The organism is Pseudomonas sp. KSR10, assembly GCF_022355455.1.
GTDB classification, from domain to species: Bacteria; Pseudomonadota; Gammaproteobacteria; order Pseudomonadales; family Pseudomonadaceae; genus Stutzerimonas; species Stutzerimonas stutzeri_E.
Window position 1 is genome coordinate 1,426,665 of sequence record NZ_JAKOEN010000019.1, and the last position, 55,788, is coordinate 1,482,452.

Genomic DNA, 55,788 nt, shown 5'->3' on the forward strand with positions numbered 1-55,788 from the left:
GGCTCCGGTAGCATTGGCCTAGCGGGAAGAGTTCCGGCTTTGGATTCCGGGCAGGCTGGCTGCGATAGCAGCAAGCCGCTCATGCATCGAGCTATCTGGCTCTGTGAATCACCAATGCCGAGAAACTGGCAGGCTAGAAGAAGCGGCTACTGAGATAGACGCGCTCGACGACAATCGATGCATGGCGGAGCGACGATCAATGCGGATCGTCACACCGTTTGGGAGGAGACTCATGGCTACGGGCAAACCGCACTCTTACGTATGAGATAGCTTGGACTAGAGGCGATAGAAAAAGGCCGTTTCGGCTGGAACCAGCCCGCGCACCGGAGCAGACTGGTCAGCTCTCGACCACCGTGTTCAGCTAACCGGCTCGACCTCTTTCACGGCTTTTGGATCAGAGGCGGCGATCGATGTCTCAGCCTGATCACGGCGCTTAATGAATTTCCAATCCGCTTCGTCGATATAGATTCCGGCCGGGCCGCTACCGCCTTCCAGGTCGATAGCTACATGTGCCGACACCTGCGGCTTCACCGAGGCCAGAATCGGCACGAAGCCGAGTTGCAGGCTGGTTTCGATGAGTGCTTGCTGGTTGCGTTCATCGATGTCGGCCGCCTCATCCAGGTAATAGGGAAGGCGAATACGACCGGCCTGTTCGCGGTCCATCAGGTGCAGCAACAGGTACATGTTGGTCAGTGCCTTGATGGTCATCGTCGTACCGTTGGACGCCGCGCCGTCGATGTCGGTATGGATCACCGGCTGGCCGCCCACCTTGGTAATTTCGAACGCGAGCTCGAACAGGTCCTTCAGGCCCAGCTGATTGTTGTTAGCGGCAACCAAGCGTGCCAGGTACTCCTTGGCCTCCTCGTTCTTGCTGTCCTGTTCGCTGCTTTGCTGCAGGTCGAATACGGACAGCGTCTCGCCTTGCTCGTATTGCCCGGCGCTGTGGATGATCTGGTCGATATGCTTGAGCGCATCCTTGTTCGGTGCCAGGACGATGCGAAAGCTTTCGAGGTTCGAAACCTGGCGCTTGTTGATCTCGCGGTTGAACAACGCCAGCTGATGCTCGAGGCTGTCGTAGTCGCTGCGGATGTTGCGCAAGGTCCGGGCGATATCGGTGACGGCCGCGCGACGTGCCTTGGCGAGCGTCAGGGCTTCGTCCTGGCGATGCGCGTAAGCGTTCACCAGCAGTTGCAACCGCCGCTCGGGATCTTCTTCGCTATCAAACTTGGCGACGCCCTTGAGGCGCACCTGCGCGTAGAGCGCTTCGATCTGGCCGTCGACGCGTTGCAGCGCCTGCCAGCTGTCCTGATAGTCGTTGAGCAGCGGCTGGAGGTTGTCCAACGAGTCGTCCACCGGATCCATGAAGGGCATACCGAATGGTAGATCTGCAGGCAGCAGCTGACGGCGACGTAGCGCGTCCTCCAACGTGCGCTCCTTGGCCTCGAGATCCGCCAGCTGACGGCCGACCAGTTGCAGCTTCGCCGATAGATGTTGCACTCGCTCGGTGAAGGCATCGCTGGTCCGCTTGAGTTCGTCCTGCGCCGCCTCGGCCTGGGCCAGTTGCTCAAGCTTACTGTTCTCTTCGGCTGAGAGCGTCTGGCAACGGCGGAAGTCCTCCAAGGCTTTTTGGGCGTCTAGCACCTGCTGGTAGAGCTGTTCGGCCTGCGCCTTGCTCGCGGCGCGGTCGACCGCCACTGAATGCTGGGCCTTGAGTTGTTTCAGTTCACGCTCCAGTCGATCCTTCTGGTCACGCAATGCGGCACGATCAGCCAGCGCCTGCAGGGCCGGCGGTTCAATATGGGACAAGTCGATAGATAACCCGGGCGCCTCGAAGCGCTCGCCCTTGAAGCCGTCCAGGACCGCTTCGAGCGACTTGACCCAGGCCTCGCTATCATCCAGCGCGATGCCTTTGTCCCCTAGCGGCAGGCTGAATAGCTGCCCATTGAACAGCCGCATGAGGCGATCAACGTCCGCTTGCGAGAACTCCTCACGCAGACGGGAGTAGCTGTTGTTGTCCGCGTGGTCCAGTTGCTGCCGGACCGACTTGAGCCGCTTCTCAAGGTCGCGCAGGCGCTCGTCGAGGTCCTCGCTGGAGAACTGGCGCGACTGCGATAGCGCGCCGGCCAACTCGTCATGGGCATCCTTGGCGGCGAGCAACTGCTGCTCGAGCACATGAGCATCATCGACCAGCGCAAAGCGGTTTTTCAGCGAGGAGAGCTCGCCCAGCCAGCGTTGAATCTCACTGATCTCACGCTCCAGGCGCATCAGTTCGGAGGTGCTTCCACGTTGTTCGTTCTGCAGGCCGTCCTGCTCGCGGCGATAGTGTTCGGCCTGGATGACCAGCTCTTCCTTGCGCGCGCCAGCATAGTCCTGCCAGGTCCCGAGCAGCGAGTCGAGCAAAGGCGACAAGCGATGCAGTTTGCCGCGCAGCAGTTCTCGCTGCGCCACGCCGGCAGCGAGAGCTTCAACCAACGGCCCGGCTGCAACCAGCGCTTGATAGTCCTGCTCCATGCGGCGCACGTCGCGGAAAGCCTCTTCGGTAGCTGCAATGTAATCGACACTGCCGGAGCGCAGGCTGTGCTCGAACGCATCGAGGAACAGCTGCTTGAGCTTGGCCGCCGTTATCTCGCGCATGTGCAGCAGGTTGATGAAAAGTGCGCGGAACGTCTTCAGGCTCTGCTCGCTGGTCGAACGCAGTGGGATCAGCGTTATGTCCAGCGGGATAGCGGTGTGGCCGCCGACCAGCAGGCGGCGTAGTTCGTCCGGCTTGGCCTCGTAGGCCTTGATGCCGGCGCGCTCCAAATTGGCGAACAGCTCGCGTTGGCGTAGGCAGGTGCCGTTCTGCTGGTAGTGATCGAGATCCAGCGAGCCCTGGTAGACGAAGAACTGGTGACCAAAGCCACCACCCGGCCCGCGACCAGCAACGCCGATTACGTGAGGGCCATGGGGCAGGGCGACTTCAACGAGGATGTAGCTGGTGTCGCTGGCGAAGTAGAACTTGCGCGACTGCTCAAGGCTGTACTTGCCGAAACTCATATCCGACATGCGCGCCAGAATCGGAAACTGCAGCGCATTGATCGACGCGGACTTGCCCAGGTTGTTCGCACCGTAAACAGATAACGGCGTTTCCAGCGGAAAGATGCCGAGGCTATAGCCGGCGGTGTTCAGCAGGGCGAAGCGGCGGATGCCGTAGCGTTCCTGGCTCATGCTTCAAGCTCCTTTTCTTCGGCGATGGCGCGTGCCAGGGCATCTTCTTCGCTATCGTCAGGGTCGCGATCGATAAGAATGATGTCGTCCTCTTCTTCCTCGGCCATGAGCTGAGGTGCCGCCAGTGCCAGATCGCTGCTGTGCAGGTTCGCCGCGAGGTCGCGGTCCTGCTGGACGGATAGGCAGACGTCGAGGAAGCGGTGCATCGGCGGCAGGAAACGGTAGATGCCGTTGCTGTCTTCGGCGAAGCCTAGTTGCGTCAGGCGGCGGATCACCTTTTCTTCCAGCTCGTCCTGGGTGGTCACCTCGGCCTGCAGGAACAGGTCGCGGTATTTGTCCAGCAGCGCGGGCAGTTCGTCCCGGCCCAGGGTACCGCCGTCGAGCACCGCGAGTGGATCGCGGCCCTGGTCGGCCAGATGCTCGACCAGAATGAAGGTGAACAACGCCAGGCGCTGTGCGGTCTTGTTGACCTGCGCCCCCATCTGCTCGGGGACGAAGTAGTAGAAGCCGCGTGGGTCGCAGACCAGCTCGAAGCCGAGCGCCTTGAACAGCGCGCGGTACTGGTCCTGCATGTTGGACAGCTGGGCGTAGCATTCCGGCTCGCTGCGGGACAGGTGATATCCCTTGAACAACTCGCGGAAGATTGGGGCCAACTGGGTCATTTCTTTCAGATCGATGTTCATAGGCAACTCAGGGCAATCGGCGGGTGAAAACCGCGAAGCGCTTTTCACAAAATGGGTTCGAGACAGGGCGCGCAATACCTGGTCCAGCTCGTAAGCGCTCAGGCATCGGCGTTGGCCAGCAGGGCGAAAGAGCTGAGGCTGACTTGATGCTCGCGCGTCAGGTATTCACGGCGCTCCAGGCGGTCGCGCTGGAAGCGTGCATCGCGGGATAGGCGCGAGAACCAGTAGAGCAGCTCGTCGGTTGCGCCTTCCGGTTCCTGCTCGAGCAGCCATTGCATCAGGTCAGGCAGCGGTAGCGCCTGTTCGCAGCGGTCGAGCATTTCTCGCGCCGTCAACGGCGAGCGCGGTGCGTCGGTCCTGCGCTTGCTGCCGGCCCTGGGGAATTGCGCCGGTTTCGGCTCGAAGCGGGCCAGGGCATAGACATAGGCCTCGACCTGGCTGGCCGAGCCGAGAAAGGTGCTCTGCGGGCGGGTGAACAGCGGCAACGAGGCCTGCGGCACGGCATCGAGTCCCTTCTTGCGGATGGCCGACAGCGCCAGCGCGGCACCCCGGGTCACGGCGTTATGGCGGCGCGCCTCTTCCCGCAACGGCAGCAACAGCTCGCGCGCGTGGCGCAGGGTCAACTGGGCGGTACTCTGCATCTCGAGAATGCGCGCATGGGTGCGCAGCAGCAGGTCGTCGTCGACCAGCTGGCCGAGGCGCTGCTGCTCACCGAGCAGCTTCATCAGCACCTGTTCGACGCGGTATACGCCCTGCTCGAACGCACCATCGGCCGCGACCAGCTGGATCATCGGTTCGACGTATTCATCCCAGGTGGCGAGGACCTCGGCGTAACGTTGACGCAGCGGAATCTGCCGATCGCTGGTTTTTGCTCGGTCGGCGACACCGATCAGGGCCTGCTCGTCATTGGCTAGCTTCTTCAGCACGTCGCGCACGCGCATGTCGAGCAGACGCAGCTGGCGGGCGAGGTCCTGGCCGTCGCGAATCTCGAAAGCGTCCTGGATATGCCCGGCCAGGCGTTCCAGATGGCGGAGGTAGGCTTCGATCTCCAGGCACAGGCCGAGCCGATGTTCGCGGCGCAGGTAGGCGAGGAAGTCATGGATTTGCGCGTTGAGCTCGAAGCGATTCGGGCTTTTCGCCACCGGGACCAGGATATCCAGGCGGATCCACTGATCGAGCAGGGCGGTGATATCGGTGGGCGTGCCTTCCGGCAGTTGCGCGGCGAGCTGATGACGCAGCTCGATCAGGCTCAGGGTGCCGGCATCGAAGCGCTCGCACAGTGGCTCGAGCAACGTCCAGTGTTCGGCGAGGGCACGCAGTACGCGCTTGGGTTCGATCATCTGAATCGGTTCTGTCGGCTGCAAAAAATAGTCGGCAATTGTACTGCCTGACCCAGGTGCAAATCAGCCCAAACCGATCGTTGGGATGACGCAATGAGACGCTCGGCCTTCCCGCTTTGCTGGTTTCCGGCCACAATTCACACTTGAGGCGCCGCCTGAGTCCGCACGGCTGGCCAAGAGGAGTTCGACATGAGCAGCAACGACCGCGTCATCATCTTCGACACCACCCTGCGAGACGGTGAACAGAGCCCCGGCGCCTCCATGACCGGCGAAGAAAAGCTGCGCATCGCCAAGGCCCTCGAGCGCCTGAAGGTGGACGTGATCGAAGCCGGCTTCGCGATTGCCAGTCCGGGGGATTTCGCCGCGGTCAAAGCGGTGGCCGATCACATCAAGGACAGCACCGTCTGCAGTCTGGCGCGTGCTGTCGATGCCGATATCGAGCGCGCCGCCGAGGCGCTGGCCGGTGCTAATTCCGGGCGCATCCACACCTTCATCGCCACCAGCCCGATCCACATGCAGTACAAGCTGCGCATGCAACCGGACCAGGTGGTCGAGCAGGCTGTGCGCGCGGTGACGAAGGCCCGCAATCTCTGCGCCGACGTGGAGTTTTCCTGTGAAGACGCAGGACGTTCGGACATCGACTTCCTCTGTCGCATCATCGAAGCGGCCATCGATGCGGGCGCCCGCACGATCAACATTCCGGATACCGTCGGCTACGCCATCCCCCATCAGTACGCCGACATGATCCGCCAATTGCTCGAACGCATTCCCAACGCCGACAAGGCCGTGTTCTCCGTGCATTGCCACAACGACCTGGGCCTGGCGGTGGCCAACTCGCTGGCGGCGGTCGTTGCGGGTGCGCGGCAGGTCGAGTGCACCATCAACGGGCTGGGTGAACGCGCCGGTAACGCCGCGCTGGAAGAGATTGTCATGGCGATCAAGACCCGCCAGGATTTGCTTAACGTGCACACTCGCATCGAAACCGAGCACATCCTCAGCGCCTCGCGCCTGGTTTCCGGCATCACCGGCTTTCCGGTGCAGCCGAACAAGGCCATCGTCGGCGCCAACGCCTTTGCCCATGAGTCCGGTATCCACCAGGATGGTGTGCTCAAGCACCGCGAAACCTACGAGATCATGTCCGCGCAATCGGTGGGCTGGAACGCCAACAAGATGGTCATGGGCAAGCATTCCGGGCGTGCCGCATTCCGTTCGCGGCTCGAGGAGCTCGGTATTGTCCTGCCGGGCGAGGGTGAGCTGAACGCGGCCTTTGCGCGCTTCAAGGAGCTGGCCGACAAGAAGCACGACATCTTCGACGAAGACCTGCAAGCACTCGTCTCTGACACCCTCGCCGAAGACGTGCAGGAACATTTCAAGCTGGTGACGCTAGAGGTGGCGAGCAAAACCGGCGAGGTGCCGGACGCCAAGCTCGTGCTGAGCGTGGACGGCAATGAGCTGCCCGCCTCGGCACAAGGCTCCGGGCCGGTCGATGCGACCTTCAAGGCCATCGAATCGGTCGCCAATTCCGGCGCCACGCTGCAGCTCTATTCGGTCAACGCCATCACCAAGGGCACCGACTCGCAAGGCGAGGTCACGGTGCGGCTGGAGAAGGGAGGGCGCATCGTCAATGGCAACGGCGCCGATACCGATATCGTCGTGGCGTCCGCCAAGGCCTATCTGAATGCGCTGAACCTGATGCAGGTCGGCGCCAAGGCGCATCCGCAGGTAGTCGGGGTTTGATCACCGAAAGCCGGCGTCGGGCCTTTCTCGACGCGATGCAGGTCACCACCTGGCTACCACGGGTCGAGCTTCCCTTTGCCGCGCCGTCGCGCCCGGAGCTGCTGCAGTTCGTCGAGCCCGAAGCCATGCCCGCGCCAGTCGTCGAGCTTGAGCAGCCCGTCGCGCAGCCAGCCCCCTCGTCGCCCGCGCCGGTAACAGACGCGCCAGCGGCCACGGCGAGCCCGGCCGCCGATGCGGTGCGTGCGGCCATGCCCCGCATCGCCATGCCCGAGCCGAAAAAGGCGGCCGCGAGGCCCGCTGATGCCGAGCCGGCAGCCGCCGAGCAAAAGGCAGCCATACCGCCACCACGTTTTGCCTTGCAGTTGCTACGAGCCGGTAATTGCCTGCTATTGGTGGAATTGCCCACCGGTGAGTCTTTCCAGAGCCGCGATCCCGCCTACCTGCTGCTCAAGGATCTGCTGCGCGCCGCCAAGCTACCGGACAAGCCCCAGCAGGTCGGTGACGGTGAGCCGATTCGTTGGCCATTGCTGCACCGCGGCAGTCTCGATCAGGGCGCCGAGGCAGCACGGGATTATGTGCAAGGTGTCGTGGCTGCCGAGCTGGAGGAAATGGGTTGTGCCTGCCTCTGGTTAGTGGGTTTGCCGGCGCTGCGCTTTGCTGGTGAGGTGGAGGCAGACGCCTGCTACCGCGAGCTGCATATCGATGGCATCGGCCACGCTTTGGCCATGCCCGGGCTCGAGCAGTTAATGGAGCAACCTGGCAGCAAGGCCGAGTTGTGGAAGGCGATGCGTCGCAGCATGCCGCGTTGGGTTATGGGTTTATGAGCAGTGCTTCATGAGTGATGCAGTCAGTTTTCGCCCCATGACGGCGGCGGATATCGAAACAGTCCTGAAAATCGAATACGCCGCCTTCAGTCATCCCTGGACCCGCGGCATCTTCACCGACGCGTTGAGCGCTTATGAATGCTGGGTCATGCTCGAAGGCGAGCAGCAGGTGGGTCATGGCGTGATCAATGTCATTCTCGACGAGGCGCACCTGCTGAATATCACCGTCAAGCCCCAGAGCCAGGGGCGTGGGCTGGGGTTGCGGCTGCTTGAGCATCTGATGCAGCGGGCTCACCAGCGCGGAGGGCGCGAATGCTTTCTCGAGGTGCGCGCCAGCAATACGTCGGCCTACCGGCTCTACGAGCGTTACGGCTTCAACGAAGTAGGGCGGCGCCGTGGCTATTACCCTTCCGCTGACGGACGCGAAGATGCCTTGGTGATGGCCTGCACATTGATCGATTGATCAGGCAGGGACCGCCATACGAAGCCCGACCCAGACGATCGGGCTTTTTCCTTGTTGAAGCGGCCGCCACCCGGATCCGGCACGAAGCGGCAAACAACCTTATCGTCCTGGCGCCTTGTCCCGCCCGGAGTCCAGCGGCGCGTCGCCTTCGAGTTCGTTGTCGTCCATCAGGTCGTTATTTTCATGCAGCACGGCATCGCCGCCGCCGAGCCCGGTGTCCGGGTCGCCCTTCGCCGGTCCGTCCCAAGGCTTGCCGTCCAGTGGGTCATAGCGACCCTTCTCTGCCTCGTCGAGATCCACGTCGGCACCGATGCGATGTTCGGAGACTTCGCTCAGATCCTGGTCGGCCGGGCCGCCATGGCCGCGTTCGTTAGGTGAGCGCGAGCCGTCTTCGCGAATAAGCGTCTCAGGCGCAAGGTCGTCCATGGTGGTGTCGCCATCCGGCACTTCTCCGGTGGTCATGCCCGCTTCGGCTACTCGCTCCGGCGGGAACTCGTCCTCGACTTCTTCGGCCGGCACCTCGTCACCGATACGGCCCTTGCGATCGTCGCGATGCTGGTCGAAATCGAGCTGCTCCATCGAGCCCATGCGGTCCTCGGTGTCGTCGATCTCCGTGGGTGTATAGGGCTTGCGATCGTTCATGACAACCTCCTGTGTGAGCTGCGGTCTTGCAGGTTGTGACCCGGCGTCGATGCGAAGATTCAGGCTGGCCGCTGGCCGGTTCGGGCTTTATGAACCAAGCTGCAAGGGCCGCCTGTTTAGCGCCTAAGCGCTTGTGATGACACAAAAAGCGCGAACCACCGTCGACTATCCGGAGTCTCAAGGTTCATGAACAAACCAAATGACCGACCCGGGCTAGAGGTCCGGCGCTGCGCTTTCTTTTTCGACGTCGACGGCACGCTGGCAGAAATACAGCCTCGCCCTGAGCTCGTGACCATTCCACCTCGCTCGCTGATTGCCCTGGAGCACCTGCATCTCAGCGAAATTCCCTTGGCGGTTATTTCCGGCCGTCCGCTCAGCCAGCTCGATGATCTGCTCTCGCCACTGCGGCTGCCGGCTGCCGGCGTGCACGGCGCCGAGCGCCGCACCGCGGAAGGCGAGATGCGCAATCTGGCGCTCGACAAAGACGTGTTCGAAGCCATCCAGCGAGAGCTTGCACACGCCTGCGGTCAACACCCCGGCCTGTCGCTGGAAAACAAGACCATCGCATTCGCCCTGCATTTTCGTTTGGCCCCGGAGTTGGAAGGCACCGCCCGAGCGCTGGCTGAAGACTTCGTCGAGCGCTACGGCGACGTCCTGACGCTGCAACCGGGAAAATGCGTGTTCGAGCTAAAACCTCGCGGCGCGAGCAAGGGCGAGGTGATTCGCACCTTCATGCAGGAGGCTCCATTCAAAGGAAGGATGCCGGTGTTCGTTGGTGACGATCTGACCGACGAGGCGGGCTTCAAGGTCATCAACGAACTGGGAGGACTGAGCATCAAGGTCGGTACCGGCCCTACCGAAGCCAAGCAACGCCTGGACTCGGTAGAAGCCGTTGGCGCCTGGCTCGAACGCTTGCTCGATGCACTCTCAGAACAGCCGGAAAACCAATAAAACCAGACTGGAGCGAGAACGACCCATGAGCCGACTAGTAGTGGTTTCCAACCGAGTAGCGCCGATCAAGGCGGGGAAGGTCGCTGCTGGCGGGCTTGCAGTTGGCGTCTATGACGCGTTGCGCCAGGCCGGAGGTATCTGGTTTGGCTGGAGCGGTGACGTAAGCAGCACCCCGCAAACCAACACCGAGACCATCGGCAATATCACCTACGTGACGATGGGCCTGACCAAGCAGGATTACGACCAGTATTACCGCGGATTCTCCAATGCCACGCTCTGGCCGATCTTCCACTACCGCATCGATCTGGCCCGCTACAACCGTCAGGAATATGAGGGGTACCGCCGGGTTAATGCGATGCTGGCGGAGAAGCTCAGGCCGCTGCTCAAACCCGACGACATCATCTGGATCCATGACTATCACCTGATTCCCTTCGCCGAGGCCTGCCGTCAGCTGGGTATTCGCAACCGCATCGGCTTTTTCCTGCATATCCCGTTTCCGCCGCCGGAAATCCTCACCGTCATCCCGCCGCACAACGAATTGCTCAAGACGCTGTGTTTCTATGACCTCATCGGCTTTCAGACCGAAACCGATCGTCTGGCCTTCCAGGACTACATGACCCGTGAAGTGCGCGGCATTCTCGAAAACGATGGCAGCCTGACGGCGTACGGACAGAACTTCCGCGCCGGGGTCTACCCGATTGGCGTGGTTCCAGACGAAATCCAGGACCTGGCCGAGTCCTACAAGACCCGCCGCAAGCCTATGCGGCGTACCACTGACGTGGCACGCAAGAAGATCATCAGCGTCGATCGGTTGGATTATTCCAAGGGGCTGGTGGAGCGCTTCAAGGCCTACGAGGCCTTCCTCGAACGCTACCCGGAGCACCGCCGCGCGGTCGAGTTCGTACAGATCGCACCGACCTCCCGCTCTGACGTGAAGACCTATCAACACATCCGCCAGCAGCTCGAAAGTGCCGCCGGCCACATCAATGGCTGGCTGTCGGATCTGGATTGGACGCCGCTGCACTATCTCAATAAAAGCCATGATCGACGCGTGCTGATGGGGCTGTTCCGCAGCGCCGATATCGGCTTCGTCACACCGCTGCGCGACGGCATGAACCTGGTCGCCAAGGAATACGTCGCGTCGCAAGACCCGGAGGATCCTGGCGTGCTGGTGTTGTCGCGCTTCGCCGGTGCCGCCCGTGAGCTGACCTCGGCGCTGATCATCAATCCTTACGATTGCATCGGCATGGCCGAGGCGCTCGACCGCGCCATGCGCATGTCTCTCACCGAACGCAAGGATCGTTACGAGCACATGATGCGCGCCATCCGCGCGGCGGACCTCGACGCCTGGCGTGACAATTTCCTGCGCGATCTACGGGCGTTCTCTTCCCGCCCACGTGCGGAAGTCCCGTCGAACCCGCTGTTTACAGTCTGAAGCTGTGACGCACCGGTCTGCATGCTTGTCATAATGCCGACCGGTTCGTAACGTTTCGGATGGATGGGGTAGGCGATGAGCAACGATCTTCAACAGTTAATCGAAAACAACGCGCGCTGGGCTGAAGCCATCATTGAGGAAGACCCTGACTTCTTCACCAAACTGGCCAAGCAGCAGGTGCCGGAGTACCTCTGGATCGGCTGTTCCGATGCCCGCGTACCCGCCAACGAGATAGTCGGCATGTTGCCGGGCGATCTGTTCGTACACCGCAACGTTGCCAACGTGGTGTTGCACACCGACCTCAACTGTCTGTCGGTCATCCAGTACGCGGTCGACGTGCTCAAGGTGAAGCACATCCTGGTCACCGGTCATTATGGTTGCGGCGGGGTACGTGCTTCGATGCGCGATGATCAGCTCGGCCTGATCGACGGCTGGCTGCGCACCATCCGCGACCTCTACTACGAACACCGCGACCATATCGCCAGCTTCCCCACCGAGGAAGCGCAGGTCGATCGTCTGTGTGAGCTCAACGTCATCCAGCAGGTCGCGAACGTCAGTCATACCACCATCGTCCAGAACGCCTGGCACCGTGGTCAGCCGCTGTCCGTGCATGGTTGCATCTATGGCATCAAGGACGGCATCTGGAAGAACCTGAACGTTACCATCAGCGGCCTGGACCAGTTGCCACCGCAATACCGCCTTCGCCCAGTTCGGCCAGTGTGATGGCCAAGCGTCACGGATGGGCCTTCGCCGGCCTGCTGCTCGCTGTGCTCTGCTGGAGCGGAAACGCCTTGGTGGCGCGCGCTTTTCATGAAGCCATCCCGCCACTGACGTTGTCGTTCTGGCGTTGGGTGCTGGCGACCTGTCTGCTGCTGCCGTTTGTCGTGCGTTCGATCTGGGCCCACCGTGCGGCCCTGCGAGCGGCCAGCTGGCGCTTGCCGATCATCGCGGCGCTGGGCGTCAGCAGCTATAACTCGCTGTTGTATTCCGCCGCGCAAAGTACCGAAGCCATCAACCTGACGCTGGTGAATACCTGCCTACCGCTGTTCACCTTTATCGGTGGCGGACTGTTGCTGGGTGAATGGCCGGCACGGCGTGCCTGGTTTGGCATGGCCATCGCGGCGGGCGGCTTGATCTACCTGATCAGCCGCGGCAGCTGGGCGGCGTTCAGCAGCCTGTCATTTCAGAGCGGCGATCTGATCATGCTCGGGGCGGTGGTGGTTTGGGCGCTTTATACCCTGCTACTGCGGCGCTGGGGCGGCTTTCTACGGGTACCGCCGCTGACGCTGCTGGGTGTGCTGATGCTGATCGGCACGCCGATGATTATGCCGTTTTACCTGTTCGAACTGAGTCAGGTCGGCGGTTTCACGCCCACCCCGATTAACCTCGCAGTCATCGCCTACACCGCCATCTTCGCCTCGCTGGTGGCGTATCTCTCCTGGAACCACGGGGTCAAGACAGTCGGCGCGGCGAAAGCGGCCATGGCGACTTATCTGATGCCTGTCTTCACCGCATTCCTCGGCTGGCTGGTGTTGGGAGAGGGCTTGCAGGTGTTCCACTGGGTCGGTGGTGGCCTGATCTTCACCGGACTGCTGCTGGCGACCCGTCCGGCCACGCGCATGGCAGTTCGCTAGCGCGCCCACGAAAAAGCCCCGCGTTTGCGGGGCTTTTGCTTATTTGCGCTTGTGATTGTCCGGGTCGTCCTCGTCACTGCCATTCATCCGCGTATGCGTTGGCTCCAGGCTGTGACCGACCGGTTGCGTGCGCGTCGTATGGGCGGTGGTTCCGATCTCGACCTCATCGGCCGTGTTCGCCAGCTCATGGTCGCTCTTCTCATGGGGTGTCGCCTTGTCGTCTTTGGCCATGCTGCACCTCGTCATTGTGATGGACTCACAACCTTTGAAAGAGTGGGCAGGACGATGTTCTAACCAGCGGTCAGCTGTCGAGCGATCCCGACGGACGCACGCTGCGTCAATCCCGACTGATATTTGCCCGGTAATTTTTGGCCAGCTGCCGAGCCAGCGCGATGAAATTCTGCAACGCCGGCGACTGATTGAATTCGCGGCAGACCAACGTAAGTGGCGCGACCAGTCGTGGACGGGCGCCTACGATGCGTCGGTAGACCACGCTTTCCCGGTGGATGTCGCGCATGGAGGCCGGCACCACTGAGATCCCTTCACCGGCGGCGACCAGGCTGACGTTGGTCAGCATCCGCTCCACCTCGAAGGCCACCCGCGGCTCGAACCCGGCTGCTTGGCAGGCGTGCAAGAGGTTGGCATACATGCCTGGTGCGCCGGGGCGGCGTACGAGGATGAACGGCTCGTCACGTACTGCCAGCAAATCCACGGCGTCAGGATAGCCAGCCAATACGGGATGCCCGATCGGCAGCACCAACAGCAGCTCTTCGACCAGCAGCCGATGGAACTCGATACCCGCGGGTCGACTGACGGGCGCGCGGACGATCCCGACCTCCAACTGACCGGCACTGGCGCGTTCGGTCAGGCGGCCGGCGTTGCCTTCGTCCAGGCTGATGGCTACCGCCGGATACTGCTCGCGGTAGGCGCGGATGATCCGTGGGATCAACGGATGCGCCGCTGCCGACGAGGTGAAGCCGATGTTCAGCGTGCCCTCGACCCCGCCGGCGACACGAGCGGCCCGGCGCGCGCCGTCCTGCACCCGCGCCAGGATCGCCTTGGCTTCTTCGAGGAACACCGCGCCACCGGTGGTCAGGTCCACACCTTTGGGATGGCGCTTGAACAGCTCGAAGCCGAGCTCGTCCTCCAAGGCCCGAATCTGCTGGCTCAGCGGCGGCTGTTGCATGTTCAAGCGTGCCGCCGCGCGGGTGAAATGCCTCTCCTCGGCGACCATGACGAAATAGCGGAGGTGGCGAAGTTCCATATGGCGGCGTCCTGCTAAACGCCCGCCAGCGCGTTTGGCTGACGGAGCGCCTCGATGGGGTAGGATACGGGTTCTGAAGCGACCAGCAGCCTGTTGAAAAACTGCCTACGTTGGCAATTCGTCGTTGCTTTTGCCTCGTCTTGCCTGCCTCGTCTACGTTTTTTTCAACGGCCTGCTAAAACAACAACATCGCTCGGCGGCCCATGATTCTAGCCAAGCTGTACCGCAACGACACCGCTCTCATCCTGATCGCGATTGCCCTGGGCCTGTCGCTCGGTATCCTGCGGCCAGAACTGGCGGTCCAAATGAAGCCGCTCAGCGATGCATTCCTCGGCGTGATCGGCCACGCGGTGCCCCTGGTGATGTTCGTGCTGGTCGCCTCGGCGGTAGCGGCGTTCGGTGAGCGCGGGCAGCACACCCGCTGCGCCGGTCGGGTGGTGGCTTATTTCCTGATGATGGCCGTTTTGTCGCTGATCACCGGCGGGGCCGTGGGAATACTGCTTGCGCCCGGCGGCGATGCCGTGCCGCTCACCACCACAACTGGGCGGCCCATGAGCGATCTGCCGACCGCGGTGCTGACTAGCCTGGCGCAGGTCATCGGGCATACGTTCATCCTTCCGGTATTGTTGGCCGCTTTGCTGTTCGGCCTCGGGCTGGGTTGGGCAGGCGATGCGGGCGAACCGCTGCGGCGCCGGCTGGATACCTGGGTGGCATGGCTGCTCAAGGCGCTGCGCATGGTGCTTCGCTTCGCACCCTTGGCCGCATTCGGCGCGATGGCCTACACCGTTGGTCGATACGGACCGGCGTCCGCCTGGCCGCTGCTCAAGTTCGTCGGCACCGTCTACTTTGCCAGCGGCGTGTTCCTTGTGGTTGCCCTGGGCGTCGTGGCCCGGTTGGCCAACGTCGGCCTGTTTCGGCTCATCGCCTACATCAAGGCCGAACTCTGCCTGGTTGCGTTCACTGGTGCTTCGGTGGCCGCTGTGCCGGGCTTGATCGACAAGCTCGAACGCGCCGGATGCGCCCGGCGGGTGGTGCGGCTGGTGCTCAGCACCGGCTACACCTTCAATCTGGCCGGTTCGAATATCTACGTGGCCTGCGCTGCGGTGTTCCTGGCGCAGCTCGCCGGTGTCGCCCTGGATAGCACGCATGTGTTGAGTTTGCTGCTGGTGGCGCTGCTGACCTCGCTGGGCTCGACCAGTGCGGCGGGCTCGGCTTTTCTGACGCTGACCGCCACGGTTGCTGGCCTGAATCTGGTGCCGCTGGAAGCGCTCGGTCTGTTGCTCGGCGTCGAGCGGCTGATGAAGTGTCGCTCGCTGACCAATGTGATCGGCAACGCTCTGGCGTGCGTGGTGATTTCGGCCTGGAGCGGTGCGCTGGACCGCAACGCGTTGCGCGAGGCGCTGGTGCCTCACCGGCGGGCAGCGTTTCCCGGCGCGCTGGCTGGGAAACGCTGAGCTAGCCGCTTTCTAGTTTTTCAGCAGCGCATTGAAGGCTTTGTCCAGCTCGCTTTCCGCCTTGGCCACCCGATCACGGCGCACCTTCGCCCAGTGCTGATCGCCGGCCAAAGCCTGGTTGGCCTCCTTGAGCATCCGCTTGACCTCGGCTGGCTGCGGTCCGCCGGTGCCGACACGGGTCTTGACCATGTTCTGCGGCGACAGCGTGGCGCGGAACGCCGACTCGCTCAGCGGTAACTCCCGCGTTTTCCACTGGTACTTTTCCGCCACCTTGGTGAACAGGCGCTGCGCCTCGGTGTAGGGGAAGTTTGCCGGCACGAAGCCTTCCTTGCGCGCATGGCCGACTACCGCAGAAGCGAAGCTGTGACCGATACGGAAGGGCACCTTATGCTCGCGCTCCAGGGTATCGGCCAATTCCATCGAGGTGGTCCATTCAGCTTCCAGTTCTTCCAGCGCGCGTTCCGGATTGATCACCAGCGCGTCCATCACATTGCCCGTGCGGACGAACATCTCATGGGCGCTATCGAACAGCCCGAGGCCGTCGAATGCGAACTTGTAGTCGGTCATCCCGGTGGTCACGTTATGCGCACGCAGGGTGACGGTATGGGCCAGGCCGACGACGTCCGAGGCCGATTCCCGCGCCCGCATGATCAAGCCGGGGTTGCGCTTCTGCGGCATCGCGCTGCTGGTGTAGGTGGCGCCTTCCTCGAGCAGCATCCACGGACGGATCTGGTGGTACTGCGTATGGATGTCGCCCAACATCGCGCCGATACGGATCGCCGACGACGAGGCGATGCCCGCCGCTTCGATGGGAATGTCGTAGGTCGACACCTGCCCGGCATCCAGCGAGTTGTCGCGTACATCGTCGAAGCCGAGCAGCTCGGATAGCCGTTCACGGTTCAGCGGCCAGCCGGAATTGGCCAGCACCGCCGTGCCCATGGGGCTGCGGTTCAGACGGTCGTACAGCTCGCGGATGCGCTGGGCATCGCGCTCGAAAGCCGCCTCATAGGCCAACAGGTAATGCGCATAGGTGATCGGCTGTGCCTGCACACCGTTGGTGTAGGCCGGGATCAGCGTGTCGACATTGTTCTTCGCCAGCTCGAGCAGTTTTGCCCGGGTGTCGTTCATCGCGTCGGTGTAGTCGAGCAACTGGCTGCGCAGGGTGGCGAGGCGGTAGGTGGCGTACATGTCCTGGCGGCTGCGACCAGAGTGGATCAGCGAGGCCTGCGGCCCGATCTTGTCGATCATGATGCGTTCGATCTGCAGCACGTCGCTGGGCTTCTTGCCGTCGGGCTTGCTGGCCTGGTCGATCACATACTGAACGCCGCTGGCGATTTCACGGCCTTGTTTGCGGCTGACGATCTCTTCTTCGGTGAGCATCACGATGGACGCCTTGTTGATCCGGTTGACCCAGGTGAACTGGTCGTCGTGCTTGCCCGATTTAGCGCCGGAGCGATCGACCGTGGCGCCGATTTTCGCCGCCTCGGCCGCGCATTCGGCCGTAGTGCGGCAGGGCAGGTCGGCGGTGTCCGCAGCCTGTACGCTCAAGTGGCTGGCGCTCAGCGCGAACGCGACGGCCAGGGAAAGCAGCGTCTTTTGCATGATCATATTCATCTCCTGTTAAGCGACACCGTCACCCGCACGGGCGACGGGAAGGCGGGCGGCCGTTACAGCAGCGGCAAGGTGTAGCTGAGGATGAAGCGGGTCTGATCGATGTCATTGCCCGTGCTTCGGTAGGTGCCGTTACGCAGCTTCACGCCGAAGTTCTTCAGCGCGCCCTGCTGAAACACGTAACCGATATCGGTATCGCGCTCCCACTCGCGGCCGTTGCGCCCACCGGGGCCATCGAAGCCGTCACCACGCAGATAGCGCGTCATGAAGCTCAGGCCGGGAATCCCCATGGCAGCGAAGTCATAGTCGTAGCGCAGCTGCCAGGACTTCTCGCCGGGGCTGGCGAAGTCCGCCGAAATCATCACGTAGTTCACCAGGTAGGAATTGGTACCGTTGATATGCGGGAAGCCGGTTTCGCCGCTCATCTTCTGATACGCCGCGCCGAACGCATGACCGCCGAGTTCGTAAGTGAACTTGGCGCCGAAGGCGTCGTTGTCCACGTTGGTATTGCCGGCTTCGGTGGAACGGGCGAAGCGCAGATCGCTCTTGATTACCTGGTCGTCGCCCAACCGCAGGACGTGGGCCAGGTTGAATATGTGCTGCTTGTAGTTCTGGTCCAGATGACCGTAGTGGTAGCCCGTGGTCAGGTTCTTGGTCCAGCGATAGCTGGCGCTGGCGAAATCGAATTTGTCGCTGTCCTGTCCGCCCCTGATGCCCTTGCCGGAGACCTGCATGTCGTCATTGGCGGCGGAGTTGCGCAGGCTGTTCTGCGTCAGACGCCCCGCACTGAGCGAGAGCCCATCAATCTCCTTCGACGTCAGCATCCCGCCCCGAAAGGTTTGGGGTAGCAGGCGGGAATCGTTCGGCAACACGGTCGGCAGCTTCGGCAGCAAGGTGCCGGCACGCAGGATTGTTTTCGAGTAACGCAGCTTGGCCGCTGCGCCGAGTTGGCTGTATTCATCGGGCGCCTTGTCATCACCGACCGGCAACAACCCCGAATTCTGCCGCTCCGGGCCGGAATCGAGTTTCACCCCGAGCAGCCCGATGGCATCGACTCCGAACCCCACCGGCCCTTCGGTGAACCCTGATTCGTAATTGAGCAGAAACCCCTGCGCCCACTCGTCACGCTTCGACTGGTTGGCGCCGTCCTGACGGTAATCGGCGTTGAAATAGAAGTTGCGCAGTTCCAGCGTCGCCTTGCTGTCCGCAAGAAAATCCGCCATGACCACACCCGGCGAACCCGCACCCAACGCAGCAACCGCAATCGCCGCAGCAAGCGGCTTCGGTGACTTGAGCATCACTGTCTCCTGTTTATTTTTATTGGAGGTAGACGCCGCTGGCGCGAGGCCGGGCGTCTGCAGTGATGCTAATCAGCAAATAAGGGGATTAAAAATATATAGATAATCTCGAGTGGATACTTTCTGAATATCTTAAGCGCAGCATCTCGTTCATCAACGCTTGTTATTGCCGCACACCATATGGCCTTTCATGGCCTCCTGCTTAACGATGAACTCACCCACCAGCGGGCGGCTGTGCAGATAGTGCTCGGTGGTCTTGTGGTGCGCGAACGCCGCTTCGTCGCGGTACAGCTCGTAGAGATAGACGAGGTCGGGATCCGCCAGATCCTGGATGACATCGAACACCAGGCAATCCGGCTCGTGCTGCACTGAAGCGGCGGCGTTGATGCGCATCGCCTCCATGAACCTGTCGAATGAGCCCGGCACGAGTTGGGTTTTCAGGATAAGGCAGTACATGTGAGCTCCATTTTGTTTTAATGTGGGAGTTGGATTGTATACAAAAAGGAGAGAAAAATGCCGCAGCGTCCCGGTCGCCTGAACGGCTTGCGTCATCTGGCGCTTACCGTGCCAAACCTTGAAGAATGCGAATGTTTCTACGTCGACGTGCTGGGCATGGAAGTCCTCAACCGCGCCAGCAAGGATCTCGTCTACCTGACCTGTGGCAACGACAACCTCTCCCTGGGCCGCGCCCGGGAAAAAAGTAGCGGCGTCCAGGCGATGGATCATTACGGTTTCATCGTCGACAGCCTGGAAGAACTGCACGCCTGGTACGAATACCTGAAAGCCCAAGGCGTGACCCTGCTGGACCGCCCCTTCGCTCACAGCGACGGCGCTCATAGCTTTCATGTCCTCGATCCTGCGGGGAACACGGTTCAGCCGCTTTACCATCCGGCGATATCGGGGCAGCGTTTGCGTTGATGAGCGATGGGCAAGGTTCGTAGCGGCGTTAGCCGGGTGGCTGTGGATTCAAGAACACCCAAAGCTATTTATCCGACAGCTGAAGCCGGTCCGGACCGTTTGGAGGCAATTGCCGTGCGTTAACGAGGCGGCAGCTGAACCTTGGATGCGACGGTGCGGGTGCAGCGAATGCCGGCCAGCCAGAGCGGCGGCCGGCCGATCCTCAGCGTTCGGGGGAAGCGTGGCTTGGAGGCGTTTTCAGAAACTGATCAGCGTCTTTAGCCCGAATACAACCACGTCCTTGTCATCGTCGAAGCCGCCTGGTCGGTGGAAGTACTGGATGTTCGGCGTCAGCGAAACCGCCGGTGTCAGCGCCACGCGGTAATACAGCTCGGCCGGGTATTCCACGTCCGGCACCGGTTGGCCCTCTTCGCGCAAGCGCTTGCGGGCGTCGTCGTTGATTTCCAGGCGCCCGAGGCCCAGGCCCAGCTCGTCGTTCGGGCGCGAAGTGAATGGCGCGGAGAGCGTGCCGCCAACTTGCCAGACGCGCTCGATATAGGTCACGTCCGGGTCGGACTGGATGAAGTTGGCGAACAGCTTCAACCGTCGCTCGCCTACCGTGCTGCTCTGCCAGACCTGCTGCTCGGCCATCAGGTAGCCGCCGGTGGCCTTGTCGTGTTCGGCGGCTGGCGCACCGGATAGAGCCATCGGTCGACCGGCAGCGTCACGGTAGACGTCCTCGAAGTCGCCGGTATTGCGCCACAGACCCAGCCGATAGGCGCCGGGCTGGCCGGCAAGTGTCGGCGTCCAGCCCAGCTCGGCGACCGCGTGGTAGCCGGTGGTACCCGACGGGCTGCCGAAATTCAGGCGCTGGCTACGCTCGGTGAAGCGCGGATTGACCTGATAGATCGCGGTTTGCAGCGACCATTCCTCGTCCAACTGATAGCGCGCGGTGGCGCCCCACTGGCTGATCGGCCAGGTGTACCAGTTCGGCGTGATGTAGCCCGGCACCGTGCCGCAGAAGCCGAGGTTCTGGAACGGGCAGGCGAAGGGGTAGATTTCCCCGCTCATGGGCAGGCGGCCGAGCTTGATCAACAGGCGGTCGTCCAGCAGCGCCTGCTGGTAGTAGAGTTGCACCAGACGGGTCGCGCTGCCGTAGCCATAGATTTCCTGCGGTTGCAGGAGCACGCCCAGATCGGCTTCGGCGTTGAGGTTCTCGCCGTTGCGGTTGGTCATCGTGAAGCGAAGGCCGGCACCGGACCAGCCCAGCAGTTTGTCCAGGTCCAGCGCCGCATCGAACATGATCTGGTCGGAGTAGGTGCTGGTATGGTCATCGCCACCCTGGGTGTTGCGGGCCAGTTCGTGGACATAGGTGATTTGCAGGTCGACCCCGGCCTCGTGCAGGCGGGTGCGGGTGCCGTTCCAGTCGCCGAAGAGAAACTGGTCGGGTGAATATTCGGCCGCTTGGACAGAAGTGAGCAGGCAGGCGGCGAGAAAGCCGCTGCCGCAGCGCAGGCTTATTGTCATTGTTTGATCCTTTGGATGTAACGGTGCGGGATGCAGCGAATACCGTTGGCCGCAATGCCTGTGGCATGAACGGTATTCGCGTGCGTTTCTGCTCAGTGGTAACGCCTGACTACATGGCTGGTAGGCGTTACCGGTTCAGTGTTTGATTGGCGATCGACGGTTGCCGGCTCAATGTCCGCCGCCAGACTTCACACCGTCGTGTGCTTGCCTGCGAACGAAGTGACGGATGCTTTCCAGCTCTGCATCGGTCAGATCCGGGAACTTGGGCATGCCGTTGACGAGCAACGCACCACCGCGCACGACGCTTTCGAACGCCTTTTCACTGCCTGTGAGCAATAACGGCGACTCCCGTAGATCGGGCGCCTTCATACCCGCAACAGCCCCAGCGCCGTGGCAACCAACGCACAGGTTTTCAGCGAAAACACCCGCGCCCGCCTCAGCTTTTTCGGTATCGACCTTGAACTGCTCATCGATAATCGGCTTGGCGAGTTGCGGCGCAGGCTGTTTCGGAACGACCGCTTTTCCATCAAGCGAGAACGTCATGATCCGGCGCTCGTGCGCCCCGTACTTCCAGCCATGGCTTTCAAAACCCAACTCGCCGGAACCGCCGAAGTTGGAGGCCAATGCACCGCCAGGGCCCACCAGCAGGGAAACCATCTGCTTGCCATCCAACTTGTAAGTGATCGGTGGCGCAGAAATACCGAGGCCTACGTCATAAGACCAAAGTTCCTTACCGGTGCGAGCATCATATGCTTTGAACAGGCCATCAGGCTGGCCTTGGAAAACCAGATTGCCAGCCGTGGTCAAGGTACCGCCACCCCATGGGCTCTTCTGGTTTACCTGCCACACTCGCTTGTTCTTGACCGGGTCCCAGGCCTGCAGGGAGCCTCGCGACTCGTGCGGGTCCTTGGTCAATTCCCAACCGGTTAACCCCAGATAGAGTTTGTGGCTCGCCATCTTATGGCCAGGCTTCGTATTTTTACCGTCGTCCTTGAAGGTATTGCCCAGATGGTTGGTAGGAATAAAAGCGAGATTCAGCTCGGGGTTATAGGACATCGCATGCCATGAGTGCGCACCGAATGCCGATGGATAGATATTCTTCTCGCCATCGGGATACCTGGCGTCGTCGGCCACGATATGGCGCTGCTCCTTCAGGTCATACTTGGTCGACCAGTTAGCATCGGCGAATTTCTCCGCGGACAGTACCTTGCCGTTCGAACGGTCGATCGTATAGAAGAAACCGTTTTTTGGCGCATGCAATACGGCGTCAACATCCTTGCCGTCTATTTTCAGGTCGGCCAGCACGATGTCCATGTTCGAGTTGTAGTCCCAGGTGTCGCCCGGTGCCGTTTGGACATGCCACTTGTATTCGCCCGTATCCGCGTCTACGGCTACGACAGAACACAGGAACAGGTTATCGCCACCCTCTGGGCTACGCACCTTGATATTCCATGGCCCCCCGTTACCGGTACCGAAGATGAGCTGGTTGTACTTGGCGTCGTATGTCCAACCATGCCAGGCATTACCGCCACCGCCGTTCTCCCACCACCGGCCACTCCAGGTCTTGGCCGCCATTTCCTGCGCTGCGTCCTCGAACCCATCGGCGGGGTTGCCAGGGACGATATGGAAACGCCAGACCTGTTTGCCGGTTTCGGCATCATAGGCAGTCACATACCCACGCATCGGGCCAAGTTCCGTTCCGCCATTGCCGACGAATACCTTGCCGTCGAAGGCCTTGGGGTGGCCTGTGATATTCAACGGCTGGTCGTGATCGAATGTACGGGTCTGCCAGACTTCCTTGCCGTCCTTTCTGTTGATTGCAATCAAGCGGCCATCCCAGGTGGCAATGAACAACTTGTCGCCGTATGTCGAAAGGCCCCGGTTATGCTTCCAGAAAACCTTCTTCATGTTGTTGTCGAGGATCTCTTTGGAAACTTTTGGATCATATTCCCAAAGCATCTTGCCCGTGCGGGCATCGAACGCACGTGTTCTGTTCATTTCACCAACGTAATACATGACGCCATCGACAACCAAAGGCGTTCCGACGATATCGGATCGATCCCGCAGCGGCGCGTACCATTCAGGCTTGAGCTGGCTGACGTTGTCTACATTGATGTCTTTAAGGGGGCTGAATCGTTGTTCGGAGTGTGTTCTCCCGTAAGCCAGCCAATCAGTAGTGTTGGATTCATCAGATAATTCCTTGTCGGTAATGACTCTGTCTGATGCGTGCAGTGACGTCATCGCAAGAAGCGAGGCCGCCATCATTATCTGAACCCTTAGGTTTGACTGTTTGAAGTTCATTTTTATTATTTCCTTGTTTAGGGTTGTTTCTCGCTTCAGGCACGCCTCAAACGAGCATTCGCGGGTAAAGCTCTGCTGATATTTGTTTTTTGTAAAACGACTTCAGTGCTGCCTCCTTTATGGCGGGCAACATGACGTGCGCGTATATCACTGCTTTTCAGGTTTGTTATTTAAACTGCAATAACTACAGGTCCGGTTTGGTTGCGCTTTAATTGTCAGCGTTAGTGACGGTTGCGACCCTGCGGTAAGGCTCCGCAGAGAGTTTCTGTACATCGTGCTGGCTGGGTGGTGCCGCCTTGGAGCGGGGAAGGGGGATGTTTCATGGTGTTTCCTCCGATGCATGGCCGGGCCGGATGGCCTGCCGTGTTGTTGTTATTCAAAGCAAGGGGGAGTGCCGTCCGGCGGCGAGGCCTTCGGGCGGATAAGTGCTGGCGCGGGCGCCGAGTTCCAGGCCCTGCCAGGCGAGGACGCGCTGGTAGCACTCGGGCAGGGATGTGGCGGTTGCCCAGGCGTCGGCCAGCCGCTCGCCGAGCGCCAGATGGCTCTCGGCCTGGCAGCGCAGGTCGCTGGCGCAGGCGTGGTAGAAGCGGTTCACCACGTCGGCCATGGCCTCGCGCCAGTCCTCGATCAGCAGCGCGGCGTGAGCCAGCACCACGGGGCGGCCATCGCGGCTACGCCGCCAGCGCTGGGCGGTGCCGGCCAGCTTGCGGCCCTCCAGGGTCAGGTTGAAGCGACCATCGCAAAACGCGCCCGGCACCGCGCCCACACCGGCCTTGAGCCGGTTTTCCGCGAGCCACAGCGCCAAGGGTTCGAGCAGCCGTTCATAGGCGACGTCGATGCGATTGTCGGTCTCGTCGCTGGCCGGCACGGCGAAGGCCAGCGCGATGTTGAGCACCGCCGATGATTGCGGCACCGGCTCGCCGCCGGTGTCGCGCAGCAGGATCGGCCAGCCCTGCGCCGCGCAGCGTTGGCTGGCCAGGGCGAAGCCGGGCCGGCGCTCGAAGCTGCCGGGCATCACCAGCGCCTGTCCGGTGGGGCGCCAGAGCAGCAGCTGGCAGTCGAACAACCCATCGCAGACGCGCTGCAGCAAGGCCCGCTCGGCATTCAGGCCGGCGCCCACGCTGAACCGGGCGATGCCGTTCATGCCGCGTGCTCCTCGATCCGCCGGCAGAGATCATCGAGAAAGGCTGCGGCAGGCGATCCGTTGACGGCGCGGTGATCGAAGGTCAGCGACAGGCCCATCCACTCGACTTCCACCAGCTCGCCGCTGGGCCCGAGTTCCAGGCGCCGCTGTATGCCGCCAACGCCGAGAATCGCCACCTGCGGTGGGTTGAGGATCGGCGTGAAGTGGTGCACCCGGGACAGCCCCAGGTTGGAGACGGTGAAGGTGGCGCCGGTTAGCTCCTTGACCGACAGTTTGCCGGCCTGGGCCTTGTCTACCAGCGCCTTGCGTGCCAGGCACAGGCCTTCGCCGTCCAGCTGCTCGGCATTGAACAGCGCAGGGGCGACCAGTAGATCGCCCGGCAGCGGGATGGCGAGGCCCAGATGCACCGCAGCGTGGCGTTCGATCAGCTCGTCGGCCAGCGTGGCGTTCAGGCCCGGATGGGCCTTGAGCGTTTCGATCACCTTGAGCAGCACGAGATCCTGCACCGACACCGCGCTGCCGGCCGCCTTGAGTTCGGCGCGACGGGCCTTGAGCGCATCCAGCCGGCATTCGGCGTGGTGGGTCAGCTGCGCGGTGGTCTGCAGGCTTTCCAGCATCTTCGCCGCGATCATCTTACGCATGCCCTTGAGCGGCACCCGTTCAGGGGCGCGCTCGATTGGCGGAATCTGCAGTTGGGTCATGGCTATTGCACCTGGGCGATGACCGCGCCCTTGGCGATCACCGCGTCTTCGTCTTCGAGGATCTTCAACACCCCAGCCACGGGCGCCTCGATCTCGAACTGGGCCTTTTCCGACATGATTTCGGCGACCAGGTCGCCCGCGGCGACTTCGGCACCGTCGCTCACCAGCCAGGAGGTGATCACTGCTTCGGCGTCGCCTTCCCAGAGGTCGTCTGCGATCACGATTGGGGTTGGGTTACTCATGGGTTCATTCCTTGTTCAGGGCGTGATAGGCGGCCACGATCTTGTCCGCGTTGGGCAGGGCCCATTGCTCCATGACCGGGGTGAAAGGGATTGGGATGTCCGGGAAGGCCACCCGCTGCGGGCGAGCCTTGAGCATGCCGATGTCGTGCTCGACGACGCTGGCGATGATTTCGCCGCTGACGCCGAAGCTGTGGTAGTCCTCGTCGATCACGATCAGTCGACCTGTCTTGCGCACCGAGGCGATGACGTGTTCGCGGTCCAGCGGCACCAGGCTGCGCAGGTCGATGACCTCGGCGCTGACGCCTTCCTTTTCCAGCTGCGCCGCGGCGCGCAGGGCGTGGTGCACACCGGCGCCGAGGCTGACCAGGCTGACGTCGCGGCCCTCGCGCACGGTCTTCGCCTTGCCGATCTCGACGATATAGGGCTCGTCCGGTACCGGCACCGTGGCGCCTTTCTCCGTGCCCAGCCAGCCCATGCCCTGCAGCGCCTTGTGGAAGAGGTAAACCACCGGGTTGTCGTCGCGGATTGCCGCGGTCAGCAGGCCCTTGGCGTCATAGGCGTTGCTCGGCACGACCACTTTCATGCCTGGCAGGTGGGCGAAGGTGCCGTACAGGCACTGCGAATGCTGGCCGGCGTCCGAATAGCCGGCGCCGGTGGAGGCCATCAGCACCATCGGCACCGGCACCTTGCCGCCGGAGAAGTAGGTGTTCTTGGCCATCAGGTTGTAGATGGCGTCCATGCAGACACCGAAGAAGTCGACGAACATCAGCTCCACGATCGGCCGCATGCCGTCGGAGGCAGCGCCCACCGCGGCGCCGATGAAGGCCGTTTCGGAGATCGGCGTGTCGCGGATGCGCTCCTTGCCGAATTCCTCGTAAAGGCCACGGGTGTTGCCGAACACGCCGCCAAGCTGGCCGATGTCCTCGCCCATCACGAACACCTTCGGGTCCAGGCGCATTTCCTGCGCCACTGCTTCGGCCATGGCGCGGGCGACGGTGAGTTTTCTTTCCTTTACTGCTGTGGTCATGGGGTTCTCCTATTCAGCCGGCCAGTGCGGCGGGGCTGACGATGATCTTGACGTTGCGGTCCTTGTGGTTGGCGAGTTCCTCGAAGCCCCGTTCGAGGATGCTGTCCAGCCCGATGCGGCCGGTGATCAGCGGGGTGACGTCCATGCGCCCGTCAGCGATCAGGGCGATGACGTCGGCGAATTCGCCGGCATAGGCGAGCGAGCCGATCACCTGTTTCTCGGTGGCGACGATCTCGAAGAAGTTGAATTCCGAGGGCTCCTCGAAGATGCCCACCATCACGCAGCGACCGGCCTTGCGGATCACGTCGAGGGCGAGCTTGGCGGTGGCCTTGTGGCCGATGCACTCGAAGGAGGTGTCGGCGCCGTAGCCGCCGGTGAGCGCCTTGATCTCGGCGATGGCGTCGCACTCGCTGGGGTCGAGGACCCGCGTGGCGCCGACTTCCAGCGCCTTGGCTTTGCGCGCAGCGGACATTTCCAGCGCGATGACCTGCCCGGCGCCGGCGGCCTTGGCGCACATGATGGTGCACAGGCCGATGGTGCCGGCCCCGACGACCACCACGGTTTCGCCAAGCAGGCTGCCGGCCTTCTTCACCGCATGCATGCCGACCGCCAACGGCTCGATCAGCGCGCCGGCCTCCAGCGGAAAGCCTTCGGGCAGGCGGTAGAGCAGCTCGGCGGGTACGTTGACGAATTCAGCGAAAGCGCCGTTGTTCATCAGCCCGGTGAAAGCCAGCTGCTCGCAGAGGTTGTACTGGCCGGTCTTGCAGAAGCGACACTGGCCGCAGTGCTGGCAGGCGTCGGCGGCAACCTTGTCGCCCGGCGCATAGCCCTCGACACCTTCACCCAGGGCAACGATCTCGCCACAGAACTCGTGGCCGAGGATGCACTGGCCCTTGATGCCGGTGAGCGGGTGCGGCGCGTCCACCGGAATGAACACCGGGCCGGCGAGGTACTCGTGCAGGTCGGACCCGCAGATGCCGCACCAGTGCACGCGGATCTGCACCCAGCCCGGTTGCGGCGCGCCGGGCAGCGGCACCTGTTCCAGGCGGATGTCCTTGCGGCCGTGCCAGACGGCTGCGGTCATGGTGGCTTGGCTGTTCATCGGGTGTTCCTCTTGTTGTTCTGGCTGGGACATGAGCTCGCTCCGGAGCGTTGGGCAGGCCCGCGGCCTGCATCGCCGCGAGGGCGCGCCTCCTACAGAAGCGGTTGGTGCTGGCCTTGGCTTCTGTGGGAGGGCCGCCCTCGGCGCGAGCTTTTTGACGCTTTGAGCAGGACCGTAGGACGTGAGCAACTCGCCAAAGCCGCTACGCGAAGACCTTCTCCAGCGCCTCTTCCGGGCGCGGATAGGGGCTTTCGCGGGCGAATTGCACGGCTTCGTCGATGCGGCCGCGTGCTCGGGCCTCGATTTCCTCGGCTTGCGCCTCGCTCATCACGCCTTCGTCGATCAGGCGTTGGCGGTAGCCGGGAATCGGGTCCTTTTTCATCAGGCCGTCCTTCTCACCTTCGGGGCGGTAGGTTTCGCCGTCGCCCATGAAGTGGCCGGCCAGGCGGTAGGTCTCGATCTCGATCAGGGTCGGGCCGCCGCCGGCACGGGCGCGCTCGATGGCCTCGCCGGCAGCGTGGAATACGCCGTCCGGGTCGTTGTTCTCGACGAACACGCCCGGCATGCCGTAGGCCGCGGCGCGCACATGGTGCTGCTTGATGCAGGTGGCGCTGGCCTTGGCTACCGAAATGCCCCAGGCGTTGTCCTCGATGACGAACACCACCGGCAGCTTCCACAGCGCGGCGAGGTTCAGCGTTTCGTGGAAGGCGCCCTGGTTGGCCGCACCCTCGCCGATGAAGGACACGGCCACGCCGGGCTTGCCCTGCATCTGCCGCGACAGCGCGGCGCCAACGGCCGGGCCCATGCCCTCGGCGATGATCCCCGAACAGGAGAAATTCACCCGGCCATCGAACAGGTGCATGTGGCCGCCGCGGCCGCCGGACAGGCCAGTGGCCTTGCCGAAGATTTCGGCCATCATCTCGTTGAGGTCTACGCCCTTGGCCACGGCGATGTGGTGAGGGCGGTGCGTGGCGGTGACGATGTCCTCGGCCTCGAGGTGCGCACATACGCCCACCGCACAGGGCTCCTGGCCATTGGAAAGGTGCATCTCGCCGGGGATCGGCCCCTTGGCCATGTTGAACACCGGGGTCTTGCCTTCCATGTAGATGCGCTCGATGCACTCTTCCATGTAGCGGCTGGTCAGCATCTGCTCGTACATCCACAGGCGCTGCGAGTTGTTGGGCTGGGTCATGGTGGGCTCCCTTGAAATGGCTGGTCAGATTGCGCGCTCGTTGAGCAGACGGCCGATCTGCTCGGCCTGGCGCAGGGCCAGCGCGACGATGGTGAGGGTGGGGTTCTGGCCGCCGCTGGTGGTGAACTGGCTGCCGTCGGAAACGAACAGGTTGGGGATGTCATGGCTCTGGCCCCACTTGTTCACCACGCCGTCACGGGCCTTGGCGCTCATGCGGTTGGTGCCCATGTTGTGGCTGGCCGGGTAGGGCGGCAGCTCGATGACGTCGGTGGCGCCCACGGCCTCGTAGCACTTGGCGGTGGCGGCAACGCCGTGCTTGCGCATGGCGGCATCCATCGGGTGATCGCTCTTGGTCACCACCGGGATCGGCAGGCCGTACTGGTCCTTCTCGCTGTTATGCAGGGTGATGCGGTTGTTTTCCAGCGGCAGGTCTTCGCCGCACAGCCAGACGCCGGACATGTGGTTGTATTTCTCCATCCGTGAGGCGAACTGCTTGCCCCAGCCCTTGGGCGTGGGGTCGAGGAAGGCGGAGAGGAAGGGCAGGCCGAGGGCAAGAATTTCCAGTCGGTAACCGCCGACGAAACCGCGCGACGGATCGTTGTAGGACTCGTCGGAGATCACCCCGGCGCAGGTGGTGCCGCGGTGCATGTTCACCGGCTTGGGCATCACGGCGAAGATTCCGGCGGTGGTGTGGGTCATGTAGTTGCGCCCGACCTGGCCGGAGGAGTTGGCCAGCCCGTCGGGGAACATCGCCGAGGCGGAGTTGAGCAACAGCCGAGGCGACTCGATGGAGTTGCCCGCTACGCAGACCACCCGGGCCTTCTGCCGTTGGATGGCGCCCTGGGCATCGGCATAGACCACGGCGTTGACCTTGCCCTTGGCGTCGTGCTCGATGCGCAGCACCATCGACTGCGGCCGCACTTCACAGTAACCGGTGGCCTCGGCGCGGGGGATATCGGTGTAGAGCGTCGACCACTTCGCGCCCATCTTGCAGCCCTGCATGCAAAAGCCGATCTGCTGGCAGGCGGCGCGGCCGTCGTAGGGCTCTGTGTTGATCGCCATCGGCCCGGAGAGGATCTCCTTGTAGCCGACCCGCTCGGCGCCGGTGGCCAGCACCTTGAAGGAGTTGTGCCAGGGGTGATAGGCCATGCCGGTGCTCGGCCCGGTCACGCCCATGTGCTTCTCGGCCTTCTCGTACCAGGGCGCCATTTCCTCCAGCGTCACCGGCCAGTCGAGCAGGTTGGCTCCGGCGATGTCGCCGTTGATGCTCTGCATCTTGAATTCGAAATCACGAAAGCGCAGGGCGATGCCGGCCCAGTGCACCGTGCTGCCACCCACCGCCTTGACGATCCAGGCGGGCAGGGTCGGATTGTTCTCTGCGAGGTGCCAGCCGCCAGCGGCCTGGCGTTTGTCGAGCCAGGAGATCTTCTTGAACATCGCCCACTCGTCGTTCTCGATGTCCTCCAGGCTGAAGCGCTTGCCAGCCTCCAGCACCACGCTGCGAATCTTCTGTTTGGCCAGCGCGTTGGCGAGCGTCCCGCCGCCGGCACCGGAGCCGATGATCACCACGACGCCATCGTCGTCCTGGGCAAAAGTTGCCATGGGGTGTTCCTCATCTTGTTCTTGTTGTTAGCCCGTACCGGCGCGTTCAGAGCCAGTTCAGGTCGTTGAAGCCACGGTTGACATAGCCGCCGTACTCCCAGGACGAGCCCTCGTAGCCGAACAGCGGGAACAGCGCCTTGTTGTCGTACAGGCCGAACATCAGGCTGCTGCGCACGGCCTTGAAGAAGGGGGTGTTTTCGATCTCGGTCAGCAGGGCCACCCGCTCGGCCTCGTCGAGCTGCTCGAACGGCGAACCGTGAACCTCGCGCGCATGCCGTTGCAGTTCATCCAGGCCGCCCGCGACCAGGGCTGGCTGCTCGTCCATCAGGCCGAGCAAGGGCTGCACGTAGTGGTGGTCGCTGATGAACGTGTGGGGAAAGACGTCGCGCCCCATGCGCAACAGGCCATCGGGCAGGTCCGGCAGACGTTCCTCGGCGAGCAGGTTCACCGGGATCAGCTGCGACAGACTGAATGCCAGCAATGACTGGCCGGAAAGGGTAAGTAAGCGTCGCCGGTTTAGCGTGCCGTGCGGGCGAGCTGAATCGTGCATGACATAGCTCCTGTTTATTACCCGCAGTTCCGAGATGATCGGACTGCTGGCGATCTTGTTATGCGAAGAGTGTGTTCCGCAAAACGGTAGGAGCAGGTGCCATGCCAACTTTATATGGAAGCGTTTATTTAACTTAAATGATTGTTTCGTAAGTAATTTAAATAGCTGCCAGGTGTCGCGGTATTTAATGTGTAAAGCAGGTTACGCGTTACACCTGTAAAGCGCTGTAAAGCGTTTTACAGGTGGGCGTCAAAAAACATGTATAGATAAAGTGCTTCTAAAGTTCAGGCTGGTCTAGGCGGCTCAATGGTTTATCCTTCGTTTATTGCAGAACAATAAAAGCGTTTCGCAGGAGGCGCCCGCGTCAGGTCTTGCGCGAGCACTTCGAGGAGGAGGCATGAACCTGCTATCCAGCCCCGTCAGCCATATCGACGCCGTGCTTTCCCTGGCCAATGCGCCGCATCTGCCTGGTGACCGGGACCCGATCATCGCGCGCTCCTGGCGTCGTTGCGTGCACGACTACGGCCTGGATCCTGCACGTCCGGCTGAAGCCCGTTTCGTGCCGCGGCAGGTGCTGCGCGAACACCAGGACCAGGCCGACGAGCTGATCAACGTCGCTCGCGCTGGTGTCGAGCAGCTCTACCGGCAGATCGCCGAGCTGGGCTACGTCATCCTGCTGACCGACAACCGCGGCATCGCCGTGCAGTTTCTCGGCGACCCGGCAGACGAAAAGGCGCATCGCAAGACCGGCCTGTTCCTCGGTTCGGACTGGGGCGAAGACCACGCCGGCACTTGCGCCGTCGGCACCTGCATCAAGGAACAGCAAGCGCTTACCTGTCACCAGCACGATCACTTCAGCGTCTGGCACACCAACCTCACCTGCACAGCCGTGCCGATGTTCAACCCGCACGGCCAGCTGCTGGCAGTGCTGGATATCTCCGCGCTGCATTCACCGCCGACCAAGGATTCCCAGACTTTCGCCCTGCAGCTGGTCAAGCAGTACGCGCGGATGATCGAGGATGCCTATTTCATGCGCGTCTACTGCGAGCGGCCAATCCTCTGTTTCGACGGCTCCCGCGAGTTCGTCCTGATCAACCGCCGCTACCTGCTGGCACTGGGTGACGATGGCGAGTTGCTCGCGGGCAACACTGCCGCCCGTGGCCTGCTGGCCGAGCACGGGCTGATGATGCCGGGCCCCTTTGGCACCCCGGCGCAGGCGCGCATCGATCAGCTGTTCGATTGCGAGCTGGGCGACGTGCTGAGCATTCCCTATGCCAGTCACGACCAGGTCCGCGCCTTTCGCACCCATCGCCACCAACTGTTCTTCGCCGCCTTGATGGAGCCACGGCGCCAGGTAGCGGAGCCAATCGAACGCAGCACACCCGGCGGCCATTCCGCGCTCGATGCGCTGGCTGACGACGACCCGGTGATGCGCAAGATGCTCGCCCGCGCCAGGCGCCTATGCAGCGAACCGCTGAACGTGCTGCTCAATGGCGAAACCGGTACCGGCAAGGAACGGCTGGCCAAGGCGCTGCATGAAAGCGGTTGCCGGCGCAGCAAACCTTTCGTGGCGATCAACTGCGGCGCGATGCCCGAGTCGCTGATCGAGAGCGAGTTGTTCGGCTACGCCCCCGGCACCTTTACCGGCGCACGCAGCAAGGGCATGCGCGGGCTGATTCAGCAGGCCGACGGCGGCACGCTGTTTCTCGACGAGATCGGCGACATGCCGCTGCATCTGCAGACCCGGCTGTTGCGCGTACTGGCCGAGCAGGAAGTGATGCCGCTGGGCGCCGAAAAACCGGTGAAGGTGGATATCCGCGTGGTCGCCGCCAGCCACCGCGACCTGCGGCAGATGGTCGAGAGCGGGGCGTTTCGTGAAGATCTGTTCTACCGCCTGAACGGCGCATCGCTGAAGCTGCCACCGCTGCGCGAGCGCGCCGACAAAGGCTTTCTCATCGAGCGCGTATTCGCCGAACTCGCCGAGGGCCGCCCGGGCAACCCGCATCTGCGCGGCGATGCCATGAGTGCCCTGCTGGCCTATCCCTGGCCAGGCAACATCCGCGAACTGCGCAACGCACTGCAGTACGCACTGGCGACCTGTGAAGGCAACGAAATCACCGTGCAGGACCTCCCGGACGAATGCCTGCCGCCCATCCTGGCGCGCTGCCGCCAGCCGGCACCGACATCAGAACCCGACTCGGCCGCGGCACTGCGCGACCAACTGCGCCAGCACCGCTGGAACGTCAGCGCGGTGGCGCGGGAGCTTGGCGTGTCGCGGCCAACCGTTTACCGACGTATGCGTGTGCTGGGGATCGAAGCGCCGGTGTGAGTGGCATCGGGTGTGCTGGCGGGCGCGGTTTCATTTGTTCCGAGCGGCGATATCGCGGTAGGGGAGAGGGCAGGGCTTCGGCCTGCATTGGGAGGTGGTTGTCGATGTGGTCTTTCAGGAGCTGTTCTGGAGAGGTTTCACTCTATTAATAATTACCCCGGCTACTTTCCCGCCCACGGCATGACGATCTGAATATCCCCAATAAGCAGCTGCGCCGCAACCATCCAAATCACCGCACCCATCAACCCCAACGACAAATGCCCGACCACGATGCCGATGGCGATCTGTTTCCAGAGCCCGGCGTATTGCTTGGATGGGGTCGTTGAGGCGGTACGGTAGGGCGTTTCGCGTTCGGCGCGGATGTTGTCGAAGTCGTCTCTCATGGTCGCTCTCGGTAGTGCTGGCTAAACGGCGGGCACAAAAAAAGGGTTCAGCTTTCGCTGAACCCTTTTGAATTTGGTGGCTACGCAGGGACTTGAACCCCGGACCCCAGCATTATGAATGCTATGCTCTAACCAACTGAGCTACGTAGCCAAGTGGCGCGCATTATTCGCGCCGCGCGGTTGTGTGTCAACCCTCCGGGTGCGCTTTTTCTACCTGCTTTTTCAAATGCTTATGCCGCCGGTCCGACCGTTGCCGGTGCGCTGTCGATCAATCCCATTTTGGTGCGAATCCGGGGTTGGCCAGGCGCTCGTTGCGGTCCAGCGCGGCGATCTCCTGCATCTCCTCTTCGGTCAGCCGCAGCGTCTGCGCTTCCAGGTTGGCGGCGAGGTTTTCGCGCTTGGTGGAGGAGGGGATCACCGCGAAGCCCTGTTGCAATAGCCAGGCCAGGGCGACCTGGGCGGGGCTGGTGTTGTGGGCTTCGGCGATGCGCTGCAACACGTCGTCCTGCATCACCTTGCCGTAGGCCAGCGGCATGTAGGCGGTGATGTGGATGCCCTGGCTGCGGGCGAAATCGACCACCTTGCGATTCTGCAGGAAGGGATGCACTTCGACCTGGTTGGTGGCGATGTTCTCAGCGCCGATGGCATCGATGGCCTGTTGCATATGGCTGATGGTGAAGTTGGAGATGCCGATGGCGCGAGTCAGGCCGCGCTGCTTGGCGTCCATCATCCGGGCCATGTAGTCGGCGACCGCCAGCTCGTCATTGGGCGATGGCCAGTGCACCAGGGTGAGGTCTACCTGCTCCATGCGCAATTTGCTCAGGCTTTCCTCCAGGCTGGGGATCAGGCGGCCCGCGCCGAGGTTGCTGGTCCAGATTTTGGTGGTCACGAACATCGCTTCGCGCGGGACGCCGCTCTCGGCAATGGCCTGGCCGACTTCCGCTTCGTTGTCGTAAATCTGCGCGGTGTCGATGTGGCGATAGCCGAGCTCGAGGCCCATCTTCACCGAGTCGATGACTTGCTGACCCTTGAGACGAAAGGTGCCGAGGCCGAATGGGGGAATGGTCATTGAGCGTTCTCCTGTGGGTTCTCTGGTTAATTCAATGCGAGGCGGTAAGCACCGGCTCGTGAGTATCTGTATTGGGCGTGTGCGCTGGCGTCGCAGCGGATCGGCGATCCAGTTGGCCGCTCCAGTAGGTGAGTGCCAGGGCAGCCAGCACCACGAGCGAGCCGATCCAGGCGGTATGGATGAGACCCATGGAGGCGACGATATGTCCGCCGAGCCATGCACCGCCGGCAATGCCGAGGTTGAAGGCGGCGATGTTCAGGCCCGAGGCGACGTCCACGGCGTTCGGTGTGTAGCGTTCGGCCTGGCGTACCACGTAGACCTGCAGGCCGGGCACGTTGCCGAAGGCCACGGCGCCCCAGAGCAGTACGGTCGCCAGCGCCAGCCAGGGATTGCCGGCGGTAAAGGTAAGCGCCAACAGGACGATCGCCAGCAGGCTGAAGATGAGCTTCAGCGCGCTGATCGGCCCGCGGCGGTCGGCCAGTTTGCCGCCCCAGATATTCCCCACCGCTACCGAAACGCCATACACCAGCAGGACCAGACTCACCGCGCCTTCGCCAAAGCCGCTGATCTCCTGCAGGATCGGCGCGAGGAAGGTGAACGCGATGAAGGTGCCGCCGTAGCCGACCGCGGTCATGGCGTAGACCAGCAGCAGACGCGGCTGTTTCAGGACGGCCAGCTGCTGGACGAGTGAGGCGGGTTTGCTGTGCTGAATGCTGCGTGGCACGAAGAGCAGGCTGCCGACAAAGGCGATCACACCGAGCAGCGATACGGCGAGAAAGGTTTCCCGCCAGCCAAATTGCTGGCCAATGAAGGTGCCGAGCGGCACGCCAGTCACCAGGGCGACGGTGAGCCCGGTAAACATGATGGCGATGGCGCTCGCGGCTTTCTCTTTCGAGACCAAGCTGGTTGCGATGGTCGAGCCGATGGAGAAGAACACGCCGTGGGCGAGGCCGGTGACGATGCGCGCCAGAATCAACGATTCGTACCCCGGCGCCTGCCAGGCCAGCAGGTTGCCGGCAGTGAACAGTACCATCAACGACAGCAGCAACAACTTGCGCGGTACCTTGCCGGTCAAGGCCGTGAGCAGCGGGGCGCCGACCGCGACGCCCAAGGCGTACAGGCTGACCAGCAGCCCGGCCGAGGGCAGGCTGACACCGAGGTCTCCGGCGATGGTGGGGATCAGGCCGACGATGACGAACTCCGTCGTGCCGATGGCGAATGCGCTGAGGGTCAGCGCGAGCAGGGCGATGGGCATGGGATGAAACTCCGGTTGGATTGCATGGCGCGCAGTGTCTACCGCAGACTCATGCGGAAAAACCGGGTCTCAGGCCAAACATAATTGACTGCGAGTCACAGATGAAAACCACGCTCGACGAGTTGCAGGCGTTTACGGCGGTCATCGATACCGGCTCGATATCCAGTGCGGCGATGCAGTTGGGGCAGACCGCTTCGGGGGTCAGCCGAGCCCTGAGTCGGCTGGAAGCCAAGCTCGCCACCACGCTGCTGCGGCGCACCACCCGGCGCCTGGAGTTGACGGAGGAGGGCGCGGCCTTTCTGGTTCAGGCCAGGCGGATTCTCGAAGCGGTGGAAGAGGCCGAAGAGCAGATGTCGCGTCGCCTGCAGCGTCCGGCGGGGCGGCTGCGGGTCAACGCTTCGGCACCCTTCATGCTGCACGTGCTGGTGTCGCTGGTCGGCGGGTTTCGCGAGCGTTATCCGGATATCGAGCTGGAACTGCACAGCAGCGACCAGATCATCGATCTGCTCGAACATCGCACCGACCTGGCGCTGCGTCACGGTCCGCTGCGTGACTCCACCCTGCATGCGCGGCCGCTGGGTCGCAGCCGGATTCGTGCCGTGGCCAGCCCGGGCTATCTGGCGCGCCGCGGCATGCCGCAGCAGGTAGAGGACCTGGCCAAACACAGCCTGATCGGTTTCACCCAGCCGGAGAGCCTCAATCACTGGCCGCTGCGTCATCCTCTTGGCGAGACTTGGCCCATCGTGCCGAGCCTCTGGGCATCGAGTGGCGAGACGGTGAGGCATCTGGCGCTGGCCGGCCAAGGTATCGCCTGTTTGTCGGACTTCATGACCGCGCGCGATCGTGCCGATGGTGCGTTGGTCGAGGTGCTGGCCGAGGCGAACGTCAGGATGTTGCAGCCGATCCATGCGGTGTACTACCGCAATACCGCGCTCGCCGCGCGCATCACCTGTTTTCTCGACTACCTGAGCGAGTGCCTGGGCGAGCAGGAATGGACACGCTAGGACGACCGGGCCGAACCATGGCAGCCCGGGCCTGCCTAACGCAGCAGGCACACCTGCGAGGAGACCATCATGCTCAGCATTACCCTTCCAAGCGATCCGCCGCTCTATCCCTGGCTGGCGGACGAGTCGCCACTGAACGACCTGGACGACGCCGAAAGTGATACCGAGCTGGACGACGGCGACACGCTGCCCGACGAGGTGCTCGAAAATCTGGAGAAGGAGCCACCGCCGCCGGATCCGATACCCGACCCCGGCGTGATGTAGCACCTGCCCCTGGCTGCGTCGAGCTGCGCGCTATGACCCGCGGCGGGCGCGGCCTGACGCCGGAGCGCCTGATCAATTCCGTGCGAGCCACCGCTCGCGAATTACGAGAACACGCTGACTGATCGTTTCTACGCCCCGTGTTGATCTTTCGGGGGCGGCCGCCTGCGTTTGACGCATTGCTACCAAAACCACCTGCAGGGCTCACCGCTCCGTGACATCATCGGGACGCGAAGGCGAGCTCCGCCGTGCCTCGGCGGAGCGACCGCTAGATCGATCGAGCCCTACCTGACCTTTTTCCCACACGTAAACGCCGCCTGTTCAAGCAAGCGGCGTGCTTCCTCACTCAAGAGACGTCACGCATGAATAGGCGGTTATTGGTTGGTGTTTTGCTGATTGGCCTGCATGTATTCATTGGCGTCACGCTCATTTCAGATCTCTCGCTCGGGCTGTTCGGCACGGGGCTGGCGTGGGCCTATCTCGCGCTATCGGCCGTGCTGATGCGCTATGGCGTGCTGGTGCGAGGCGCGGGCAATGCGCTGTTGGCGTGGTCCGGACTGCTCGCGATGGGAATCTTTTCCAGCCTGGCGGTTTTTTCGCTGCTGCGTGCTTTCGTGGTGGCGCTGGCCTCGCTCTGGGGCTGGGCGCCGGAGGGCTTTGCACGGGGTTCCGCGTTGGCCGTGATTGCCGCTGTCGTGGCGGTGACGCTGTTCGGCTTGCTCAACGCACGGCGCACTGCTCGGGTTGTCGAGCGCGACATCGTGGTACGCAATCTTCCCGCGGCGCTGGAGGGTTTCAACATTGTCCAGCTCAGTGACATTCACGTCGGGCCGACGATCAAGCACGGCTATATCGATGCAATCGTCAGGCGGGTCAATGGGCTCTCACCTGATCTGATTGCGATCACCGGTGATCTGGTGGATGGCAGCGTGGCAGACCTGGCGGACGACATTGCGCCAATGGCGCAACTGCAGGCACGCCACGGGGTGTACGTGGTCACGGGTAATCATGAGTACTACTCCGGTGCGGACAGCTGGATCGCCGAGTTCGAACGCTTGGGGATGCGCGTGTTGCTCAATCGTCATGTTCAGCTCGAGCACGGCGGCGCGCGCCTGGTTTTGGCCGGCATCGCCGACTATTCGGCCGAACTGTTCCGGCCCAGCCATCGAAGCGATCCGGTTGCGGCGTTCGCCGGTGCGCCCACCGATGCCCCCCGCATCCTGCTGGCGCACCAGCCGCGTTCAGCGAAGGCGGCAGTGGAGGTGGGCTGCGACCTGCAGCTGTCGGGGCATACGCACGGTGGGCAGTTCTGGCCCTGGATGCATTTCGTCCGTTGGCAGCAGCCGTGGGTGGCGGGGCTGCAGCGGGTCGGCGAGATGCAGATCTACATCAGTCGCGGCACCGGCTATTGGGGGCCGCCGCTGCGCTTCGGCGCACCCTCGGAAATTACCCGGATTCGCCTGGTTGGCGCTGCATAGCTTTTTTCAGCTGGCCAGCAGCTCGCGGCGCAGCAGGACGTAATCCTGGCCTTCCTGTTGCCCGCGGCGTAAGGGATTGCGCGTGCAGTGCGCGGCGAAGCCTGCATCGACGAAGCGGTAGGGCAGGTGCTCGTCACGGCCGGCTGGAATGCCCAGGCGCGTCGTCTGGATGATGTCAGGGCGGGCGCCGATGTCATCCACGCGCAGGCGGGTCGGGTCCATGCGTTGCGCGTTCCATTGCGTGACTGTCAGTCCCAGCGCCTTGCACAGCAGCGTCTGGCCCGAGCACAGGCGGGTCAGGGGGCGAGGGCCGCCGGCGGCGGCTGGGCTGTTGCTGCGCATGCGCTCGATGGATGCCTCGCACGACAGCGAATCGACCCAAGGGTAGCCGGCCTTGATGCATACCGCATTGCCTTCGCCCTGTACGCTGAAGTTGAGTGAGTCGCCGCCGCGCGAGTAATAGAGGTACAGATGGCCGGCGGGCATGAACATGGCGCGTCGCGACGGGCTGTAGCCCAGCGACGAATGACTGGCTTTCTCGTCGACGTAATACGCCTCGGTCTCGATGATGCGTGCCGACAACCAGAGCCCATCGACGCAATGCCGAATCACGGTTCCCAACAGATCTTGGGCGACGATCTGTGCGTCCCGGTCGAAAAAAGTATCGTCGAGATGTTGTATTGGTGGTTCGGTGAGGCTGTTCATTGCTACTCCGGCTTCGGCAAGTCTGCCTGTTCCGACCCCATAAACGGGGCGAATATTCCCCCAGTCGATGAAGGATCCCGTGCCGGTCGTCAGACAAATGGTTGAGGTCGGCCTAACAAGTAGGTCTTCAAAGTGGCGGCTTTGATCCTCTGAATGCCTCTGCTTGAGGGCGGGTAGGCATCGCCATTTTGCGCTCGGCACGTAGCCAGTGGCGGCCCGTCAGCATGGCGACTGCGGGCCGATAAGCCTAGTGCTGCACTACGCTTGCCGAATTTGAAGTGCCACTCTGAATGACGCTCAGATTATCGCTGGCGCCATGCTGCGAAATGTCCGCAAAGTTTGCAGTACCGGCTTGGCTGACAAGCGCGTAGTTGCCCTCGTTGTATTGCGAGGCCTGGATGATGTTGTTGTCGCCGTTCTGCTCAAGATCCAGCGCGTTTACCTCAACCACGCCAACCTGAACGGTCACGATGCTGTTGTCGTTTCCGGTGGTCACTGCGCGCAATTCGTTGCCGGGGGCGGTCTGCGAGACGCTGGCCGTGTTGCGATTGCCGGACTGCTCTATGGCAGCACTGCTGTCTCTGCCAGCTTGCGCAAGGCCGATGACGTTGTCATTGCCGGTTTGAACAGAAACAACGGTGTTCTGCCGGCCACCTTGAGTCGTTATGAGCTGGTTGCGATCGCCATTCTGCTCGCTCGACACCTTCATCAAGATGTCGGATTGGGTGACCATCGCCGTGTTGTAGTTGCCATTACTTTCAACCTCGGCATTCGAAGCGATGGCCTCGTACTGCTCCACAGTTACCGAATTACCGACTCCAAAGGAATAAATCTCGACATTGGAGACGCTGCCGTAATCCTGCCTCACGGTCGCATTGTTCGCAGTGCCCTCCTGCCAGACATAAGCCGTGTCATCTAGCGTGTTGTCTTGGCGGGTACTGCTGACATTGTCGTAACCGTACTGCTTGCTGGTGGATGTCGACTGGGCGAACGTTTGGTTAGCGGTCGCAGAGTTCCCGTCGCCTACTTGAAGTTGGTAGAGCCCTGTACCGATGGAATCCGACTGGGTGCCTTGCGCGGTATTGGAGCTGCCATGTTGGTCTTGGGAAATAACGCTCTCGGTGGAATTAGTCTGAATGGCGTTCGCCACATTCTCAGAACCAACTGCCTGGTATTGCAGGATCAAGTTGCCAGAGACGGGGCTCGCCCCGGTGTTGCCCAGCTGACGTGCTTCACTGTAGTTGAAGCTGCCTTGCTGATACTGGCTGATCGAGTCGCCTGAACCACCTAGCTGGAAGGTAACCGCTTCGTTGGCTACGCCGCTTTGGGTTATCAGGGTTGTGTTGTCGACACCGCCGGTCTGCGTGGCAGTGGCTTTCAGCGAGATACCTGACTGATCAACGTCGGCGGAGTTTTGCTCCGCGAATATTTGTGAGGACATTGCCGCAATGACGGCAAGAGCAAGCGGCTTCAGGATCGTGCGCATGATGTGTCTCCGATGAGGTCTGTTCCTGCTTACCAGATAGTTCTGGCTAACAAGGCTGCGCTGCCCGTCGGGCCGTGACGAACCAGGCCGTATGCATCCCCTCACCTGATCGACCTTTTATGGCCCCGCCCGAGCTGCTTGATCCGGCGTTAAGGCACTGCCGCACTGTTGCGCTTAGAACGATCACGAAGATCGATCATGCGCGTACTTAGCGTAGCTGACATCGCCGCCTACGCATTTCCTTCCATGAGGGCTGCCCTATCGAATGAGTTCTGGCTCGGCTTGAAGTACAGCGTTTCGCCACGGCGCAGGTCGACAAGGCTGGCGTGGTCTCTACCCACTTCGGCCTCGACCGGCTCGGTCTGGTTGGCGACCCTGACCGTTACTCGTGTGAGCGCACCAAGCGGACGCACGTCCCGAACCTCGCCTGCGTAATAACCCTCTCCGGCGGACGAACTCAGGTAAATCTCGTGCGGGCGGAACAGCACGCTGCGCTGATCGTCCAGCTGCAGGCGATTGGCGTCGCCGAGAAAGTGATAGACGAAATCGCTGGCCGGATTGGCATAGACCTCCGCCGGCGTGCCGATCTGCTCGATCACGCCTTTGTTCATCACCACGATGCGGTCGGCGACCTCCATCGCCTCCTCCTGATCGTGGGTCACGAACACCGAGGTGAGGTGCACATCCTCGTGCAGGCGGGCCAGCCAGCGGCGCAGTTCCTTGCGCACTTTGGCGTCCAACGCGCCGAACGGCTCGTCGAGCAGCAGCACTTTAGGCTCGACCGCCAGCGCACGGGCCAGGGCGATGCGCTGGCGCTGGCCACCGGAGAGCTGCTCGGGGTAACGGTCGGCCAGCCAGTCGAGCTGCACCAGGCCGAGCAGCTCGTGCACCTTCTCGGCGATCACCGCGTCGCTTGGACGCTGCTTCTTTGGCTTCATGCGCAGGCCGAAGGCGACGTTGTCGAATACCGTCATGTGGCGGAACAGCGCGTAGTGCTGGAAGACGAAACCGACGTTGCGGTCGCGCACGTCACGGCTGGAGACATCCTCGCCGTGGAACACGATGCTGCCGCTGTCCGGCGTCTCCAGCCCCGCGATGATGCGTAGCAGGGTGGTCTTGCCGCAGCCGGACGGGCCGAGCAGGGCGACCAGCTCGCCGCTCTGGATGTGCAGGTTGATGGCGTTCAATGCCTGGAACTGGCCGAAGCGCTTGTTGATGTTGCTGATTTCGATCGACATGGTCATTCCTCGGCGTTGGCGTGCAGGCGGGCGATGCGCGACTCGCTCCACTGCTTGAGCAGCAGGATCACCAGCGCCAGGCCCAGCAGCAGGCTGGCCACGCTGAACGCGGCGACATGGTTGTATTCGTTGTAGAGAATCTCGACGTGCAGCGGCAGCGTGTTGGTCAGTCCGCGGATGTGCCCGGAGACCACCGACACCGCGCCGAACTCGCCCATCGCCCGTGCGGTACAGAGCACCACGCCGTAGATCAGGCCCCATTTGATGTTCGGCAGGGTGATGTGCCAGAACATCTGCCAGCCGCTGGCGCCGAGCAGCCGCGCGGCTTCCTCTTCGGTGCTGCCCTGCTCCTGCATCAGCGGAATCAACTCCCGGGCAACGAAAGGCACGGTAACGAACAGCGTCGCCAGCACGATGCCGGGCACGGCGAAGATGATCTGGATGTCGCGATCACTCAGCCATTCACCGAAGTAGCCCTGGGCGCCGAATAGGAGCACGTAGATCAGGCCGGCAATCACCGGGGAGACCGAGAACGGTAGGTCGATCAGGGTGACCAGCAGGCTCTTGCCGCGAAACTCGTATTTGCTCACGCACCAGGCGGCGGCGACGCCGAACAGCAGGTTCAGCGGCACCGAGATGCCTACGGCGAGCAAGGTCAGCTTGAGTGCGGCGAGGGCGTCGGGCTCGAATATCGCACTGAAGAAGGTGCCGAAGCCTTGCTTCAACGCCTCGCTGATGACGACCAGCAAGGGCAGCAAGAGGAAGAGCGCGAAGACCAGCCAGGCGGCAAAGATCAGCAGCCGCCGGCCGAGAGCGCTGCCGCGGCGCGTTGCATTGGCGGTGTTATTTGCAGTCACCGTTAGGGAAGCGGAAGTCATGTCGGTGGCCTCTTCACGAACGCGCAATGCGGCGCTGCAACAGGTTGATGAGCAGCAGCAGGACGAACGACACCACCAGCATCAGCACGCCAATGGCGGTGGCGCCGGCGTAGTCGTACTGGTCCAGCTTGACCATGATCAGCAGCGGCAGGATTTCGGTCTTCATCGGCATATTGCCGGCGATGAAGATCACCGAACCGTACTCGCCAACGCCGCGGGCAAACGCCAGGGCGAAGCCGGTCAGCCAGGCGGGCAGCAGCGCCGGCAGCAGCACATGGCGAACCACCTGCAGCGGCTTGGCGCCGAGGCAGGCCGCAGCTTCTTCCACTTCACGGGGAATGTCGGCTAGCACCGGCTGGACTGTGCGCACCACGAAGGGCAGGGTGACGAAAGTCAGCGCCAAGGTGATGCCCAACGGGGCGTAGGCAATCTTGAAGCCCAGCTGCGTGGCGAACTGACCGATCGGCCCGTTCGGCGCATACAGCGCGGTCAATGCGATGCCGGCCACCGCGGTGGGCAGGGCGAACGGCAGGTCGATCATCGCCTCGATGATCTTGCGTCCGGGAAATCGATAGCGCACCAGCACCCAGGCCAGCAGCGTGCCGATAATGCCGTTGAGCACGGCGGCGGCGAAGGCGGTGACGAAGCTGAGCTTGAGCGCCGCCAGCACGCGCGGGGCGCTGATGATGGCGATGAACTGTGCCCAGCTGAGTTCGGTGGTCTTGAGAAACAGCGCACCCAGGGGAATCAGCACCAACAGACTGAGGTACACCAGGGTGTAGCCCAGCGTCAGCCCGAAGCCGGGTATGACGGGGGGAGTCGGACGGGACATGGTCGGCCTTGTTCTGTCGAGGAATTCTGCTGAGCCGCGTAGGGTGGAAGTCGCTTTTTACTTCCACCGTCGACGCCTCGCGGGGAGCAATGTTTCGGCTGAAGCGTCGCGAGCGCAGCTCAGACAAGGCGAAGACAGGCCAGGGCCGCGGAGTTTACGAGCTGTAAATGAGCAGGCCCGAGCCGGTCTTCAACGCAGTATGAGCAAGCGCAGCAGCTTCAGTTCGCCTGATAGATCTGGTCGAAGATCCCACCATCATTGAAGAACTTCGGCTGTGCGATTTTCCAGCCGCCGAAGTCCTCGTCGATGGTGACCAGCTTCAGCGCCGGGAACTGATCCTTGAACTCGGCCGCGACGTTCTCATTGCGCGGCCGGTAGAAGTTCTTCGCCGCGATACGCTGGCCTTCCTCGCTGTACAGGTAGTTCAGGTAGGCCTCGGCCACTTCCCGCGTGCCCTTGCGCTCGACGTTCTTGTCGACCACTGCCACTGGCGGTTCAGCGAGGATCGACAGAGACGGCGCGATGATTTCGAAGTTCTCCCCGCCCTGTTCCTTCAATGCCAGGAAAGCCTCGTTCTCCCACGCCAGCAGCACGTCGCCGATGCCGTTGTTGACGAAGGTGACGGTAGAGCCGCGGGCGCCGGTGTCCAGTACCGGCACGTTCCGGTACAGCGTGCCGACGAATTCCTGCGCCTTTTTCTCAGTGCCGTATTTCTGCTGCGCATAGGCCCAAGCGGCGAGGAAATTCCAGCGCGCACCGCCCGAGGTTTTCGGGTTCGGCGTAATCACCTCGACGCCCGGCTTGACCAGGTCATCCCAGTCCTTGATGGCTTTCGGATTGCCCTTGCGCACAAGAAACACAATGGTCGAGGTGTAGGGCGTGCTGGCGTCCGGCAGGCGGGACTGCCAGTCCGCGGGGATCAGCTTGCCGAGGCGATGCAGCTCATCAATATCGCCAGCCAATGCGAGGGTCACCGCGTCGGCTCGCAAACCATCGATGACGGCGCGGGCCTGCTTGCCCGAGCCGCCATGGGACTGCTGAACCTTGATCGGCTCGTGGCCCTGGGTCTGCCAGTGCTTGTTGAAGGCTTTGTTGAATTCCACATAGAACTCGCGTGTCGGGTCGTAAGACACGTTGAGCAAGGTATCGGCGGCCAGCGCGTGGCCGCCAGTCAGCACGCTCGCCAGGGCGGCGAGAGCGAAACGTCGAATGGACATGGTGCAGCTCCTGAAAACAGATCGAATGTGCTTTTGGCTGTTACTGAATTCGGTTTCGGGGCTTTCAGCTCCGCATTCGCGGCGGGTGATAGCTGCAGTACCGGTGCGTGTTCATGGTCTTGGCTCGTCATGGTCACGCCCTCCGGTGGTCCAGTCGGGCTGATGAATCGGGGTTATGAAATGGTCAGGTGGTCTTGTTGTTCGGCTGCAGGCGGAATTTCTCCTTGCGCTCGATCTGCACGACCTCGCCGTTGTGCACAGTGATTTCCACCGAGCCGAACTTGAGGCCGTGCAGGGCGCTGTGGATCTCGCGCAGGATGCTGGCTTCGTCCTGCCCCTCGATGTTGGGAATGGTCGCGGTCATTTCTGTTCTCCGTGAAGCCTTTCGTGACGGCCGAACGGCCGTAGCCAGCGAGGCGTGGAACGGATAGTAGAGGGTGCTGAGATATTCTTAAAAATATTGTTTAAGAACATTTATAGATCGTTAAGGAATAACAATGTGCTGGCCTTCGCCAAGGAAGAGCACAGCCCGCTGGGCATCGAACCAAGGCGTCTATCGATCCCGGATCGTGGCAGCATCGTGATAATGTTGATCTGGCAAGGCCGCCGATTGCGCTGCTGATCCGTGGCGAATCGGTACCGGCAAGGATCTACTGGCTCGCTGTATTCATCAGAAAGCGAGCGGGGTGGGAGGCGTGGCGGTCAGTTGCTGTGCGATAAGCATTGCGGCCGCCGATGCGGAACTCTTCGGTTACGCCGCGGGGCTCACGGCGCAGCGCCGAGCCGCCGAGCCGGCTGGTTTGGCTCGGCCAACGGCGTTCCTCAAGCGTTTGGGTTCATCAAGATCCGCCAGGATCTAAATCAGACGTTGAAGCGGAAGTGCATCACGTCGCCGTCCTTGATGATGTATTCCTTGCCTTCCAGGCGCCATTTGCCGGCTTCCTTGGCGCCGGCTTCGCCCTTGTATTGGATGAAGTCGTTGTAGGCGATCACTTCGGCGCGGATGAAGCCTTTCTCGAAGTCCGTATGGATCACGCCGGCGCCTTGGGGAGCCGTGGCGCCAACCTTGACGGTCCAGGCACGCACTTCCTTCACGCCAGCAGTGAAGTAGGTTTGCAGGTTGAGCAGCTCGTACCCTGCGCGAATCACACGATTCAAACCGGGCTCTTCCAGGCCGAGGGATTCGAGGAACATGTCCTTTTCCTCGCCATCGTCCAGTTCGGCAATTTCCGCTTCGATCTTGTTGCACACCGGTACCACGACGGCACCCTCTTCGGCGGCGATGGCATTGACCACGTCCAGGTGCGGGTTGTTTTCGAAGCCATCCTCGGCAACGTTGGCGATGTACATGACCGGCTTGCTGGTCAGCAGGTGGAAGCCCTTGGCCAGTTGAATCTCATCGTCGCCGAGCTTCTTCAACAAGGTGCGGGCCGGCTTGCCTTCGGTGAAGTGGGGGATCAGCTTCTCTAGCAACGCCTTTTGCGCCACGGCTTCCTTGTCGCCGCCCTTGGCGTTGCGGGTGACGCGCTGCAGCTGCTTTTCGCAGCTGTCGAGGTCAGCGAAGATCAGTTCGAGCTCGATGATCTCGATGTCACGCTTGGGATCGACCGAGTTGGAGACGTGAATCACGTTTTCGTCCTCGAAGCAGCGCACTACGTGAGCGATGGCATCGGTCTCGCGAATATTGGCGAGAAACTTGTTGCCCAGACCTTCACCTTTCGAAGCGCCTTCGACGAGGCCGGCGATGTCGACGAATTCCATGGTGGTCGGCAGGATGCGCTCGGGTTTGACGATGTCAGCCAGGGCCTGCAGACGCGGATCGGGCATCGGTACGATGCCGCTGTTCGGCTCGATGGTGCAGAAGGGGAAGTTTTCCGCAGCGATACCGGATTTGGTCAGCGCGTTGAACAGGGTGGACTTGCCGACGTTGGGCAGACCGACGATGCCGCAATTGAATCCCATGGTGTTTTGCCTCGGTATTGGCTGGCAGCGGATGCGCTACCGGCGTTGCCAAACTGCGTTAAACGGCTTCGTGATGCGCTGTAATGCAGGCCTTCCGCGCCGCCGTTGCCTTTGTCTTGCACCCCTGCGTCGAGTTCGATCAGGCCTTCTGGCTGTGCAGGCGCTGCATCGCTCGCGTCCAATCACCCGCCAGAATTTCGGGCAGCACGTCGAGCGCGAAATCGATGCTGGCGTCCAGCTTTTCGCGCTCGGCCTGGGGCGCTCGGCCCAGCACATAGCCGGTCACCAGGCTGCTGTGGCCGGGATGACCGATGCCCAGACGCAGGCGGTAGAAATTGTTCTGATTGCCGAGCTTGGCGATGATGTCGCGCAGCCCGTTGTGCCCGCCATGGCCGCCGCCCTGCTTGAGCTTGGCGATGCCTGGGGGCATGTCGAGTTCATCATGGGCGACCAGGATGGACTCGGGAGGAATTCGGAAAAATCCGGCCAGTGCCGCCACCGCCTGGCCGCTGCGGTTCATGAAGGTGGTGGGAATCAACAGGCGGACATCTTCGTCCTGGTGGCGAAACTTGCCGACCAGGCCGAAATACTTGCGATCCACGCTGAGGTTGGCACCTTTGTGGGCGGCCAGACGCTCAACGAAAAGGGCCCCTGCGTTATGCCGGGTCTGGTCGTATTCAGGGCCTGGATTACCCAGGCCGACGATCAGTTTGACGGCAGTCACGACAGAGGCCCTTCCTCAGATGCTAGCGAGCGGATTACTCGGCAGCGCCTTCTTCTTTCGGAGTGTCTTCCTTGCTCACGCGCGGAGCGTGAACGTTGGCAACCGGCAGGTCGCTGCCGTGTGCCAGGGAAACCAGCTCAACGCCTTTCGGCAGCTTGAGGTCGGTCATGTGCAGTACCTGACCGACTTCAACCTTGGCCATGTCGACCTCGATGAACTCCGGCAGATCCTGCGGCAGGCAGGAAACTTCCACTTCGTTGATGTTGTGCAGGATTTCGCCGCCCTGCTGCTTCACGCCAACCGAGGACTCCTGGTTGATGAAGTGCAGCGGAACGGTAGCGGTCAGCTTGTGACCAGCAACAACGCGGACGAAGTCAGCGTGCAGAACGAAGCCTTTGGCCGGATGACGCTGCAGCGCCTTGATCAGAACAGACTCGTTCTGGCCATCGACGTTCAGGGTCAGCACGTGGCTGAAAGAAGCTTCGGTTTCGAGCAGCTTGGTTACGTCTTTCAGCAGCAGGCTGATGGACTGCGGGGCTTTGTCGCCACCGTAGATGACGGCCGGAACGAGGTTGGCATTACGACGCAGGCGGCGGCTCGCACCTTTCCCCAGGTCGGAACGCACTTGGGCATTCAGAGTGAAATCAGTCATTGTGTTTCTCCAGGATAACAACACGCCCGAAGTGCTTGCGACCAGCACTACCGGGCGGTTGGGCAAAAAGCCCCGCACGGGGCGGGGCACATTTTCGTTCTGCGCGAAGGGCTAAGCTTTCGGCTTAGCGGAACATCGCGCTGATCGATTCAGCATTGCTGATACGGCGAACCGCCTCAGCCACCATTGGCGCGATGTCCAATTGGCGAATACGGGTACAGGCTTGCGCCGCTGCGGACAGCGGAATGGTATTGGTCACCACCAGTTCGTCGAGGACAGAGCCTTCGATATTCTCGATGGCGCGACCGGACAGAATCGGGTGAGTGCAATACGCGAAGACCTTGGCAGCGCCATGATCTTTCAGGGCAGTTGCGGCGTGGCACAGGGTGCCCGCGGTATCGACCATGTCATCGACGAGGATGCAGGTACGACCTTCGATATCACCGATGATGTGCATCACTTCGGACTGGTTGGCCTTCGGGCGACGCTTGTCGATGATCGCCAGATCCACACCCAGCGACTTGGCGACGGCGCGAGCACGCACTACACCACCAATGTCGGGGGAAACGATCATCAAGTTCTCGAAGCGCTGGGCCTGGATGTCATCGACCAGGACCGGCGAACCGTAGATGTTGTCCACGGGCAAATCGAAGAAACCCTGGATCTGATCGGCATGCAGGTCAACGGTGAGGACGCGGTTGACGCCCACCACATCGAGCATGTCGGCCACGACCTTGGCGCTGATCGGCACACGTGCGGAGCGCGGACGGCGATCCTGACGGGCGTAACCAAAGTAGGGAATGACAGCGGTAATGCGGGTGGCGGAGGAGCGGCGGAAGGCATCAGCCATCACGACCAGTTCCATCAGGTTGTCATTGGTGGGGGCACAGGTCGGCTGAATCAGGAAGACGTCCTTACCACGAACGTTCTCATTGATCTCGACACTGATTTCGCCGTCGGAGAATTTACCGACGTAGGCGTCACCGAGAGGGATGTGCAGCTGACGTACAACACGCCGGGCCAGGTCGGGGTTGGCGTTCCCCGTGAAGACCATCATCTTGGACACGCGCAGTACCTGCCTGAGGGTGGATCCGATGAAACAAAAAGCTGTTCAAAAGGCCAGGCGTTTTGAACAGCTCTCGTGATGTTTGGCAGGGGCGGCTGGATTCGAACCAACGCATGCCAGGATCAAAACCTGGTGCCTTACCGCTTGGCGACGCCCCTGTAGATGTAACCCTGAAAGCGATCGTCTGGCTGTAGCAACCTCGAAAGGTTATGGCAGGGGCGGCTGGATTCGAACCAACGCATGCCAGGATCAAAACCTGGTGCCTTACCGCTTGGCGACGCCCCTACAGCGTACAACCTCTAATCACTCACTTCCTGCGTCAGCTGCGCAAGCCTTCGGTGCAGCATCGAAATGTTGCGGCCTTGTGCTACGAAAGCTGGTAAATCGGCTGGAAGTTGGCGGCAAACTCTATCAGCCTCACCTTTGTTTGGGAAGCTCCCAAACACACAAGCTCCAGTGCCGGTCATCCTTGCTGGAACAAATTTGTTCAACAAGCTCAAAGCGTTACGAACCTCTGGGTAACGCCTCTCGACCACCGGCTGACAGTCGTTATGACCGCCCCCTGCAAGAAGGCTGCGAACTGTAATGGCCGGGGTATTGCGTGTCAACTCTGGGTCGGAAAATATTTCCGCTGTACTAACAGAGACTTGCGGGGCGATCACGAGGAACCAGGGTTCGCTCAATTCGACCGGTTGCAGGCGCTCGCCAATCCCTTCGGCGAAGGCCGCTCGGCCCCTGACGAAGACCGGCACATCGGCTCCAAGCGACAAGCCGATCTCGGCCAGGCGTTCTTCGCCAAGATGGGTCCGCCAGAGGTGATCGAGGCCGAGCAGGGCGGTGGCCGCATCGGAACTGCCGCCCCCGATGCCGCCACCCATGGGCAGACGCTTGATCAGTTCGATGTCGGCTCCCTGGCTGCACCCGCTGTGGGTCTGCAACAGGCGAGCCGCGCGTACGATCAGGTTGTCGTCATGCGCCACGCCCGGTAGCTCGGGATGCAGGCGGATCTGGCCATCAGTCCGAGGCGTAAAGCTCAGCTCGTCGCCGTAGTCTAGAAACTGGAAGAGCGTCTGCAGGTCGTGATAGCCGTCGTCGCGACGGCCGAGTATGTGCAGCATCAGGTTGAGTTTGGCCGGTGCCGGCAAGATCAGCCTGCGCATTCAGTGGCCGAGCCGGCGCGGCTGCCAGTCCTTGATCACGAGCGTAATCTGCAGGTCGCGACCGGCCAGCTTGATACGTGACGGCAGGCTGAAGCCGCTTTGCTCGCTGTAGCCGAGATACTGCACGTCCCAGCCGTCCTGTTGCAGATTGGCGAGACGCCCATTGGCGTCCAGCGCAACCCGGCTGCGGCTGTCCGGGGCGGGAAGGCCGCGCACCCACCAGAGCAGGTTCGACACCGGCAGCTGCCAGCCGAGCTGACTTTCCACCAGCGCTTCTGGTGACTCGGCTTCGAAGCGGCCCTGGCCTGCAACTTCCAGCGCGACGGCGTCAGGGCGACCGGTTAGACGAGTGGCGCCGCGGCCCAGCGGACCGGACAGCCGGATGTCGAAATAATCCTGGCGCTGTAGCCAGAACAGCGTGCCGCTGCCCGAGTCCTGGGGTGCTCGAATGCCAATCTTGCCGTTGATCTGCCAGCCATCGATTTCGCTGATCTGAGCTTTGTGGGCCTTCCAGTCATCGGCACTGCCAGGGCCCTCAACGGATTCCTGCGGGCCGAGACCGGCGCAGCCAGCAAGCAGCAGGATCAATGCTGGAATCAGCAGGTTGCGCATCGGCTTCATGTGTCAGAGTTTCTCCGAGCCTGTCAGACGTTTGATGGTTTCGCGCAGCACCTGACTGTCCGGTTGCTGCTTCAGTGCTTCGGCCCAGATCGCCCTGGCCTCCCGCTGCTCGCCGGACGCCCAGAGCACCTCGCCGAGGTGGGCGGCGACTTCATGGTCCGGCATGCGCTTATGCGCCTTGCGCAACTGGGTTTCGGCTTCGTCGAGATTACCCAGGCGATAATTGACCCAGCCGAGACTGTCGAGAATGGCGGCGTCATCCGGATTGATCCGGTGCGCCTGCTCGATGAGCGCAAGGGCTTCGTCGTATCGATCGGTGCGATCGGCGAGCGTATAGCCCAGTGCGTTGATGGCCATGGCGTTGTCAGGTTCGCGCTCGATGATGTAGCGCAAATCTCGCTCCAGCTGGGCCAGGTCGCCACGCTTCTCGGCGATCATGGCTCGGGTGTAGAGCAGGTTGAGGTCGTCGGGAAACTGCTCCAGCGCCTGTTCGACCAGCTCCCAGGCTTCTTTGACTTGCTGTTGTCCGGAAAGCGCTTCTATTTCGATCAGGTAAAGTTGAATCGCGTAGTCGGGCTGCTCTTCCCGGGCGCTGGCCAGCAGACGTGATGCCTCCTGATTACGGCCGAGGGTAAACAGTAGCTCCGCCTGCATGAGTTTCGCCGGCAAGTACTCATTACCAGGCCCGACCTTGGCGAACGCGTTCAGCGCCTGCTCCGGTTTGTCCAGCTCCTGATAGGCTCGTCCGAGGTTGAAATTGGCTGCATCGAGGTGGCTGCCGCGCTCGATCAGCTCTTCCAGGTAAACGATCGCCTCGCGCCAGGCTTGCGCTTCGAGGCACACCAGAGCCATCGAGAAACGCAGATCGTCGTCGCCGGGATTTTGTTGGACCAGCGTGGCGAATTCGCCCATGGCTTCGTCAAGGCGGTCCTGCTCGACCAGCAGGCGTGCATAGGTCAGGCGCAGGCGCTTGTCTTCGGGGTGCTGACGAAGGCCTTTCTCCAGCAGCGGCAGTGCTTCCTTGCCACGTTCAAGCATCTGCAGCAGTCGAGCCTGGAGCAGGATCGAAGGGATCTCCTGTTCCCTGGCCGGTTGCTCTTCGAGCAATGCGAGTGCTTCTTCAGGGCGCCCGTCCTGTTGCAGTAGCACGGCCTTGCCGAATTTCAGTTGGGGATTATCAGGGTGTTTGGCCAGTAACTGGTCGAAGCTCTTGAGCAGGCCGGTGCGGGTATCCGGGTCGGTTTCGGCGGCTGACAGGGCAAGGAAGTCGAAGTGCGTATCGCCTTGGCCCTGCAGCACTTTCTCCATGAATTTCAGCGATTCCTCGTAGCGCCCAGCACGGGCCAGCTGCACCGCTGCGGCACGCTGGGCGTCGAGATTATCCGGTGCGTTGGTCGCCCAGATCATCGCCGTGTCCAACGCCGCCTGATCGGCGCCGAGGTATTCGGCGATACGGAAACCGCGCTCGGCTACCCCGGGGTCCTGGGTCGCGTTGGCCTGCTGGACATAGTTGCCCAGTGCGATATCGAAGCGATTGCGCTGCCCGGCGAGTTCGGCGACCAGCAATGCGTACAGCGTGTCGCTGCTGAACGAACCATATTCACTCGGGCTGGTTTCTGTTGCTTGCGGCGTGGTCTCCTCGATCGGCGGGCCGCTGTCGGAGGTGCTCTGCGTGAAGCTTTGACAGCCACCGAGAAGCAGGACGGCGCTGATGGCGAGGAGTTTTTTCATAGGGAATATAAGGCTGGTCTGCGGTCGCGGCATGATGACACAAGCCGCCAGGCAAGCACATGGGCTGGCTCGTCGGGCGAATCGGGCGGCTCGATCTGGTAGAGACAATGATGGGCAACGGTTGTTCTGAAGCAGGCGAAGTAGGAGAATCGCGCGCTCCGTTTTTCGAATCAGCGACCCTGCATGGCTTTCATCGCCCTTGGCATCAATCACAAGACCGCATCGGTGGATGTGCGCGAGCGTGTTGCGTTCACGCCCGAACAGATGGTCGAGGCGTTGCAGCAGTTGTGCCGTGTCACGCCAACGCGCGAGGCGGCCATTCTGTCGACCTGCAATCGTAGTGAGCTGTATCTCGAGCAGGACCAGATCGAAGCCGAGGCGGTGCTGGCGTGGCTGGCTAATTATCACCGCCTGAGTCTCGAGGACCTCAAAGCCTGTGCCTACGTTCATACCGGCGATCAGGCTGTGCGGCACATGATGCGTGTCGCCTCCGGGCTGGATTCGATGGTGCTCGGTGAACCGCAGATTCTCGGACAGATGAAGTCCGCCTACGCAGTTGCGCGCGAAGCCGGTAGCGTCGGCCCGCTACTGGGACGTCTGTTTCAGGCGACCTTCAGCACCGCCAAGACCGTGCGGACCGATACCGCCATCGGCGAGAACCCCGTCTCGGTAGCCTTTGCGGCCGTCAGCCTGGCGAAGCAGATCTTTGCCAACCTGCATCGCAGTCAGGCATTGCTGATCGGCGCAGGTGAAACCATTACGTTGGTCGCTCGCCACCTGCACGAGCAGGGCGTCAAGCGCATCGTGGTCGCCAACCGCACACTCGAACGTGCCAGTATTCTGGCCGAGCAATTCGGCGCCCATGCGATCCTTCTTGCCGATATCCCCCATGAGCTTTACAACAGCGACATCGTCATCAGCTCCACCGCCAGTCAGTTGCCGATCCTTGGCAAAGGCGCCGTGGAACAGGCGCTGAAGAAGCGCAAGCACAAGCCGATGTTCATGGTTGATATTGCGGTTCCCCGCGACATAGAAGCGCAGGTCGGTGAACTGGACGATGTCTACCTCTATACGGTCGACGATCTACACGAGGTGGTTGCGGAAAACCTCAAGAGTCGCCAGGGTGCGGCCCAGGCCGCCGAGGAGCTGGTCGCGGCCGGTACCGATGACTTCATGGCGCGGCTGCGTGAGTTGGCAGCCGTGGATGTGCTCAAGGCCTACCGACAGCACGCCGAACGCATTCGCGACGAAGAGATGCTCAAGGCTCAGCGGTTGCTGGCCAATGGCGTCACGCCCGAGGATGCGCTGGCTCAACTGGCTCGTGGGCTGACCAACAAGCTGCTGCACGCGCCCAGCGTTCAGCTGAAAAAACTTTCCGCCGAAGGGCGTGGAGAGGCTCTGAACATCGTGCAGGAGCTCTTCGCCTTGCAGGACAGCACGGACAAATCATGAAAGCGTCGCTGCTCAACAAACTCGACATTCTGCAGGACCGCTTCGAAGAGCTGACGGCGTTGCTTGGCGACGCGGAAGTGATCAGCGATCAAACGCGCTTTCGCGCCTACTCGCGCGAATACGCCGAGGTTGAACCGGTCATCGCCACCTACCGCGAATTCCTCAAGATGCAATCCGATCTCGAAGGCGCGCAGGCCTTGCTCAAGGACAACGACCCGGACGTTCGTGAAATGGCCGAGGAAGAGGTTACTGAAGCCCGCGCAAAGCTCGAAGAGATCGAAGCTCGGTTGCAGCGCATGCTGCTGCCGAAAGATCCGAAGGACGGGCGCAACGTCTTTCTGGAGATCCGCGCCGGTACCGGCGGCGACGAGGCGGCGATTTTCTCCGGTGACCTGTTCCGGATGTATTCGCGCTATGCCGAACGGCAGGGATGGCGTGTCGAGATCCTGTCCGAAAGCCCTGGCGAGCACGGCGGCTATAAAGAAGTCATCTCGCGCATCGAAGGCGACAATGTGTTCGCCAAGCTCAAATTCGAATCCGGCGCGCATCGCGTACAGCGCGTCCCGGAAACCGAATCCCAGGGGCGCATTCACACCTCGGCCTGCACCGTTGCGGTACTGCCGGAGCCGGACGAGCAGATCGCCATCGAGATCAATCCGGCCGATCTGCGCGTCGATACCTACCGAGCATCCGGCGCCGGTGGTCAGCATATCAACAAGACCGATTCGGCGGTGCGCATTACGCACATGCCCAGCGGCATCGTGGTTGAATGCCAGGAAGAGCGTTCGCAGCACAAGAATCGCGCCCGCGCCATGGCGTGGCTGGCAGCCAAACTGCAGGACGTGCAAGACAGTGCCGCGCACAAGGAAATCTCCGATACGCGCAAGCTGCTGGTCGGCTCGGGCGATCGCTCCGAACGTATCCGTACCTACAACTTTCCGCAGGGGCGGGTGACCGATCACCGCATCAACCTGACGCTGTATTCGCTCAATGAAGTCATTGGCGGCGCGGTTGAGCAAGTGATCGAGCCGTTGTTGCAGGAATACCAGGCGGACCAGCTGGCGGCGCTAGGTGATTGATCGCAACCCGCTGACGATACTGACTTGAACCCGGCATGCCGCATCGGCCATCCGGCTCCTACGGAAGCGCCATCATGGCCACCATCGAATCATTGCTTCGTGCTGCAGTTCTGCCGGATTCACCATCCGGCAAGCTTGATGCCGAATGGCTGCTGGCTGCGGCGCTGGGCAAGCCAGCCAGCTATCTGCGTACCTGGCCCGAGCGAGAAGTGCCGGCCGAAAGCGAAGCGCGTTTCGTCGCTGATCTGGCGCGTCGTCGTCGCGGTGAACCTGTGGCCTACATTCTGGGGCGCCAGGGCTTCTGGAGCCTAGAGCTCGAGGTCGCTCCCCATACCTTGATCCCCAGGCCGGACACCGAACTGCTGGTCGAAACCGCAT

The 55,788-nt window shown here is 62.1% G+C and carries 52 protein-coding genes, 3 tRNA genes and 1 pseudogene (1 of these 56 cut by a window edge); 17 read left to right on the top strand and 39 right to left on the bottom strand.

Annotated features, from left to right (window positions below; all coding sequences use genetic code 11):
- Window positions 1-357 precede the first annotated feature (357 nt).
- The 3 genes from mksF to mksB form a co-directional block, all read right to left on the bottom strand.
- Window positions 358-3,207, bottom strand: coding sequence for an Mks condensin complex protein MksF (mksF, locus tag MCB86_RS15435; protein ID WP_239611401.1), 2,850 nt, complete (start codon window positions 3,205-3,207; stop codon window positions 358-360).
- Window positions 3,204-3,890, bottom strand: a complete 687-nt coding sequence (gene mksE, locus MCB86_RS15440) for an Mks condensin complex protein MksE (protein WP_239611402.1) — start codon at window positions 3,888-3,890, stop codon at window positions 3,204-3,206. Before mksE ends, mksF begins: the two co-directional genes overlap by 4 nt.
- A 98-nt stretch (window positions 3,891-3,988) precedes the next feature.
- Window positions 3,989-5,230 carry an Mks condensin complex protein MksB gene (gene mksB, locus MCB86_RS15445; protein WP_045163411.1) on the bottom strand — a complete coding sequence of 414 codons (1,242 nt, stop codon included), beginning with the start codon at window positions 5,228-5,230 and terminating at the stop codon, window positions 3,989-3,991.
- A 189-nt stretch (window positions 5,231-5,419) separates the two neighbouring features.
- Here mksB and MCB86_RS15450 point away from each other — a divergent pair, with 189 nt between their 5' ends.
- Genes MCB86_RS15450 through rimI form a run of 3 tightly spaced genes read left to right on the top strand, consistent with a single transcriptional unit; the run spans window position 5,420 to window position 8,254 of the window.
- Window positions 5,420-6,967 (top strand): 2-isopropylmalate synthase, encoded by a 1,548-nt coding sequence (locus MCB86_RS15450; RefSeq protein WP_239611403.1) that lies wholly within the window; start codon window positions 5,420-5,422, stop codon window positions 6,965-6,967.
- A complete protein-coding gene (locus tag MCB86_RS15455) occupies window positions 6,964-7,791 on the top strand; it encodes an energy transducer TonB (protein WP_239611404.1) in 828 nt (275 codons plus the stop codon). Before MCB86_RS15450 ends, MCB86_RS15455 begins: the two co-directional genes overlap by 4 nt.
- 10 nt (window positions 7,792-7,801) lie before the next feature.
- Window positions 7,802-8,254, top strand: a complete 453-nt coding sequence (rimI, locus tag MCB86_RS15460; RefSeq protein WP_045163408.1) for a ribosomal protein S18-alanine N-acetyltransferase — start codon at window positions 7,802-7,804, stop codon at window positions 8,252-8,254.
- A gap of 99 nt (window positions 8,255-8,353) precedes the next feature.
- Here the strand turns inward: rimI and MCB86_RS15465 are convergent, their stop codons facing one another.
- Window positions 8,354-8,896 (bottom strand): hypothetical protein, encoded by a 543-nt coding sequence (locus tag MCB86_RS15465; RefSeq protein WP_239611405.1) that lies wholly within the window; start codon window positions 8,894-8,896, stop codon window positions 8,354-8,356.
- Window positions 8,897-9,082: 186 nt separating this feature from the next.
- Between MCB86_RS15465 and otsB the strand changes: the two genes are divergently transcribed.
- The 4 genes from otsB (at window position 9,083) to MCB86_RS15485 (ending at window position 12,916) form a co-directional block, all read left to right on the top strand.
- On the top strand, window positions 9,083-9,847 hold the full coding sequence (gene otsB / locus MCB86_RS15470) for a trehalose-phosphatase (RefSeq protein ID WP_239611406.1): 765 nt from the start codon (window positions 9,083-9,085) through the stop codon (window positions 9,845-9,847).
- A gap of 25 nt (window positions 9,848-9,872) precedes the next feature.
- The gene (gene otsA / locus MCB86_RS15475; RefSeq protein WP_045163405.1) at window positions 9,873-11,282 is read left to right on the top strand and encodes an alpha,alpha-trehalose-phosphate synthase (UDP-forming); all 1,410 of its coding nucleotides are present in this window, start codon (window positions 9,873-9,875) and stop codon (window positions 11,280-11,282) included.
- 75 nt (window positions 11,283-11,357) lie between these two features.
- On the top strand, window positions 11,358-12,005 hold the full coding sequence (can, locus tag MCB86_RS15480; RefSeq protein WP_045163403.1) for a carbonate dehydratase: 648 nt from the start codon (window positions 11,358-11,360) through the stop codon (window positions 12,003-12,005).
- Window positions 12,005-12,916, top strand: coding sequence for a DMT family transporter (locus MCB86_RS15485; RefSeq protein ID WP_239611407.1), 912 nt, complete (start codon window positions 12,005-12,007; stop codon window positions 12,914-12,916). Before can ends, MCB86_RS15485 begins: the two co-directional genes overlap by 1 nt.
- Window positions 12,917-12,955: 39 nt before the next feature.
- Here the strand turns inward: MCB86_RS15485 and MCB86_RS15490 are convergent, their stop codons facing one another.
- Window positions 12,956-13,147 (bottom strand): hypothetical protein, encoded by a 192-nt coding sequence (locus MCB86_RS15490; RefSeq protein ID WP_045163401.1) that lies wholly within the window; start codon window positions 13,145-13,147, stop codon window positions 12,956-12,958.
- A gap of 106 nt (window positions 13,148-13,253) precedes the next feature.
- Window positions 13,254-14,180 (bottom strand): LysR family transcriptional regulator, encoded by a 927-nt coding sequence (locus MCB86_RS15495; RefSeq protein ID WP_239611408.1) that lies wholly within the window; start codon window positions 14,178-14,180, stop codon window positions 13,254-13,256.
- Between the two features lie 203 nt (window positions 14,181-14,383).
- On the opposite strand from MCB86_RS15495, the gene MCB86_RS15500 reads away from it, so the two are divergent.
- Entirely contained in the window at window positions 14,384-15,634 is a 1,251-nt protein-coding gene (locus MCB86_RS15500; protein ID WP_239611409.1) for a cation:dicarboxylase symporter family transporter, read from the top strand.
- A 12-nt stretch (window positions 15,635-15,646) separates the two neighbouring features.
- Here the strand turns inward: MCB86_RS15500 and MCB86_RS15505 are convergent, their stop codons facing one another.
- The 3 genes from MCB86_RS15505 to MCB86_RS15515 form a co-directional block, all read right to left on the bottom strand.
- Window positions 15,647-17,242 carry an argininosuccinate lyase gene (locus MCB86_RS15505; protein ID WP_239611410.1) on the bottom strand — a complete coding sequence of 532 codons (1,596 nt, stop codon included), beginning with the start codon at window positions 17,240-17,242 and terminating at the stop codon, window positions 15,647-15,649.
- Window positions 17,243-17,301: 59 nt separating this feature from the next.
- Window positions 17,302-18,543, bottom strand: coding sequence for an OprD family porin (locus MCB86_RS15510; RefSeq protein WP_239611411.1), 1,242 nt, complete (start codon window positions 18,541-18,543; stop codon window positions 17,302-17,304).
- Window positions 18,544-18,696: 153 nt separating this feature from the next.
- On the bottom strand, window positions 18,697-18,999 hold the full coding sequence (locus MCB86_RS15515; RefSeq protein WP_045163397.1) for a putative quinol monooxygenase: 303 nt from the start codon (window positions 18,997-18,999) through the stop codon (window positions 18,697-18,699).
- A 57-nt stretch (window positions 19,000-19,056) separates the two neighbouring features.
- Here MCB86_RS15515 and MCB86_RS15520 point away from each other — a divergent pair, with 57 nt between their 5' ends.
- The gene (locus MCB86_RS15520) at window positions 19,057-19,461 is read left to right on the top strand and encodes a VOC family protein (RefSeq protein WP_239611412.1); all 405 of its coding nucleotides are present in this window, start codon (window positions 19,057-19,059) and stop codon (window positions 19,459-19,461) included.
- A gap of 237 nt (window positions 19,462-19,698) precedes the next feature.
- Here the strand turns inward: MCB86_RS15520 and MCB86_RS15525 are convergent, their stop codons facing one another.
- The 10 genes from MCB86_RS15525 to MCB86_RS15570 form a co-directional block, all read right to left on the bottom strand.
- A complete protein-coding gene (locus MCB86_RS15525) occupies window positions 19,699-20,967 on the bottom strand; it encodes a carbohydrate porin (protein WP_239611413.1) in 1,269 nt (422 codons plus the stop codon).
- A 168-nt stretch (window positions 20,968-21,135) separates the two neighbouring features.
- The gene (locus MCB86_RS15530; protein WP_239611414.1) at window positions 21,136-23,268 is read right to left on the bottom strand and encodes a PQQ-dependent dehydrogenase, methanol/ethanol family; all 2,133 of its coding nucleotides are present in this window, start codon (window positions 23,266-23,268) and stop codon (window positions 21,136-21,138) included.
- A gap of 376 nt (window positions 23,269-23,644) precedes the next feature.
- The gene (locus MCB86_RS15535) at window positions 23,645-24,412 is read right to left on the bottom strand and encodes a lipoate--protein ligase family protein (RefSeq protein ID WP_239611415.1); all 768 of its coding nucleotides are present in this window, start codon (window positions 24,410-24,412) and stop codon (window positions 23,645-23,647) included.
- A complete protein-coding gene (locus MCB86_RS15540; protein ID WP_239611416.1) occupies window positions 24,409-25,113 on the bottom strand; it encodes a 2-oxo acid dehydrogenase subunit E2 in 705 nt (234 codons plus the stop codon). The genes MCB86_RS15535 and MCB86_RS15540 overlap by 4 nt, the downstream gene beginning before the upstream one ends.
- A gap of 2 nt (window positions 25,114-25,115) precedes the next feature.
- Window positions 25,116-25,355 carry a lipoyl domain-containing protein gene (locus MCB86_RS15545; protein WP_125870046.1) on the bottom strand — a complete coding sequence of 80 codons (240 nt, stop codon included), beginning with the start codon at window positions 25,353-25,355 and terminating at the stop codon, window positions 25,116-25,118.
- A 4-nt stretch (window positions 25,356-25,359) separates the two neighbouring features.
- A complete protein-coding gene (locus MCB86_RS15550) occupies window positions 25,360-26,382 on the bottom strand; it encodes an alpha-ketoacid dehydrogenase subunit beta (RefSeq protein ID WP_239611417.1) in 1,023 nt (340 codons plus the stop codon).
- A 13-nt stretch (window positions 26,383-26,395) separates the two neighbouring features.
- Window positions 26,396-27,466 carry a 2,3-butanediol dehydrogenase gene (locus MCB86_RS15555; protein WP_239611603.1) on the bottom strand — a complete coding sequence of 357 codons (1,071 nt, stop codon included), beginning with the start codon at window positions 27,464-27,466 and terminating at the stop codon, window positions 26,396-26,398.
- A gap of 220 nt (window positions 27,467-27,686) precedes the next feature.
- Window positions 27,687-28,676 carry a thiamine pyrophosphate-dependent dehydrogenase E1 component subunit alpha gene (locus MCB86_RS15560; protein WP_239611418.1) on the bottom strand — a complete coding sequence of 330 codons (990 nt, stop codon included), beginning with the start codon at window positions 28,674-28,676 and terminating at the stop codon, window positions 27,687-27,689.
- Between the two features lie 24 nt (window positions 28,677-28,700).
- The gene (locus tag MCB86_RS15565; protein WP_239611419.1) at window positions 28,701-30,278 is read right to left on the bottom strand and encodes a GMC family oxidoreductase; all 1,578 of its coding nucleotides are present in this window, start codon (window positions 30,276-30,278) and stop codon (window positions 28,701-28,703) included.
- A 46-nt stretch (window positions 30,279-30,324) separates the two neighbouring features.
- The gene (locus MCB86_RS15570) at window positions 30,325-30,828 is read right to left on the bottom strand and encodes a gluconate 2-dehydrogenase subunit 3 family protein (protein ID WP_045163387.1); all 504 of its coding nucleotides are present in this window, start codon (window positions 30,826-30,828) and stop codon (window positions 30,325-30,327) included.
- Window positions 30,829-31,225: 397 nt separating this feature from the next.
- Between MCB86_RS15570 and MCB86_RS15575 the strand changes: the two genes are divergently transcribed.
- Window positions 31,226-33,157: a sigma-54-dependent Fis family transcriptional regulator gene (locus tag MCB86_RS15575; RefSeq protein WP_239611420.1), complete on the top strand. Its 1,932-nt coding sequence runs from the start codon at window positions 31,226-31,228 to the stop codon at window positions 33,155-33,157.
- A 161-nt stretch (window positions 33,158-33,318) separates the two neighbouring features.
- Here the strand turns inward: MCB86_RS15575 and MCB86_RS15580 are convergent, their stop codons facing one another.
- The 4 genes from MCB86_RS15580 to MCB86_RS15595 form a co-directional block, all read right to left on the bottom strand.
- Window positions 33,319-33,540, bottom strand: coding sequence for a hypothetical protein (locus MCB86_RS15580; protein ID WP_239611421.1), 222 nt, complete (start codon window positions 33,538-33,540; stop codon window positions 33,319-33,321).
- 74 nt (window positions 33,541-33,614) lie between these two features.
- Window positions 33,615-33,691, bottom strand: a tRNA-Met gene (locus MCB86_RS15585).
- Window positions 33,692-33,808: 117 nt separating this feature from the next.
- A complete protein-coding gene (gene dkgB, locus MCB86_RS15590) occupies window positions 33,809-34,609 on the bottom strand; it encodes a 2,5-didehydrogluconate reductase DkgB (RefSeq protein WP_239611422.1) in 801 nt (266 codons plus the stop codon).
- Window positions 34,610-34,640: 31 nt separating this feature from the next.
- A complete protein-coding gene (locus tag MCB86_RS15595) occupies window positions 34,641-35,864 on the bottom strand; it encodes an MFS transporter (protein ID WP_239611423.1) in 1,224 nt (407 codons plus the stop codon).
- A gap of 101 nt (window positions 35,865-35,965) precedes the next feature.
- On the opposite strand from MCB86_RS15595, the gene MCB86_RS15600 reads away from it, so the two are divergent.
- The 3 genes from MCB86_RS15600 to MCB86_RS15610 all read left to right on the top strand — a co-directional run bounded on the left by MCB86_RS15600 (window position 35,966) and on the right by MCB86_RS15610 (window position 38,607).
- Window positions 35,966-36,868, top strand: coding sequence for a LysR substrate-binding domain-containing protein (locus tag MCB86_RS15600; protein ID WP_239611424.1), 903 nt, complete (start codon window positions 35,966-35,968; stop codon window positions 36,866-36,868).
- A 69-nt stretch (window positions 36,869-36,937) separates the two neighbouring features.
- The gene (locus tag MCB86_RS15605; protein WP_052679340.1) at window positions 36,938-37,132 is read left to right on the top strand and encodes a hypothetical protein; all 195 of its coding nucleotides are present in this window, start codon (window positions 36,938-36,940) and stop codon (window positions 37,130-37,132) included.
- Between the two features lie 359 nt (window positions 37,133-37,491).
- Window positions 37,492-38,607: a metallophosphoesterase gene (locus tag MCB86_RS15610; protein WP_239611425.1), complete on the top strand. Its 1,116-nt coding sequence runs from the start codon at window positions 37,492-37,494 to the stop codon at window positions 38,605-38,607.
- A gap of 6 nt (window positions 38,608-38,613) precedes the next feature.
- Here MCB86_RS15610 and MCB86_RS15615 read toward each other — a convergent pair whose 3' ends face one another.
- The 7 genes from MCB86_RS15615 to oscA form a co-directional block, all read right to left on the bottom strand.
- Window positions 38,614-39,312, bottom strand: coding sequence for a DNA-3-methyladenine glycosylase (locus tag MCB86_RS15615; RefSeq protein WP_239611426.1), 699 nt, complete (start codon window positions 39,310-39,312; stop codon window positions 38,614-38,616).
- A 247-nt stretch (window positions 39,313-39,559) separates the two neighbouring features.
- Entirely contained in the window at window positions 39,560-40,798 is a 1,239-nt protein-coding gene (locus tag MCB86_RS15620; RefSeq protein ID WP_239611427.1) for a hypothetical protein, read from the bottom strand.
- 230 nt (window positions 40,799-41,028) lie between these two features.
- Window positions 41,029-42,036: a sulfate ABC transporter ATP-binding protein gene (locus MCB86_RS15625; RefSeq protein ID WP_239611428.1), complete on the bottom strand. Its 1,008-nt coding sequence runs from the start codon at window positions 42,034-42,036 to the stop codon at window positions 41,029-41,031.
- 2 nt (window positions 42,037-42,038) lie between these two features.
- Window positions 42,039-42,914 carry a sulfate ABC transporter permease subunit CysW gene (gene cysW, locus MCB86_RS15630; RefSeq protein ID WP_239611429.1) on the bottom strand — a complete coding sequence of 292 codons (876 nt, stop codon included), beginning with the start codon at window positions 42,912-42,914 and terminating at the stop codon, window positions 42,039-42,041.
- A 13-nt stretch (window positions 42,915-42,927) separates the two neighbouring features.
- Window positions 42,928-43,746 (bottom strand): sulfate ABC transporter permease subunit CysT, encoded by an 819-nt coding sequence (gene cysT, locus MCB86_RS15635; RefSeq protein ID WP_239611430.1) that lies wholly within the window; start codon window positions 43,744-43,746, stop codon window positions 42,928-42,930.
- Window positions 43,747-43,964: 218 nt separating this feature from the next.
- The gene (locus MCB86_RS15640) at window positions 43,965-44,963 is read right to left on the bottom strand and encodes a sulfate ABC transporter substrate-binding protein (protein ID WP_239611431.1); all 999 of its coding nucleotides are present in this window, start codon (window positions 44,961-44,963) and stop codon (window positions 43,965-43,967) included.
- A gap of 184 nt (window positions 44,964-45,147) precedes the next feature.
- Window positions 45,148-45,327 carry a sulfur starvation response protein OscA gene (gene oscA / locus MCB86_RS15645; RefSeq protein WP_239611432.1) on the bottom strand — a complete coding sequence of 60 codons (180 nt, stop codon included), beginning with the start codon at window positions 45,325-45,327 and terminating at the stop codon, window positions 45,148-45,150.
- Between the two features lie 191 nt (window positions 45,328-45,518).
- Between oscA and MCB86_RS15650 the strand changes: the two are divergent.
- Window positions 45,519-45,780: pseudogene (locus MCB86_RS15650) on the top strand (sigma 54-interacting transcriptional regulator); the annotation flags it as partial.
- Between the two features lie 44 nt (window positions 45,781-45,824).
- Here MCB86_RS15650 and ychF read toward each other — a convergent pair.
- The 9 genes from ychF to MCB86_RS15695 all read right to left on the bottom strand — a co-directional run bounded on the left by ychF (window position 45,825) and on the right by MCB86_RS15695 (window position 52,879).
- Complete coding sequence (ychF, locus tag MCB86_RS15655) at window positions 45,825-46,925, bottom strand: redox-regulated ATPase YchF (protein ID WP_239611433.1); 1,101 nt, start codon at window positions 46,923-46,925, stop codon at window positions 45,825-45,827.
- Between the two features lie 139 nt (window positions 46,926-47,064).
- Window positions 47,065-47,649, bottom strand: coding sequence for an aminoacyl-tRNA hydrolase (gene pth, locus MCB86_RS15660; protein ID WP_045163359.1), 585 nt, complete (start codon window positions 47,647-47,649; stop codon window positions 47,065-47,067).
- Between the two features lie 34 nt (window positions 47,650-47,683).
- Entirely contained in the window at window positions 47,684-48,301 is a 618-nt protein-coding gene (locus tag MCB86_RS15665) for a 50S ribosomal protein L25/general stress protein Ctc (RefSeq protein WP_239611434.1), read from the bottom strand.
- A 124-nt stretch (window positions 48,302-48,425) separates the two neighbouring features.
- Window positions 48,426-49,367, bottom strand: a complete 942-nt coding sequence (locus MCB86_RS15670; RefSeq protein WP_025242805.1) for a ribose-phosphate pyrophosphokinase — start codon at window positions 49,365-49,367, stop codon at window positions 48,426-48,428.
- Between the two features lie 83 nt (window positions 49,368-49,450).
- Window positions 49,451-49,525, bottom strand: a tRNA-Gln gene (locus MCB86_RS15675).
- A 52-nt stretch (window positions 49,526-49,577) separates the two neighbouring features.
- Window positions 49,578-49,652, bottom strand: a tRNA-Gln gene (locus MCB86_RS15680).
- Window positions 49,653-49,666: 14 nt separating this feature from the next.
- The gene (ispE, locus tag MCB86_RS15685) at window positions 49,667-50,527 is read right to left on the bottom strand and encodes a 4-(cytidine 5'-diphospho)-2-C-methyl-D-erythritol kinase (protein ID WP_239611435.1); all 861 of its coding nucleotides are present in this window, start codon (window positions 50,525-50,527) and stop codon (window positions 49,667-49,669) included.
- Entirely contained in the window at window positions 50,528-51,148 is a 621-nt protein-coding gene (gene lolB, locus MCB86_RS15690) for a lipoprotein insertase outer membrane protein LolB (RefSeq protein ID WP_239611436.1), read from the bottom strand.
- Between the two features lie 3 nt (window positions 51,149-51,151).
- Window positions 51,152-52,879, bottom strand: coding sequence for a tetratricopeptide repeat protein (locus MCB86_RS15695; protein WP_239611437.1), 1,728 nt, complete (start codon window positions 52,877-52,879; stop codon window positions 51,152-51,154).
- A 183-nt stretch (window positions 52,880-53,062) separates the two neighbouring features.
- Between MCB86_RS15695 and hemA the strand changes: the two genes are divergently transcribed.
- From hemA to prmC, 3 genes are all read left to right on the top strand, one after another.
- The gene (gene hemA, locus MCB86_RS15700; RefSeq protein ID WP_045163354.1) at window positions 53,063-54,331 is read left to right on the top strand and encodes a glutamyl-tRNA reductase; all 1,269 of its coding nucleotides are present in this window, start codon (window positions 53,063-53,065) and stop codon (window positions 54,329-54,331) included.
- On the top strand, window positions 54,328-55,410 hold the full coding sequence (gene prfA / locus MCB86_RS15705) for a peptide chain release factor 1 (RefSeq protein ID WP_045163353.1): 1,083 nt from the start codon (window positions 54,328-54,330) through the stop codon (window positions 55,408-55,410). Before hemA ends, prfA begins: the two co-directional genes overlap by 4 nt.
- Window positions 55,411-55,484: 74 nt before the next feature.
- On the top strand, window positions 55,485-55,788 hold the beginning of the coding sequence (gene prmC, locus MCB86_RS15710; RefSeq protein WP_239611438.1) for a peptide chain release factor N(5)-glutamine methyltransferase. It continues 524 nt past the right edge of the window; only the first 304 of its 828 coding nucleotides appear in the window; it begins with the start codon at window positions 55,485-55,487; its stop codon lies off the right edge, out of view.

Coding starts and splice junctions, on each gene's coding strand:
- MCB86_RS15565 (WP_239611419.1), bottom strand. CDS start 30,278: ATGGCAACTTTTGCCCAGGACGACGATGGCGTCGTGGTGATCATCGGC.
- ychF (WP_239611433.1), bottom strand. CDS start 46,925: ATGGGATTCAATTGCGGCATCGTCGGTCTGCCCAACGTCGGCAAGTCC.
- MCB86_RS15540 (WP_239611416.1), bottom strand. CDS start 25,113: ATGACCCAACTGCAGATTCCGCCAATCGAGCGCGCCCCTGAACGGGTG.
- MCB86_RS15610 (WP_239611425.1), top strand. CDS start 37,492: ATGAATAGGCGGTTATTGGTTGGTGTTTTGCTGATTGGCCTGCATGTA.
- MCB86_RS15465 (WP_239611405.1), bottom strand. CDS start 8,896: ATGAACGATCGCAAGCCCTATACACCCACGGAGATCGACGACACCGAG.
- MCB86_RS15555 (WP_239611603.1), bottom strand. CDS start 27,466: ATGACCGCAGCCGTCTGGCACGGCCGCAAGGACATCCGCCTGGAACAG.
- cysW (WP_239611429.1), bottom strand. CDS start 42,914: ATGACTTCCGCTTCCCTAACGGTGACTGCAAATAACACCGCCAATGCA.
- hemA (WP_045163354.1), top strand. CDS start 53,063: ATGGCTTTCATCGCCCTTGGCATCAATCACAAGACCGCATCGGTGGAT.
- MCB86_RS15500 (WP_239611409.1), top strand. CDS start 14,384: ATGATTCTAGCCAAGCTGTACCGCAACGACACCGCTCTCATCCTGATC.
- cysT (WP_239611430.1), bottom strand. CDS start 43,746: ATGTCCCGTCCGACTCCCCCCGTCATACCCGGCTTCGGGCTGACGCTG.
- mksB (WP_045163411.1), bottom strand. CDS start 5,230: ATGATCGAACCCAAGCGCGTACTGCGTGCCCTCGCCGAACACTGGACG.
- MCB86_RS15595 (WP_239611423.1), bottom strand. CDS start 35,864: ATGCCCATCGCCCTGCTCGCGCTGACCCTCAGCGCATTCGCCATCGGC.
- MCB86_RS15605 (WP_052679340.1), top strand. CDS start 36,938: ATGCTCAGCATTACCCTTCCAAGCGATCCGCCGCTCTATCCCTGGCTG.
- prfA (WP_045163353.1), top strand. CDS start 54,328: ATGAAAGCGTCGCTGCTCAACAAACTCGACATTCTGCAGGACCGCTTC.
- MCB86_RS15695 (WP_239611437.1), bottom strand. CDS start 52,879: ATGAAAAAACTCCTCGCCATCAGCGCCGTCCTGCTTCTCGGTGGCTGT.
- MCB86_RS15600 (WP_239611424.1), top strand. CDS start 35,966: ATGAAAACCACGCTCGACGAGTTGCAGGCGTTTACGGCGGTCATCGAT.
- ispE (WP_239611435.1), bottom strand. CDS start 50,527: ATGCGCAGGCTGATCTTGCCGGCACCGGCCAAACTCAACCTGATGCTG.
- MCB86_RS15625 (WP_239611428.1), bottom strand. CDS start 42,036: ATGTCGATCGAAATCAGCAACATCAACAAGCGCTTCGGCCAGTTCCAG.
- MCB86_RS15640 (WP_239611431.1), bottom strand. CDS start 44,963: ATGTCCATTCGACGTTTCGCTCTCGCCGCCCTGGCGAGCGTGCTGACT.
- mksE (WP_239611402.1), bottom strand. CDS start 3,890: ATGAACATCGATCTGAAAGAAATGACCCAGTTGGCCCCAATCTTCCGC.
- otsB (WP_239611406.1), top strand. CDS start 9,083: ATGAACAAACCAAATGACCGACCCGGGCTAGAGGTCCGGCGCTGCGCT.
- dkgB (WP_239611422.1), bottom strand. CDS start 34,609: ATGACCATTCCCCCATTCGGCCTCGGCACCTTTCGTCTCAAGGGTCAG.
- MCB86_RS15530 (WP_239611414.1), bottom strand. CDS start 23,268: ATGAACTTCAAACAGTCAAACCTAAGGGTTCAGATAATGATGGCGGCC.
- MCB86_RS15450 (WP_239611403.1), top strand. CDS start 5,420: ATGAGCAGCAACGACCGCGTCATCATCTTCGACACCACCCTGCGAGAC.
- MCB86_RS15620 (WP_239611427.1), bottom strand. CDS start 40,798: ATGCGCACGATCCTGAAGCCGCTTGCTCTTGCCGTCATTGCGGCAATG.
- MCB86_RS15485 (WP_239611407.1), top strand. CDS start 12,005: ATGGCCAAGCGTCACGGATGGGCCTTCGCCGGCCTGCTGCTCGCTGTG.
- lolB (WP_239611436.1), bottom strand. CDS start 51,148: ATGAAGCCGATGCGCAACCTGCTGATTCCAGCATTGATCCTGCTGCTT.
- MCB86_RS15535 (WP_239611415.1), bottom strand. CDS start 24,412: ATGAACGGCATCGCCCGGTTCAGCGTGGGCGCCGGCCTGAATGCCGAG.
- mksF (WP_239611401.1), bottom strand. CDS start 3,207: ATGAGCCAGGAACGCTACGGCATCCGCCGCTTCGCCCTGCTGAACACC.
- can (WP_045163403.1), top strand. CDS start 11,358: ATGAGCAACGATCTTCAACAGTTAATCGAAAACAACGCGCGCTGGGCT.
- MCB86_RS15505 (WP_239611410.1), bottom strand. CDS start 17,242: ATGATCATGCAAAAGACGCTGCTTTCCCTGGCCGTCGCGTTCGCGCTG.
- MCB86_RS15490 (WP_045163401.1), bottom strand. CDS start 13,147: ATGGCCAAAGACGACAAGGCGACACCCCATGAGAAGAGCGACCATGAG.
- oscA (WP_239611432.1), bottom strand. CDS start 45,327: ATGACCGCGACCATTCCCAACATCGAGGGGCAGGACGAAGCCAGCATC.
- MCB86_RS15520 (WP_239611412.1), top strand. CDS start 19,057: ATGCCGCAGCGTCCCGGTCGCCTGAACGGCTTGCGTCATCTGGCGCTT.
- MCB86_RS15665 (WP_239611434.1), bottom strand. CDS start 48,301: ATGACTGATTTCACTCTGAATGCCCAAGTGCGTTCCGACCTGGGGAAA.
- MCB86_RS15560 (WP_239611418.1), bottom strand. CDS start 28,676: ATGACCCAGCCCAACAACTCGCAGCGCCTGTGGATGTACGAGCAGATG.
- MCB86_RS15570 (WP_045163387.1), bottom strand. CDS start 30,828: ATGCACGATTCAGCTCGCCCGCACGGCACGCTAAACCGGCGACGCTTA.
- MCB86_RS15615 (WP_239611426.1), bottom strand. CDS start 39,312: ATGAACAGCCTCACCGAACCACCAATACAACATCTCGACGATACTTTT.
- MCB86_RS15515 (WP_045163397.1), bottom strand. CDS start 18,999: ATGTACTGCCTTATCCTGAAAACCCAACTCGTGCCGGGCTCATTCGAC.
- MCB86_RS15575 (WP_239611420.1), top strand. CDS start 31,226: ATGAACCTGCTATCCAGCCCCGTCAGCCATATCGACGCCGTGCTTTCC.
- MCB86_RS15510 (WP_239611411.1), bottom strand. CDS start 18,543: ATGCTCAAGTCACCGAAGCCGCTTGCTGCGGCGATTGCGGTTGCTGCG.
- MCB86_RS15550 (WP_239611417.1), bottom strand. CDS start 26,382: ATGACCACAGCAGTAAAGGAAAGAAAACTCACCGTCGCCCGCGCCATG.
- otsA (WP_045163405.1), top strand. CDS start 9,873: ATGAGCCGACTAGTAGTGGTTTCCAACCGAGTAGCGCCGATCAAGGCG.
- rimI (WP_045163408.1), top strand. CDS start 7,802: ATGAGTGATGCAGTCAGTTTTCGCCCCATGACGGCGGCGGATATCGAA.
- MCB86_RS15525 (WP_239611413.1), bottom strand. CDS start 20,967: ATGACAATAAGCCTGCGCTGCGGCAGCGGCTTTCTCGCCGCCTGCCTG.
- MCB86_RS15580 (WP_239611421.1), bottom strand. CDS start 33,540: ATGAGAGACGACTTCGACAACATCCGCGCCGAACGCGAAACGCCCTAC.
- MCB86_RS15495 (WP_239611408.1), bottom strand. CDS start 14,180: ATGGAACTTCGCCACCTCCGCTATTTCGTCATGGTCGCCGAGGAGAGG.
- MCB86_RS15545 (WP_125870046.1), bottom strand. CDS start 25,355: ATGAGTAACCCAACCCCAATCGTGATCGCAGACGACCTCTGGGAAGGC.